General features: G+C 47.9%; 43 protein-coding genes, 1 pseudogene and 1 riboswitch (1 of these 45 running past the window's edge). Of the genes and pseudogenes, 19 read left to right on the forward strand and 25 right to left on the reverse strand.

Annotated features, from left to right (window positions below; genetic code table 11):
• Positions 1-283 precede the first annotated feature (283 nt).
• From ACFYU8_RS29115 to ACFYU8_RS29160, 10 genes are all read right to left on the reverse strand, one after another.
• The gene (locus tag ACFYU8_RS29115; RefSeq protein WP_390306453.1) at positions 284-961 is read right to left on the reverse strand and encodes an MgtC/SapB family protein; all 678 of its coding nucleotides are present in this window, start codon (positions 959-961) and stop codon (positions 284-286) included.
• A gap of 179 nt (positions 962-1,140) precedes the next feature.
• Positions 1,141-2,496, reverse strand: a complete 1,356-nt coding sequence (locus ACFYU8_RS29120; RefSeq protein ID WP_390306451.1) for an MATE family efflux transporter — start codon at positions 2,494-2,496, stop codon at positions 1,141-1,143.
• 136 nt (positions 2,497-2,632) lie between these two features.
• Positions 2,633-4,117 (reverse strand): lytic polysaccharide monooxygenase, encoded by a 1,485-nt coding sequence (locus tag ACFYU8_RS29125; protein ID WP_390306449.1) that lies wholly within the window; start codon positions 4,115-4,117, stop codon positions 2,633-2,635.
• Positions 4,118-4,354: 237 nt separating this feature from the next.
• The gene (locus ACFYU8_RS29130) at positions 4,355-6,064 is read right to left on the reverse strand and encodes an adenine deaminase (protein WP_390306447.1); all 1,710 of its coding nucleotides are present in this window, start codon (positions 6,062-6,064) and stop codon (positions 4,355-4,357) included.
• Between the two features lie 18 nt (positions 6,065-6,082).
• Positions 6,083-7,144 carry an ABC transporter ATP-binding protein gene (locus ACFYU8_RS29135; protein WP_390306445.1) on the reverse strand — a complete coding sequence of 354 codons (1,062 nt, stop codon included), beginning with the start codon at positions 7,142-7,144 and terminating at the stop codon, positions 6,083-6,085.
• 15 nt (positions 7,145-7,159) lie between these two features.
• On the reverse strand, positions 7,160-7,948 hold the full coding sequence (locus ACFYU8_RS29140; RefSeq protein WP_390306443.1) for an ABC transporter permease: 789 nt from the start codon (positions 7,946-7,948) through the stop codon (positions 7,160-7,162).
• Positions 7,949-7,953: 5 nt separating this feature from the next.
• Positions 7,954-8,775, reverse strand: a complete 822-nt coding sequence (locus ACFYU8_RS29145; protein ID WP_390306441.1) for an ABC transporter permease — start codon at positions 8,773-8,775, stop codon at positions 7,954-7,956.
• Between the two features lie 26 nt (positions 8,776-8,801).
• Positions 8,802-9,731, reverse strand: coding sequence for a nucleoside hydrolase (locus tag ACFYU8_RS29150; protein ID WP_390306439.1), 930 nt, complete (start codon positions 9,729-9,731; stop codon positions 8,802-8,804).
• Between the two features lie 87 nt (positions 9,732-9,818).
• Complete coding sequence (locus ACFYU8_RS29155) at positions 9,819-10,892, reverse strand: ABC transporter substrate-binding protein (protein ID WP_390306438.1); 1,074 nt, start codon at positions 10,890-10,892, stop codon at positions 9,819-9,821.
• Positions 10,893-11,089: 197 nt separating this feature from the next.
• Positions 11,090-11,446: a hypothetical protein gene (locus ACFYU8_RS29160; RefSeq protein WP_015893853.1), complete on the reverse strand. Its 357-nt coding sequence runs from the start codon at positions 11,444-11,446 to the stop codon at positions 11,090-11,092.
• A gap of 221 nt (positions 11,447-11,667) precedes the next feature.
• Positions 11,668-11,769: riboswitch (SAM riboswitch) on the forward strand.
• A gap of 104 nt (positions 11,770-11,873) precedes the next feature.
• Here ACFYU8_RS29160 and ACFYU8_RS29165 point away from each other — a divergent pair.
• The 7 genes from ACFYU8_RS29165 (at position 11,874) to ACFYU8_RS29195 (ending at position 17,233) form a co-directional block, all read left to right on the forward strand.
• The gene (locus ACFYU8_RS29165; protein ID WP_390306436.1) at positions 11,874-12,704 is read left to right on the forward strand and encodes a MetQ/NlpA family ABC transporter substrate-binding protein; all 831 of its coding nucleotides are present in this window, start codon (positions 11,874-11,876) and stop codon (positions 12,702-12,704) included.
• 42 nt (positions 12,705-12,746) lie between these two features.
• Positions 12,747-13,784 carry a methionine ABC transporter ATP-binding protein gene (locus ACFYU8_RS29170; RefSeq protein WP_390306434.1) on the forward strand — a complete coding sequence of 346 codons (1,038 nt, stop codon included), beginning with the start codon at positions 12,747-12,749 and terminating at the stop codon, positions 13,782-13,784.
• Entirely contained in the window at positions 13,784-14,446 is a 663-nt protein-coding gene (locus tag ACFYU8_RS29175; protein ID WP_390306432.1) for a methionine ABC transporter permease, read from the forward strand. The genes ACFYU8_RS29170 and ACFYU8_RS29175 overlap by 1 nt, the downstream gene beginning before the upstream one ends.
• A 149-nt stretch (positions 14,447-14,595) precedes the next feature.
• The gene (locus ACFYU8_RS29180) at positions 14,596-15,027 is read left to right on the forward strand and encodes a hypothetical protein (protein ID WP_390306430.1); all 432 of its coding nucleotides are present in this window, start codon (positions 14,596-14,598) and stop codon (positions 15,025-15,027) included.
• Positions 15,015-15,308 carry a YxcD family protein gene (locus ACFYU8_RS29185; RefSeq protein ID WP_390306428.1) on the forward strand — a complete coding sequence of 98 codons (294 nt, stop codon included), beginning with the start codon at positions 15,015-15,017 and terminating at the stop codon, positions 15,306-15,308. Before ACFYU8_RS29180 ends, ACFYU8_RS29185 begins: the two co-directional genes overlap by 13 nt.
• A 175-nt stretch (positions 15,309-15,483) precedes the next feature.
• A complete protein-coding gene (locus tag ACFYU8_RS29190) occupies positions 15,484-16,347 on the forward strand; it encodes an ABC transporter ATP-binding protein (RefSeq protein WP_390306426.1) in 864 nt (287 codons plus the stop codon).
• 229 nt (positions 16,348-16,576) lie between these two features.
• Positions 16,577-17,233 (forward strand): DJ-1/PfpI family protein, encoded by a 657-nt coding sequence (locus tag ACFYU8_RS29195; RefSeq protein WP_390306423.1) that lies wholly within the window; start codon positions 16,577-16,579, stop codon positions 17,231-17,233.
• 66 nt (positions 17,234-17,299) lie between these two features.
• Here the strand turns inward: ACFYU8_RS29195 and ACFYU8_RS29200 are convergent, their stop codons facing one another.
• The 5 genes from ACFYU8_RS29200 to ACFYU8_RS29220 all read right to left on the reverse strand — a co-directional run bounded on the left by ACFYU8_RS29200 (position 17,300) and on the right by ACFYU8_RS29220 (position 22,056).
• Positions 17,300-18,286: a siderophore ABC transporter substrate-binding protein gene (locus ACFYU8_RS29200; protein WP_390306421.1), complete on the reverse strand. Its 987-nt coding sequence runs from the start codon at positions 18,284-18,286 to the stop codon at positions 17,300-17,302.
• A gap of 111 nt (positions 18,287-18,397) precedes the next feature.
• Complete coding sequence (locus ACFYU8_RS29205; RefSeq protein ID WP_144618561.1) at positions 18,398-19,156, reverse strand: iron ABC transporter ATP-binding protein; 759 nt, start codon at positions 19,154-19,156, stop codon at positions 18,398-18,400.
• Complete coding sequence (locus tag ACFYU8_RS29210; RefSeq protein ID WP_144618560.1) at positions 19,153-20,091, reverse strand: iron chelate uptake ABC transporter family permease subunit; 939 nt, start codon at positions 20,089-20,091, stop codon at positions 19,153-19,155. The genes ACFYU8_RS29205 and ACFYU8_RS29210 overlap by 4 nt, the downstream gene beginning before the upstream one ends.
• Positions 20,088-21,041, reverse strand: coding sequence for an ABC transporter permease (locus tag ACFYU8_RS29215; protein ID WP_390306419.1), 954 nt, complete (start codon positions 21,039-21,041; stop codon positions 20,088-20,090). Before ACFYU8_RS29215 ends, ACFYU8_RS29210 begins: the two co-directional genes overlap by 4 nt.
• A 250-nt stretch (positions 21,042-21,291) precedes the next feature.
• The gene (locus ACFYU8_RS29220; RefSeq protein WP_390306417.1) at positions 21,292-22,056 is read right to left on the reverse strand and encodes a DUF4097 family beta strand repeat-containing protein; all 765 of its coding nucleotides are present in this window, start codon (positions 22,054-22,056) and stop codon (positions 21,292-21,294) included.
• A 200-nt stretch (positions 22,057-22,256) separates the two neighbouring features.
• On the opposite strand from ACFYU8_RS29220, the gene ACFYU8_RS29225 reads away from it, so the two are divergent.
• The 3 genes from ACFYU8_RS29225 (at position 22,257) to ACFYU8_RS29235 (ending at position 23,662) form a co-directional block, all read left to right on the forward strand.
• On the forward strand, positions 22,257-22,727 hold the full coding sequence (locus ACFYU8_RS29225; protein ID WP_390306415.1) for a Crp/Fnr family transcriptional regulator: 471 nt from the start codon (positions 22,257-22,259) through the stop codon (positions 22,725-22,727).
• A complete protein-coding gene (locus tag ACFYU8_RS29230) occupies positions 22,728-22,931 on the forward strand; it encodes a helix-turn-helix domain-containing protein (protein WP_390306413.1) in 204 nt (67 codons plus the stop codon).
• Positions 22,932-23,305: 374 nt separating this feature from the next.
• Positions 23,306-23,662 carry a response regulator gene (locus ACFYU8_RS29235; RefSeq protein WP_390306411.1) on the forward strand — a complete coding sequence of 119 codons (357 nt, stop codon included), beginning with the start codon at positions 23,306-23,308 and terminating at the stop codon, positions 23,660-23,662.
• A gap of 50 nt (positions 23,663-23,712) precedes the next feature.
• On the opposite strand, the gene ACFYU8_RS29240 is transcribed toward ACFYU8_RS29235, so the two are convergent.
• Positions 23,713-29,628, reverse strand: a complete 5,916-nt coding sequence (locus tag ACFYU8_RS29240; RefSeq protein ID WP_390306408.1) for an AAA family ATPase — start codon at positions 29,626-29,628, stop codon at positions 23,713-23,715.
• A 129-nt stretch (positions 29,629-29,757) separates the two neighbouring features.
• Here ACFYU8_RS29240 and ACFYU8_RS29245 point away from each other — a divergent pair, with 129 nt between their 5' ends.
• Complete coding sequence (locus ACFYU8_RS29245) at positions 29,758-30,384, forward strand: cupin domain-containing protein (RefSeq protein WP_390306406.1); 627 nt, start codon at positions 29,758-29,760, stop codon at positions 30,382-30,384.
• Between the two features lie 111 nt (positions 30,385-30,495).
• On the opposite strand, the gene ACFYU8_RS29250 is transcribed toward ACFYU8_RS29245, so the two are convergent.
• From ACFYU8_RS29250 to ACFYU8_RS29285, 8 genes are all read right to left on the reverse strand, one after another.
• Positions 30,496-31,230 (reverse strand): MBL fold metallo-hydrolase, encoded by a 735-nt coding sequence (locus tag ACFYU8_RS29250; RefSeq protein WP_390306404.1) that lies wholly within the window; start codon positions 31,228-31,230, stop codon positions 30,496-30,498.
• 202 nt (positions 31,231-31,432) lie between these two features.
• Entirely contained in the window at positions 31,433-33,931 is a 2,499-nt protein-coding gene (locus ACFYU8_RS29255) for a GAP1-N2 domain-containing protein (protein WP_390306402.1), read from the reverse strand.
• Entirely contained in the window at positions 33,931-35,196 is a 1,266-nt protein-coding gene (locus ACFYU8_RS29260; protein WP_390306399.1) for a TRAFAC clade GTPase domain-containing protein, read from the reverse strand. The genes ACFYU8_RS29255 and ACFYU8_RS29260 overlap by 1 nt, the downstream gene beginning before the upstream one ends.
• Before the next feature lie 13 nt (positions 35,197-35,209).
• Positions 35,210-35,845 (reverse strand): beta-mannanase, encoded by a 636-nt coding sequence (locus ACFYU8_RS29265; protein ID WP_390306396.1) that lies wholly within the window; start codon positions 35,843-35,845, stop codon positions 35,210-35,212.
• A 17-nt stretch (positions 35,846-35,862) separates the two neighbouring features.
• The gene (locus ACFYU8_RS29270) at positions 35,863-37,140 is read right to left on the reverse strand and encodes a vWA domain-containing protein (protein ID WP_390306394.1); all 1,278 of its coding nucleotides are present in this window, start codon (positions 37,138-37,140) and stop codon (positions 35,863-35,865) included.
• The gene (locus tag ACFYU8_RS29275) at positions 37,137-39,485 is read right to left on the reverse strand and encodes a hypothetical protein (protein ID WP_390306391.1); all 2,349 of its coding nucleotides are present in this window, start codon (positions 39,483-39,485) and stop codon (positions 37,137-37,139) included. The genes ACFYU8_RS29270 and ACFYU8_RS29275 overlap by 4 nt, the downstream gene beginning before the upstream one ends.
• Before the next feature lie 60 nt (positions 39,486-39,545).
• Complete coding sequence (locus ACFYU8_RS29280; protein ID WP_390306389.1) at positions 39,546-42,935, reverse strand: tubulin-like doman-containing protein; 3,390 nt, start codon at positions 42,933-42,935, stop codon at positions 39,546-39,548.
• Positions 42,936-42,948: 13 nt separating this feature from the next.
• Positions 42,949-44,742 (reverse strand): vWA domain-containing protein, encoded by a 1,794-nt coding sequence (locus tag ACFYU8_RS29285; RefSeq protein WP_390306387.1) that lies wholly within the window; start codon positions 44,740-44,742, stop codon positions 42,949-42,951.
• A 195-nt stretch (positions 44,743-44,937) separates the two neighbouring features.
• Between ACFYU8_RS29285 and ACFYU8_RS29290 the strand changes: the two genes are divergently transcribed.
• The 7 genes and pseudogenes from ACFYU8_RS29290 to ACFYU8_RS29320 all read left to right on the forward strand — a co-directional run bounded on the left by ACFYU8_RS29290 (position 44,938) and on the right by ACFYU8_RS29320 (position 54,824).
• Positions 44,938-45,087 (forward strand): hypothetical protein, encoded by a 150-nt coding sequence (locus ACFYU8_RS29290; RefSeq protein WP_007724683.1) that lies wholly within the window; start codon positions 44,938-44,940, stop codon positions 45,085-45,087.
• Positions 45,084-46,019 carry a hypothetical protein gene (locus tag ACFYU8_RS29295; RefSeq protein WP_390306385.1) on the forward strand — a complete coding sequence of 312 codons (936 nt, stop codon included), beginning with the start codon at positions 45,084-45,086 and terminating at the stop codon, positions 46,017-46,019. Before ACFYU8_RS29290 ends, ACFYU8_RS29295 begins: the two co-directional genes overlap by 4 nt.
• A 14-nt stretch (positions 46,020-46,033) precedes the next feature.
• Positions 46,034-47,797 carry an SH3 domain-containing protein gene (locus ACFYU8_RS29300; RefSeq protein ID WP_390306382.1) on the forward strand — a complete coding sequence of 588 codons (1,764 nt, stop codon included), beginning with the start codon at positions 46,034-46,036 and terminating at the stop codon, positions 47,795-47,797.
• A gap of 151 nt (positions 47,798-47,948) precedes the next feature.
• Positions 47,949-48,581, forward strand: a complete 633-nt coding sequence (locus ACFYU8_RS29305) for a LysE family translocator (RefSeq protein ID WP_390306380.1) — start codon at positions 47,949-47,951, stop codon at positions 48,579-48,581.
• Between the two features lie 10 nt (positions 48,582-48,591).
• Positions 48,592-49,225 (forward strand): annotated as a pseudogene (locus tag ACFYU8_RS29310) (YHYH domain-containing protein).
• 224 nt (positions 49,226-49,449) lie between these two features.
• Positions 49,450-50,067 (forward strand): class D sortase, encoded by a 618-nt coding sequence (locus ACFYU8_RS29315; RefSeq protein ID WP_390306378.1) that lies wholly within the window; start codon positions 49,450-49,452, stop codon positions 50,065-50,067.
• 56 nt (positions 50,068-50,123) lie between these two features.
• Positions 50,124-54,824, forward strand: a complete 4,701-nt coding sequence (locus tag ACFYU8_RS29320) for a collagen binding domain-containing protein (RefSeq protein WP_390306376.1) — start codon at positions 50,124-50,126, stop codon at positions 54,822-54,824.
• Between the two features lie 53 nt (positions 54,825-54,877).
• On the opposite strand, the gene ACFYU8_RS29325 is transcribed toward ACFYU8_RS29320, so the two are convergent.
• Positions 54,878-55,828 (reverse strand): lipase/acyltransferase domain-containing protein, encoded by a 951-nt coding sequence (locus ACFYU8_RS29325; RefSeq protein WP_390306374.1) that lies wholly within the window; start codon positions 55,826-55,828, stop codon positions 54,878-54,880.
• Between the two features lie 243 nt (positions 55,829-56,071).
• Between ACFYU8_RS29325 and ACFYU8_RS29330 the strand changes: the two genes are divergently transcribed.
• Positions 56,072-57,671 carry the 5' portion of a family 10 glycosylhydrolase gene (locus ACFYU8_RS29330; protein ID WP_390306372.1) on the forward strand. The gene runs 23 nt beyond the window's last position, so only the first 1,600 of its 1,623 coding nucleotides appear in the window; it begins with the start codon at positions 56,072-56,074; its stop codon lies beyond the right edge, outside the window.

The following is a 57,671-nucleotide window of genomic DNA, read 5'->3' on the forward strand; positions in this document are numbered from 1 at the left end:
CGCTCTGTACATTGGCGTACTTGCCCTTAGTGTAGCCAGAGTAACCTACGAAGTTACGAATAGGGGCTGTCCTCGTTCATGATAACTTATGGAATCCTTCTTCGAAACATCTACGTTTGAAGCGCTCCCGCCATTTTTTCCGAAGCGGACAGTCTTCACCCTCAGCAGGGCGGAGGCCGAAGCGTAGACTGGAAATGCGCTTCTTCCCTCACGACAGCCACTTGTAATCGAAAATGAAAAAGACGAAAGCCAAGTCATGGCCTCCGTCTTCTATTATTCCTTTTTATCTGCTTTCTACTTCTACGGAAACGACATGATCTACCGCTTTCAGGAGACTGTATATATCAGTCGTATACGTATTTTCCGAGGCTGTAATCATCATTTCCAGCCTTTGCATCTTATTTTCCAAGTCTTTGACTTTAACCCGCTTTACTTGCAGATCGAGGTGCTTAATCTGCTTGAACACCAAATCCAAATCGCCCCCGCCTTCTACCACAATCTTGATCGATAAATCTCTTTGTCTGAGTGATTCCGGACCAATCAAGCGAAGAATGATCGGGAACAAATTAATCGCCAAAATAATGAGGATCGTCGCGGTCACTGCCTCAAAATAAAATCCTGCTCCTACTGCAATCCCTAGTCCAGAAGCTGCCCAGACCATCGATGCTGTGGTCAAACCCGAAATGACATCATTACTCCGGCGCAAAATCACACCGGCCCCAAGGAAACCTACACCGCTCACAATTTGTGCAGCCAAGCGCAGCGGGTCCATATTCGTGTGTCCAGGCAAGGAGAACCGATGCACGGATTCAATCGAGACAATTGTAATGAGGCAGCTCGCAACCGAAATGACCATGCTGGTTTTTACGCCCAGCGGCTTGTGCTTGAGCTGCCGATCCATACCAATCATTAAGCCTAGAAATAGTGCAACTCCTAGTTTTAGCAAAAAATCATACGTCATGAATACCGAGAGCGACATAAGTTTCTCCCCCCATCTGCTTTTGCTTTGATGTCAGGTTATCTTCCATCATCTATGATAAGAAGTATATCTGGTATTTCACCTAGTGTAAACGAGGCTTTCATTCTTCATGCAAAAAGCGGAAAACCCCCTCATCAGGGATTTTCCGCTTATCTGTTTCCTTATGAATGACTGCGAATCATGCGTTTCTGCAACGACAGCAGACGCCCAAAAAGGAAGATGGCACCAGCAGCCAATCCCGTAATCAGACCAATCCAGTATCCGAATGCTGCAAGCGTAGTGAATTTCGCCAGAATGTATCCCAAAGGCAAGCCAATCACCCAATAGGATATCAGCGCAACGATAAAGGTAACGGTCACATCCTTGTACCCGCGCAGTACACCCTGGATAGGAGCCGCGACGGCATCAGAGATCAGGAAGAGGATCGAGTACATCAAGAAATGCTGGGCAAGCTCCAACACCTCTATGTCGGTCGTGTAAAAAGCAGCCACCTGCTCGCTAAACATCAGCAAGCTGATTCCAAACAAAAGGGCGATACCAAGAGCAATAACAATACCCAAATAACTGTACTGCTTCGCGTCCCGGAACCTTTTGGCTCCAACCTCGAAGCCGACAACAATCGTCAACGCCATGGATATGCTCAATGGCACCATGTACAGGAATGATGCGAAGTTCATCGCCGCCTGATGGGCAGCAATCGTAATCGTACTGTATTCACTCATGAACAAAGTGACGGCCGCAAAAATGCTAACCTCACAAAAGATCGAAAATCCGATGGGAAGCCCCAGCTTCAAAAGCTCTTTCCACGCTTTCATCGAGATCCGGTGAAATTGGGAAAACAAACCGAATTCGACAAAGGGATGAACACGATTCACGACAAACAGAGTAATCAGTAAAATACACCAGTACGTAATGCCAGATGCAAGCCCGGCACCGATTCCACCCAGTCGAGGAAAGCCGAAGTTACCAAAGATAAGAGCGTAGTTCAATAATACGTTAATCGGCAACGATAGCAGGGTAATGAACATCGTTACCCGAGTCTGTCCCAATGCGTCGACAAAGCAACGGAGCACCGTATAAATAAACATCGGAATAATTCCAAGAGCGATAGCATGCAGGAAGCCGCGAGCAATCGTGCGCACCTCAGGCTCCAATTGCATCCAGTTCAGGATCGGATCAAGCAGCAAACCACCGACGATGATGACACCAACCGCAATCCCCACACTTAAATACAAGGCTTGCATAACCGTGTAAGGAACCTGATCTCGTTTCCCTGCCCCAACCATCTGTGCAACCATCGGCATGACAGCCATCAGAATCCCCGTCAAGCCTGCTTGAACAGGTGTCCACAGACTAGCCCCAATCGCTACACCCGCCAAATCCGTCGGACTAGCATGTCCAGACATGATGGTATCGGCGAACGTCATCGAAAACAGCGCCAGTTGTGATATCAAGATGGGAAGCAAAACAGCCAAAAACTGTCGCCATTTTTCTTTTAGCGAATAGGTTTCATTCATTTTTCATTTCCTTCTAACCTTATAAGATGGGCTTATCGTTCAAATTATAAGTATATCAAAACAAGTAGGAATCGGCAAAATAGTGGCTGCACTTACACAAACAAAGCCCAGGCATATCACCCTGGGCTTTGCAACATTATTTAACCAGCTTCCATACATCGGCTTTCCCTGGCTCTTCACCTTTGGTCCACCATTTTGCCTCATAAACCTTGTCTTCGTAGTTCACTTGCGCTCCGCCATCATACGCTTTGCCGGAATCCCACGATAGTACAACATCGCTCACCAGTTTCCACGCATCGGAACGGTCTGGCTGTTCGCCAGTCACCCACCATTTTGCTACGAATTCCAGTCCATCATACAAGACGCGGTCGCCCTGTACATACACGGCAGAGGAATTCCACTCGGCGATTTCACCTGGCACTTCAGGTTTTTTCTCCTTCGTGCTTGCGGCAAATGGTGCGCTCTCTTCGGAAATATTTCCTGCCGCATCAACTGCCTTGATCGTATACGTATAAGATGTTCCTGCCGTCAATCCTTTATCGACAAAGGAAGGCTGCTTAACTGTTCCTACGTGGGAACCATCACGGTACACCTCGTATTTCACCACGCCAACATTGTCACGGGAAGGACTCCACATGAGGTCGATTTCTGTCTCTGTTGGATGGTGAGTCATGATTCCTGCTGGTACAGTCGGTGCTTCTGTATCCACGATATCTTCTGCTTTTGTGCGAACGGTAAGTGCTTTGCTAGCGTTAGACTCTTTCCCTTTGCCATCGACTGCCACAATGGTGTAGCTGTAAGCCGTAGCAGGCGTCAAAGCTTTGTCCGTGTAAGCAGTTTCTTTGGTAGATGCGATGATTTTGCCATCGCGATACACGTCGTACTGCTTGATTCCGTCAATTGCCACGGATTTTGTCCAACCAAGCTCAATGCTTGTAGCTGTTTGTGATACAGAAATCACATTACCTGGAACGGTAGGCTTTTCTACGATGCCTGTTCCATTGTTAATCAAATTCACGTCAATCGCCTGGTAAAAGGCCATGCCCGTATCAGCAATTTCCCAAACACCCAAAATAATGTGGTAACCGCTGCGATCTGTCGGTACATTGCACGAATGCGTTACCGTGAATGGCGGCCTTTTCCCTCCGTCCTGGAACGAGCAGAACAGTTCCAGATCCGCTCGGGAAAGTGGTTTATTAGGATTCCAATCTTTTTTCGTGATGTAATATTTCCATTCCGCTGTGCTATGCGGGGCTGTCAGATTCCAAGTAAACGCATTTTGTCCACCTTGCAAGGTAACCTTGGTCCAGCGATCTGCTGTTTGTGTGTAAAGCTCAGGATAGCGACCTGCACCAGTAAATTCACCATCGGCAGGACCAGATTGCGGGAACGATCCGATGCCCTCCACGCTTTGCGGCTCGTACTGGATTTGACCGCAGCCTTTGTTTTGACCCGTCTTACACAAGTAAGAGCGACTCGCTGGCGATTCGATGTACCCGTGAGCCGAGGCTTTCTCAGCGAACACGAGAGTAGCTGCGCCCGCCACCAGCATCATTGCCAGCATGAACAAAAGCGACAGCCCATTACTAAACAGTTTGTTTCTCAACCCTACGTTATCCATTTATTTATCTCCTCTTTTCTGGAATAGGATCGAGTACCATGTTACAGAAAATTTTTCCAGTATTACAGATTCTGAATACCTAATCCAAAACCTACCAAATACCTGAATTCCAGTCAGAAAATAGGTAGTTTATTCAGGTATGTATACCTATGCATGAAAATTTATATGCTTCTTTCGGGACTTTTTGATCAAAAAAAGTTGCTTGCTGAAAACAATCTTCTCAGCAAGCAACTTTTATTACATCAAGAGCAACGGAACTATTTTCCCGTCATTTACATCGATCAACCCCAGATCCGTCAGCTTCAAGGCTGGACTGACCGGTAAGGAATGCGTGCTGATCGACATAATCGGGTTGTAGTGAACATATCCGAGCGACTCCATGGCACGGCGAAGTTGCTCGACTTCCTTTGCGGTTTTTGCCAATGGTTCCTCTGTCAAAATGCCTCCGACCGGCAAATGAAGGCTCGCGATCACTTCGCCATCCTCGACCACGTAAAAACCGCCCTGATTGCGGATGACTTCATTGGCTGCGACCATCATATCGTGCGGATTGTGTCCGACAACCAAGAGATTGTGGTTGTCATGCGAGTAGCTGGTGGCTACTGCACCTCGCTTGATCGTATCGCCGCTGATCAAGCCATAGCCGCGGTTGCCGTTTTTACCATAGCGTTCAAAGACAGCGATCAAGCCGTACGGGCTCTCCTCCCACAAGAGTTGTCCTTCCCGTACTTCAGCGATTCCACGGTGATCCTCTGTAAAAGTAGAACCGTTTTGCACGAGCATGACCCGACATGGATAACGATTGTCCGGCACCTCTACTTTTACGTGAAAATCTTGCTCTGTAAGCGGTGGTAGTTTAATACTCTCATAAAAATGCGCAGGAAACTGCTTATCCTTGACCACTTGTCGGTACTCTTCTTTGGCATCGTAAGCTTTCTTCCCGTTTTTATAGACGCGTTCGATCTTCAGTTCATGCAGATCGGACAGCAACAGGAAGTCCGCTATTTTGCCAGGAGCAATCGCCCCTCGATCCGTCATGTTCATACGTCTGGCTGGGGTAAATGTACTCGCGTAGATCGCGCGCTCTGGCTGCATGCCCATTTGAATGGCTTTTTTCACGATATGGTTCAAATGTCCACGATTCACCAAGGAATCCGTCATCACATCATCCGTCACAAAGCAAAAATGCTCAGAAACATCTTCCTTGATGAAATACTCCATGACTTCATCCGTCATCGATTTTTCTTGAATCTCGAGAAACATGCCCGCTGCGATTCTCGCTTCCATGCCTTCTCGCGTCTGGTGCGTATGATCGGAGTCCACCCCCGCATAAATGACACGATGCAAGTCCAAATCAAGCAGCTTAGGGACATGCCCCTCGATGACAAGCTTCGGATATGTCTTGCGGATATGCTCCAGGATGCGGTTCGTCTTGCAGTCAGGGTCCTTGATGATGTCTACGTAATTCATAATTTCGCCGAGACAAATGATCTCTTCAGAACGCAAGAGCTCGTCCATGTCTGCAATCTCGACAGACCCGCCTGTCGTTTCCATCGAGGTAGCTGGTACGGAGCTCGGGATCGCGTACAGCATATCAACGACACAATCACGGCTCGCACGAATCATCTCTTTGATCCCTTCGATTCCGAACACATTGGCCATCTCATGCGGCTCCGGTACGATCGTCGTCACTCCTTTTTGAATCAAGCCATAGGAAAACGTCTCCGGCGTCACCATCGTGCTCTCAATATGCAAGTGAATATCGACCAGACCAGGAATCATGTATCGGCCTTGTCCGTCCACGATCTCGGCAGCTTCAAACGTTTCCGTACTCCGCTCACCAATATAGAAAAATCGTTCATCTAAAACAGCGACATTTCCTCTGATGAACTTTTTAAAATAGCTGTTAAACACTTGGACGTCTTGAATCAACAAATCGACCTTCACGAAAATAACCTCCTGTCTTTAGTCCACGAGTACCACTTTGTCTTTCGGAAACAGCAGATTGACGTTCTGGCCAGTCTTGTATGGCGTCTCCATCTCCTGATTGACCGTGAAGTCGCCCAACTCTGTTTCCACGACATATTGATAGCTGCGTCCCAAAAACGTGCTTACCTTTACCGTTCCGCGCAAACGGTTCATTCCCGGCTCAGCGCTCTCTTCTGTCGTCACGAGGAGGTCATCTGGTCGCATTGCACATTTTTTGCCGGACGGACTCGCTGTGCCCGGATTTTTGGACGCGGTAAAATGATGGTCGCCGACACGCAGGCCGATTTCTCCGTTCTGCTCCGTGCGCTCTGCGAAGTCAATAAAGTTGGTAAAACCGATAAAACGGGCGATGAACTCCGTCTTCGGATATTTGAAAATCGTGGCTGGATCATCGAGCTGTTCGATCACACCCTTGTTCATAATCGCGACCTGATCTGAGATGGAGAAGCACTCCTCCTGGTCATGCGATACGTACACAGTCGTAATTCCCAGCTCTTGTTGAATGCGACGGATTTCTACGCGCATGTTGATCCGCAGATTGGCATCGAGGTTACTGAGCGGCTCATCGAACAGGAGCAGGTCTGGCTGAATCACCAGTGCCCGGGCAATCGCCACGCGCTGTCTTTGACCACCGGACAGCTCCTTCGGGAAACGCTTTTCATAGCCGCCGAGACTCACGACTTCGAGAATTTGCTGCACTCGGGTCTTTACCTCTGTTTCATTGATCTTGCGCAGGCGCAAACCGAACGCCACGTTATCGAATACAGACAGGTGTGGAAACAGCGCATAGCTCTGGAACACAAACCCGAAGTTGCGTTTGTTGACCGGAACCCGCGTATAATCTTTTCCTTCAAACATGAATCGGCCATCTTTTGCTTCGAGAAAACCCGCAATCAGGCGCAGCGTCGTCGTCTTTCCGCAACCGCTCGGACCAAGCAGAGAGATGAGCTGTCCCTTTTCGATATTGAGATTGAAGTTTTGCAAAATATATTGATTGTCATAGGCAACCGATACGTTTTCCAGCGTGAGCAATGCCATGAGTTGATGCCTCCGTTATCGTTTTGTAAAGTAGGAAAGCCCCATCAGACGTTCAATGATGAACATGAGAATAGCCGTAAGAATCATGAGCAGCACGGAAATAGCGGCGATCGTGGGATCGAAGTTGTTTTCTACGTACGTCAGCATCTGGATCGGCAGCGTGCTTACCCCTGGTCCTGTCATGAAAACAGAGATATCTACGTTGTTGAACGACTCCAGAAAAGCGATCAGGATCGCAGCAATAATCCCGGAGCGAATATTTGGCAAGACAACTTTGAAAAAGGTTTCGAGACGACCTGCCCCAAGGCTTAAAGCCGCTTCTTCAATGGCGAAGTCAAAGTTGGACAAGGAAGATGCAATAACGCGAATGATAAACGGAAGCATCAGCACCGTATGACCGACGAGAAGTCCCGCATAAATCGGCAAATTGTACACGACAATGACGTATTTCAGCATGGCAAAGCCCATAACAATCCCCGGAATCAGGACAGGTGAGATGAAAACCCCATTCAAGATGCCCTTGCCACGAAATTCAAAGCGACTGAGCGCATAGGCTGCCGGAATCCCCAACAAGAGCGCCAAGAGATTGCCCAGCAAGGAAACGAACATCGACGTCTTGAACGTCGTCATGAACATTTCTACCTCGAAAATGTTTTCGTACCACCGCCAGGAAAAGCCCTCCGGCGGAAACTTCAAGACGCTCCCCGGCTCAAACGACGTAAAAGATATGATAATGAGCGGCCCTAGCAAAAACAGAAAGACGAGAGAGGTAAACAGGGCCAACCCGCGATTTTTCTCCTGCATAGCTTCTACCCCTTCGGATTTAATTTCGTCGCCAGCTTGTTCATGAAGTAGATGACGACAAATGTAATGACAATCATGATCGTGGCAATGACGGATGCCAAATGCCAGTCATTTAGTGTAATTGCATTTTGATAAAGGAACGTAGAGATGACTCGCTGTTTTCCACCTAGCAGGGCAGGCGTGGTGTAAGCGGTCAAGCTGCCAACAAACACCAGAATGCTACCAATGATGAGTCCCGGTACACTCAGCGGCACGATGACCTTCCAGAAGGCAGTCAATTTCGAAGCACCCAGGCTTTCCGCCGCCTTCAGCAAATCCGGGTCGATATTTTCCATCACACCTACCAGCGTAATAATGATCAGCGGCAGAAACAGATGAATCAGGCCAATCATCATCGCAGTCGGCGTATACAATATTTCCAACGGCTTATCGATGAGCCCGATTGCAAGCAGCGAGCTGTTCAACAAGCCCTTTTTTCCGAGAATAATCATCCAAGAGAACGACCGCACGACAGAGCTGGTCAGCAAAGGAAAAATCGCCAACGCCAGCAAGATACCTTTTTTGCGAGGCCCCAGCTTGGAAATGTAGTACGCAGCAGGAAAACCAATCAGAACACACGCAATCGTCGTGACCAGACTGACTTGCAGTGTCGTCATCATAATTTTCAAGAAGTACGCATCGGTAAGAAATTGGAGATAGCCTTGGATCGTAAAGCTACCATCTTGATAAAAGGTGGATGCAATCGTCATCACGATCGGAATGACCATGAACAGCGTCAAAAACAGTACACCCGGCAACAGCAATAAATAGAGACCCGTTTTTCTCATCTGATTAACTCCTGTTCACGGTATCGTCAGGCTTTCAATGCGCCGATAAAACGCGCAAAGAACGCATCTGCATCTACGTCCAGACAGACGTTTATGTTCGGTTCTTTTTTCAGGCGGTTTTGAAAGTCGCAAACCGTTTGCCCATCACATAGCTCACTTCTCGTTTCGATATCCACATATAGCTTCTGCGTCTTCACCAGCTTCGGGTCGAGTGCGACTGCGACAGCTAACGGATCGTGCATAGCGCACGCATAGACGCCATTTCTCCCAAAATAACGATGGAGGTAATCAGACGTACTCTGTCTCACGTACTCGCCCATCGGTGTATCCCCTAACTCGCGAATGTGCTCCTCGTTCAACAGCACGCTTCGCGTCACATCCAGTCCAACCAGCGTCAATTGCGGGAAGCCGGCATGGAACACGACCTTGGCTGCCTCTGGATCGACGTACATGTTATACTCCGCAACGGGCGTCACATTGCCGTGCTCACGAACCACTCCACCCATGAAAATGACTTCCTTGACGTGTTGGACAAGCTCCGGGCATTTTTTCACCGCCAGCGCCAAATTGGTCAGCGGTCCCGTCATGATAAGCGTAATCTCGCCGGAATGCGCGAGCACATTTTCCACGATGAAATCAGGGGCAAAGCCAGCAGTCGGCTCCTTGTAAACCGGAACTCCGGCAAGAGCGCCACCTAAACCATCTTCACCATGTACAGCATGCTCAAAAAACAACGGCCGTAGCAGCGGTTCAGACGCTCCGCAGACGACAGGGATTTGCTCCCCGGCTTGCAAGAAATCGAGAATTTTGCACGTGTTTTCTGTGGCTTTTCGCAGCGATACGTTGCCATTCACGGTGGTGATGCCAACCAGATCGAATTGCCCGCTCTTCACAGCGAGAATAATGCCAAGCGCATCATCAATGCCCGTATCCACGTCAAGAATGATCTTTTGCACGAGTGGTCCTCCTCACGTTCATTCCTCATGAAAACGAGGGTATATCTGTAAATGACTATACCCTCGCCTTTGTTTTTCTATCGTTCGTTATTGCGTGATTTCACGATTCCAACGGTCAATCCATGCTTTGGAGTGCTCGTTTACGAATTTCATGTCCAGCATTTGCAATTTGCTTACGGTTTCTTCGCCGTACGTTACACCTTTTGCTTCTTCTTCCGTCAGTTGAACCGTTTTGTTTACAGGGGAATCGATCTTCGCTTTTGCTGATTTCTCCTGAACTTCCTTGCTCAGCTGATAGTTGATGAAGTCTTCTGCCAGCGCTTTGTTTTTCGAGCCTTTTACGATGTTAACGGTATTCATGACAGCGTATCCGCCACTTGCAGGTTGTACGAAAACAGCTTCTGGAACAGCAGCCTTGATGTCTTTGAAGTACATTTCCATGATTGGGCCTACGCCGATTTCTTCTTGTCCAAACATGTTCACATATTCAGATGTCTTGTCATAGAATTTCACAACACCTTGGTTGACTTCTTTCATTTTCGCGAAGGCTTGATCCTCATTGAACTCCTTGCTGCCTGCTACTTTGGAAGCACTGTCGAGAACCATCGGGCCAGTTGTGGACGTAATGCTTGGCAATGTCAGCTTGCCCGCCAGCTCTGGGTTCCACAGGTCTTTCCAATCCTTGATCTCGGATTGAACGAGCTTTGGATTGTAGGCGATTCCGAATTGCCCAATCGTATAACCTGGGCCGTACTCCTCGCCCAGTGGCGCTTTTGCGATATCGTAGATTTGATCCAAATTCGGGATGCGGCTGCGGTCGATTTTTTCAAATGCCCCACTCTCAATCCCTTGCTGTGCATAGTAGTCAGAGAGATAGATCAAGTCTACATTGGAGCTGCCTTGACGAATTTTGTTCAAGCGCTCGGCGTTGTTTCCGATTTCCAGCACGATTTTCACGTTATGTTCTTTTTCAAACGGCTCATATACTTCTTTGCGGAAAAAGTCTTCGGAGAAGCCCCATGTGGAGATAACCAGCTTTTGTGGCTCGCCCTTGGCTTCGCCGCCAGCTCCTCCCGCTTGTGGTTGAGCATTGCTGCCACAGCCAGCGAGAGCCATTGACATCACAGAAAAAGACAGGATTCCAGCAAGTAATTTTTTCATCGTAATTCTCCTCCAGTTGGGTTCATTTGATGACAAAATATGGTGGTAACAATAAAAAGAAAAGTACCCTTGATTAGAACGTTTCATTCTAAACAAGAGCACTTTTCTTCGTAAACAAAGAGAAGTGACACCCGTTTTACGCGTTGTCTACGGTCTCCCCTTAAGATAGATCAAAAGAGAAAATCCGAACGATTGCGTCAGGTATTCAGTTCTGATTCAGCTAAAATAACATTCGTGATCGCCCACTGCGTAGGCGCATCATAGTCCCGCAGCACGGCTTCCAACGGCAACCCCATCTCTTCTTCCAATCGCTCTCGCAGTCTCTTCTTATAAAGAAGGGACATACGAAAATCGACTTCGAGCTTGAGGGCCGGTGCTTCTCCTTCCAACGCTTGTGAGCGTGGAGAGCGGCGATGCTTGGCTTGGAACGTAATCATCTGGTTTTCAATCGTGACTCGGAGCAAAGTCGTTCCAAATCCGAACAACTCTTTTGCTATCTCATTATAGATGGCAGACAGCTTTTTTCTGGTTTCATTGGAGTCTACTAGAGTCATGTCATCACCTGCGATAGCTGGTATCGGGTTCATTCGCTCTCATTATACATATGATTTTTCGATTCTTCAATAGAATATTCGTATTTAGATCAATTTCACATTTTTCCACCTAGTCATTCGTTTACAAAAACATTTGACACCCGCAAAATCAGTAGTTATAATCCAACTATCCAAATATGAATTAGCGACAATCGTTTGGACTTTCAATTTCATAGCATATTCTCTTATGAAGAGAGGTTGAGGGACTGGCCCTATGACACCTCGGCAACCTATCACACTTGATACGGTGCCAAATCCAGCGGATTTATTCCGACAGATAAGAGAGGTATTGTTGCAGTGTGGTTTACATACTCGCAGATCCAGCCTCTTTCAGTCGGAAGAGGCTTTTTTCTATTCCATCATACATCCAGAGAAAAGGGGTATTTTCATGAAAAAGACTGGTCTACTGCTCACTACACTACTGCTCGCTGCATCGCTCGTAACGGCTTGCGGCGGCAAACAAGAAGCCGCTCCAGCTAACGGTGGCGCTGCTGCTGAACAAACCTCGCTCAAAGTGGGCGTCACTGGCGGCCCGCACGAAGAGATTCTGAATAAAGTCAAAGAAGTTGCAAAAGGGAAAGGGCTCGAAGTCCAAGTCGTCGTTTTCAATGATTATGTACAGCCGAACCAAGCGCTCGATAAAGGCAATCTCGATGTGAACAGCTTCCAAACCATCCCGTTCTTGGCAAAGTTCAATCAAGACCACAAAACGAAAATCGTCGAGGTTGGCAAAACCGTCACATATCCGATGGGTCTTTACTCCACCAAGCATAAAAAAGTGGAAGACATTCCAGCAGGCGGCGTTGTCGGCATTCAAAACGACCCGACTAACCGAGCGCGGGCCCTCTTGCTCTATCAGGCAGCTGGCTTGATTAAGCTCAAGGATGGCGTGGGAGACAACGCGACACCACTGGACATCGTAGAAAATCCAAAAAATTTGCAATTCAAAGAGTTGGAAGCTGCTTTCCTAGCACGCTCGCTGAGCAATGTAGAGGTTGCTTCGATTAATACGAACTTCGCGATGGAAGCTGGCTACTCCCCGCAAAAAGATGCGATCTTCGCTGAGACAGCCGACTCTCCATACGTAAACATCCTGGCAGCCAATGAAGCAAACAAAGACAATCCGGCAGTCAAAAAGCTGGTGGACATCTACCGTTCAGAAGAAGTGAAGAAATTCATCGATGAACGTTTTGAAGGAGCTGTACTGCCGTCCTGGTAAGATCGACGCCAGGAACATCAAGAACAACAAGGAGAACTCGATATGATACAGCTAACCGATATTCATAAGTCGTATCAAGTAGGAAACAAGCAGGTAGAGGCATTGAAGGGCGTATCCCTCCAGGTGGAAAAAGGGCAAATCTACGGGGTTATCGGCTTTAGCGGAGCGGGGAAAAGTACCCTGCTCCGTACCATCAACCTGTTGGAGAAGCCGACCAGCGGTTCTGTGATCGTCAATGGTCAGAACATGCTGACCCTCAAGGAAAAAGAGCTTCGGCAAGCTCGCAAAAAGATCGGGATTATTTTTCAACACTTCAACCTGCTCTCTTCCTATAATGTCTTTGACAATGTGGCGGAAATCTTGCGGATGAATCGCGTCCCTAAAGATGTCATTAAGCGCAAGGTAGAAGACCTTCTCGGCTTGGTTGGCTTGTCTGATAAAGCAAACGCTTATCCTTCTCAGCTATCCGGTGGACAAAAGCAACGGGTGGGCATCGCTCGTGCGCTGGCGACTGATCCGGAAATCCTGCTCTGTGACGAAGCGACTTCCGCTCTCGACCCGCAGACGACCGAATCAATTCTGGAGCTGTTGCTCGACATCAATCGGAAGTTTAACCTGACCATCGTGCTGATTACACATGAAATGCAGGTCATTAAGAAAATTTGCGACCAGGTAGCCATCATGGAAAACGGTGTCGTCATTGAGCAAGGCTCTGTTTTGGATGTTTTCAGCAATCCACAAGAGCAAACGACTCGTAATTTTATCAAAACGGTTTTTGACGATCAGGTACCGCAGGAGATTTTGTCCAAGATCAAGGAAAGCGGGCCCGTATCCAAAATTGTTCGCGTTGCCTTTCGCGGTGATGCTGCTCTCGATCCTGTTCTTGGAACGCTGTCTGCACGTTTTCCGATTAGCACCAATCTGTTGTACGGCTCGATTACGACCATAAAGGGAACAGCTCTCGGCATTTTGCTTTTGCACATATCCGGTGAAGAACAGGACATTCAGGACGGCATTCGTTTCTTGCGCGAATCCGTCTACCGCGTAGATATTGTGTCACCAGAGGAGGTGCGGAGCTAATGGAGCGTCTAATTGAAATGATTCCCGTATTCGGGCAATCGCTGCAAGAGACCGTCATCATGGTTGGGTTTTCATTATTCATTGCGACACTGATCGGGATTCCACTTGGGATTTTGCTCGTCATCACACAGGCGAATCACCTTTTCCCGAACAAATTCATCTATCACACGATCAATACGATCATCAACATCGTGCGTTCATTGCCTTTTATTATCCTAATGGTCGCCATCATTCCTTTTACGGAGCTGATCGTGGGTACTTCGATCGGGATTGAAGGAGCGATTGTACCACTCATCGTCTATACGTCGCCTTACATCTCGCGCCTGATGGAAACAGCGTTGCATGATGTAGACCGTGGCGTGATCGAAGCGTATCAGGCAATGGGTGCGTCTCGGACACAAATCATTTTTCGCATCATGCTGCGTGAAGCACGGCCTGGCATCGTCCTCTGCCTGACGATTGCGACTATCGGCTTGATTGGTGCTACTGCTATGGCCGGCGCAGTCGGTGCGGGCGGTCTCGGGGATCTGGCATTGCGCTACGGCTACCAGCAATGGGACATCGAAGTCATGATCATTACCGTCATTATTCTCGTCTTCTTGGTCCAACTCATTCAGTCGTTGGGCAACTGGGCGGCTCGAAAACTGAAAAAGAGTGCGTAAATAGGAGAACCCCTGACCAGATTGCTCGTCAGGGGCTTTTTTGTAGGTATTTAGAAGGATCGTCACCGAAAGTTCGTTGGAATTTCGTCCGATATTCATGTAGACTTATATATACAAGTCATTTTAATGAGAGGGGCTACTCAAATCACATGAAAAAACTCATCATGATGTTGGTTGCCGTAATGCTCGTACTCGCTCCGGCCGGAGGATTCATTGATCATGCCGATGCGAAAGGCTATAAGTCCGGGAAAAAATCTTTTAACTCTAATACGGCTCCTACGAACACACAAACGCCTAACAAAGCCGATTCAAATGTAAATGCAACAACCAATAAAGGTACGACAACTCCTGCTGCTACAGCAAGCAAAAGCGGCGGTTTCATGAAAGGTCTCATGATTGGTGGTCTGGCTGGTTTGCTGTTCGGATCTCTGTTCGGTGACATGGGTATCCTGGGTTCCATCCTTGGCTTCATGATCAACCTGATGGCGATCCTCGCTGTGATTATCCTCATCCGCAAAGTGATCGTCTACTTTAAAAACAAGCGCGAGAAGGAACGGGAACTGAACGCATGGAAAAGATAACGTTCTCCGAACAAGATATCATTAACGCGATCTGCATTCACGCAGCCTACAAAAAGCAGGTGCAGCCACAAGACGTCTCCGTCGAACTAATGTGGGACGAAGAATACGGCTTTTCTGCTGAAGTGCACTGGATGGATCGCCAACAAGTCTTCATCGAGATTAATATGATTGAAGCGATTCGCTACTACCTGGAGACCCAGATGCAGCGCAACCCTTATTCCGCCGGTATCGAGCTGGTATTGGACGACGAACAAGGTATCATCGCTCATATCACCTACTAACACTGGATAGTCGTTTGTTAACCCAAGGCCAATTTGTTCACGCATGTGAGCAGGTTGGCTTTTTACATATTGAATTTGACCTCATTCCGGTATATACTTTACTTTAGTGAAAATGATTATCATTACTATGATCTAATATATAGGTACATACTTTTTAAAAAGGAGTTGGCCCATTGTGGAGCGCTTATACACACAAAAGCTGGACATCGGATACGGTGAGCTTTCCATTGTCAAAGACTTGAATATCAGCATTCCTTCTGGCAAAATCACTGCTCTGGTCGGTGCAAATGGTTCTGGTAAATCGACGATCCTCAAAACCCTCGCGCGGATTATGAAACCAACAGGTGGACAAGTATTTTTGGACGGAAAATCGATCCATCAGCAATCGACCAAGGAAGTCGCCAAGCAGTTGGCGATTTTGCCGCAAAACCCAACCGCACCCGATGGTTTGACTGTGTCTGAGCTCGTTACCTACGGCCGCTTCCCCCATCAAAAAGGCTTCGGCTCTTTGAGCAAGGAAGACAAGGAAATCGTAAACTGGGCCATCTCCATGACCGGCATGGCTGATTTCCATGATCGCCCTGTTGACCAGCTGTCCGGCGGTCAACGCCAACGCGCCTGGATTGCGATGGCTCTGGCGCAAGGAACCGACATCTTGTTCCTCGATGAGCCTACAACCTTCCTAGATATGGCTCATCAGCTAGAAGTACTCAAGCTTCTGCAAAAGCTGAATGACGAAGAAAATCGTACGATCGTCATGGTCGTCCACGATTTGAACCACGCGACCCGTTATGCACAGCACATGGTTGCAATCTCTCGAGGTACCGTCGTCGCTGAGGGATCACCTGCTGAGGTTATGACGCCTGATATGCTGCGTAAGGTCTTCAACATCGAAGCAGACATCCTGACCGATCCTCGCTCGGGTGTACCGCTCTGCCTCCCTTATGAGCTGTCTCATGCTGCGGAGCAAAAGCACTCAAACGAAAACACTACCCAACCAGTTTACTCCGAAGAGCGCAAACTGGTTGGAGCCAGATAATTGTTAGATTCCGCTAGCAAAAAGCGGATTACAACGTATACAAAAAAACCGGTTTTCACCACGTTTAACGGTGTAACCGGTTTTTTGCTATATTTACTGTTCATCTCTCCTCGTTACACGAGCCTAGAAAGCCTAGCAGTTAGTCACAACTCCGATATACATATACCCCGTATATGTATGTTACTATTTGTTTGCAAGTAAAATATCCCATTTCAAAGGAGAGATCATCATGAAGGTTGCAATCATGCTGTTCGATGGCATCACCGCATTAGATGCAATTGGCCCGTACGATGTATTCGCTGCTACACTGAAATGTGAAGTGAAGTTTGTCGCTAAGAAAAAAGGGTTAATCAAGCTTGACTCCAATATGGGTTATTTGCATGCCGATTACAGTTTTTCGGAGGTTACTTCCGCTGATATTCTTGTTGTTCCAGGTTGCAGTCCGCCCAATTATAAAACCCCAATGAATGACGAAGAAACCCTCCAGTGGATTCGCCAAATCCATGAAACGACGAAATGGACTACGTCGGTCTGCAATGGCTCTCTGATCTTGAGCGCCGCAGGCTTGTTACAAGGAGCCGTAGCCACAACTCATTGGGGCTCTTTCGATCTGCTCCAATCGCTTGGAACCATTCCCACAGAGGAAAGAGTCGTTCGTCAGGGCAAAATCGTTACAGCAGCCGGTGTCTCCGCTGGCATCGACATGGCACTCCAATTAATTGCATGGGAATTGGGAGACGATATGAGTAAAGGAGTCCAGCTTATTTTGGAATACGATCCCCAGCCTCCGTTTGACTCGGGTTCATCAAAGAAAGCACCTACTTTATTAGTAGAACAAATCAGAGGGATGTTACAGGAGTTTGCAAACCGGGAGCCCAAAGTATAAATAAAAAAGGCGACAGCCCAGGGAATGTCTTACCCCTCGGCTGTCGCCACTTTCTTTTCTAGCCTCTTACCACTTAACTTCTTTCAAAACTTCATCTGCCATGCTACCAGTGGAAACCAATCCGCCACCGGAGAGGTACCAGTAGTTCGCATCGAGGTAAATGATGTTGCCATTTTTAAACGCTTTGGTGTTTTTGATCAAGTCGTTTTCGATGGTTTGTTGTGCAGAAGTAGAAGCGTCTTGGTTCTTATTCAGAACTCCGCGGTCTACAACAAACAGGTAGTCCGGATCTTTTTCCATGATATATTCAGAGGATACGCTTTGACCATGACCTTCGACTTTAATGTCTTTGTCTACAGGAGTGATACCCAACTCCTTATGAATAATGCCAAAACGAGATCCTGGACCATACGCGCTCAACTTACCTTCGTTCACCAATATGATCAAGGCATTTTTACCGCTTGCTGTTGCTTTCTCATTCACTTGCTTGATAGACTCGTCGATTTTAGCCAACTCTTCGTCTACTTGTGCTTCTTTACCGAAGATCGTACCCAATGTTTTCATGTTCTCTTTGAAGGATTCCATGTACTTCGCGTTGTCTACATCCAAGAAGATGGTTGGAGCGATTTTGTTCATCTCTTCATAAGCAGGCTGTTGACGGCCGGAGATGAAGATCACATCTGGCTTCATTGCGTTGATTTTCTCAAAGTCCGGCTCTTTCAAACCACCAACATTTTGGTATTTCGCATCTTTAAACTTTTCCAGGTACGGAGGGATATTGGAAGATTGTGCAACACCTGCTACTTCAATACCCAATTTATCCAAGGAGTCCAGGATACCGTAGTCAAATGAAACAACGGTTTTTGGATTCTTCTTCAGTTTTGCTTCACCCAATTTATGCTTGATTGTAATTTCTTCAGATGTTTGCGCTGCTTCAGGTGCTTTTGTCGCATCTGTCGCTGGTGTTGCAGGTGCAGCGTTATTCGAGCCGCATGCAGCTGTGAATACAGCCATCAGTACTGCCATAAACAGCACGAGTAGTTTTTTGTTCACTTCTCTCACCTCTATATAGAATTTAAAAGTATATAAAATTATTGATAGCTTGCTGATGATGATGAAACCCCCTTGCAGGCCATCAAAATTTTAACGATAGGAAGATGGAGCTTATGCGAAATAGACGCATATTTTGTTCTGATCGATGTCTTCGATCTTAATATCCATGTCATAGACATCTTGTAATATAGGTCGAGTAATAATCTCGTCTGTTGAGCCTTCCTTCACGACCTTACCATTCTTGAGAGCGACGATATAATCGGAATAGACGGAAGCGAAGTTGATGTCATGAATCACGATTACAACGGTTTTACCCATTTCGTCTACCAATCGTCGCAGTACCTTCATGATTTGGACCGAATGCTTCATATCCAAATTGTTGAGCGGCTCATCCAGAAGGACATAGTCTGTATTCTGAGCGACCACCATGGCGATGTAAGCTCGCTGACGTTGACCACCACTCAATTGGTCGAGATACTTGTGCTGAATGTCCGTAAGCTCCAGATAACGGATTGCATCATCTACATGCTTCCAGTCTTCTTTTGTCAAATTACCTTGCGAATACGGGAAGCGACCAAAGCTGACTAGCTCACGGATCGTCAATCGTACTGTAATGTGGTTCGATTGTTTGAGAATCGAGATTTTTTTGGCCAGTTCACTGCTCTTTGCCTGTCCAATCTCCTGACCCTCAATGAAAACCTCGCCCTGATCCTTTGTCAAAAGACGACTAATCATGGACAGCAGGGTGCTCTTTCCGGCCCCATTGGGTCCGATAAAGGACGTGATTTTTCCCTTGGCAATTTTCACAGAGACATCTTCCACGACATATTTGCTACCATATTGTTTTGAGACATTCCGGACTTCTATCACGCTTTATTCTCCTTTAACAGAAGATAGATGAAGTAAACCCCACCAATAAAGTTGACAATGACACTGAGTGTTGTAGAAAACGTGAATACGTGCTTCACAATCAACGAACCGCCAACTAGAGCAACGACACTGATTAAAGCTGAGCCTGCCAGCAAATATTTATGCTGATAGGTTTTCATAAACTGATGGGCGAGATTCGCTACCAATAGTCCGAGGAAAGTAATCGGTCCAACCAAAGCTGTCGCAATGGAGACGAGGATCGCAATCACGATGAGGAATCTCTTGATGACAAAATCATATGGAATTCCCAGATTGATCGCCTGATCGCGGCCGAGCGATAACACATCCAAATACTTGATGTAACGCCAGAAGTAAATTCCAACCGCGATAACCAACACAAAGCTTATGACCAGCAAATCTGTTTTTACGTTGTTGAAGCTAGCGAACATCTTGTCTTGTACGATCAAAAACTCATTCGGATCGATCAACACTTGCATGAACGTGGACAAGCTACCGAACAACGTGCCCAAGATCAATCCGATCAATAACAGGAAGTAGATGTTTTGCCCTTCTCTTTTAAACAGGAATTTGTAAAGCAGTCCTGCGAAAAGCACCATCCCCCCTGTTGAAATCAGGAAGTTCACATTGGTGTTCGTCAAAGAAGTTGCAGAACCAAAAACAAAGATCACAAACGTCTGGATGAACATATAGAGCGAATCTAGGCCGATGATACTTGGCGTCAAGATTCGGTTGTTCGTAATTGTCTGGAAGACCATCGTAGAAAAGGAGATGATGCATCCGGTTAAAATAATGGCGAGAATTTCCTTCGCCCGCCGAGGAAGGATATAATCCCAGTTGCCACCGGCGTTAATCGTCATGAATATGGCTATTAAAGCAATGGCCACAATCGACAGGGCACCTATCTTCGCTTTCATTGTTCATATGCCTTTCTTCTCATGAGTAAGTACACGAATACCCCGCTGCCTATGACCCCAACCATCAAGCCGATAGAAATCTCGTAAGGGAAGATAATGAGGCGTCCCAGGATATCACAGGCCAGTACAAACACCGCGCCAAGCAAAGCGGTATGAGACAAGCTTTTCTTCAGGTTGTCCCCCAAGTACAGCGTCACCAGATTGGGAATGATAAGTCCCAAAAACGGAATCGCCCCTACCGTGAGAATCACAACGGACGTCACACAAGCAACAATGATCAGTCCGATATTGACGACCTGCTTGTAGTTCAGCCCAAGGTTGATGGCGAACTCCTCACCCATTCCGGCAATCGTGAACTTATTCGCATACATGTAGGCGATAATCACCAGCGGAATGCTTATGTACAAAAGCTCATAGCTGCCTTTCATAACGGTGGAGAAATCTCCATGCAACCAAGCAGACATGTTTTGCATCAAGTCGTGTTTATAAGCGAAAAACGTCGTAATGGAACCGACGATATTCCCAAACATCAATCCCACCAACGGGATGAAAATGGAGTCCTTGAATTTGATTCGATCAAGGATCTTCATAAAGATAAACGTTCCCAAGAGAGAGCAAGCAAAAGCAACGAGCAGCTTTACCCATGGACTGGCATCGACGAAAACCAAAAGAGAGATCAATATTCCGAAGCGAACGGAATCCTCTGTCCCCGCTGTCGTGGGCGAAACAAACTTGTTTCGGGTCAACTGCTGCATGATCAAGCCGACGATACTCATGCTTATCCCTGCGATGATGATACTGATTAATCGCGGAATCCGGCTGATCCACAGTACTTGCACTTTGTCATCTGTGAGATTGAACAAATCCCACGGAGATATATCTTTCACACCAATAAAAAGTGAAACGAACGAGAGCAAAATAAGTGCTACAACCAAATATCTCTTTTTCATCGCGTCCCTACTCTTCTTACATTTTCCTGGAGTAATGTTCCGTATTGACTCGAGTACTTCCGAAAGAGAATAATTCTCATCACCATTAATAAAGAGATTCATTCTCAATTAGAACTACCTTAGCTATATTAGCACTTCTTTATCGGAAGGGAAAGCTTTTTTTCATTAGTCGGCTAATTTTTTCCTCTACCTGTCAAAATACCGACAAGAACAAGAAAACCGCCAGGGCAAAAACCCTGACGGTCCTGATTCATTTAGATGTGTACGAGCCTTTTATGTTTTGAACGGATCGCTCTCCGCTCCCATCATTCTCAATTAGCACATTTCCTTCGACAGTATCAATGACCATGTCGCCGCTGTCGTCAGATATCTTGATGTCACCCTTATGATTCCGAATAACCATATCGCCGGATTGATCGTGAATCTCTACATTTCCACCCGTATTTTCCATGAAGATATCACCCGAGTCGTCCTCGATCAGCTTGAGGGCGGACGCGCCCTTAATCAGGATGTCACCGGACTGGTCACGAATCTCTACCTCTCCATTCGTATTCGTTAATCGAATATCACCAGAGTCATCCTCAATCGTGATCTTTCCTGTTAGATTCGTCATGTCAATATCTCCTGATCCATCTGTAAGAGCTATCGGCAGCTGGGCAGGAACTGTTACCGTTAGCGTCATATCCACATAGTTTAAACCGATATCTGTGGTCGTTTCGGATCGTAGTATTGCGTTATTCCCATCCTTCTCGAGTGTAATGATGATGTCTTCGGGTTTGACATTTTTCGATTTGATTTCAGCCTCTACATGAATCACGGTTGCTTTTTCATCACCTTTGACGATCAAATCGCCTGAATCGGTAACAATATTCAACGCCTCGATGGACTCCGCAGGTAATTCAAGCTGTCTCTTTTCTTCTTCCACCTTGATCACGTTATTGCTGATCGTGCATCCCGCCAAGCCGATTCCCACAGCGATTAACCCTACTCCTATCCACTGTTTCACCTGTTTCATCTGTTTCCCCTCGATACTGGTTATTTTTACAAAATAAGTTCTATCTGTATCGTAGCAAAAACAGCGTAGAAGAGAAATCAGGCTACAGCGTTGTTCTCTGGTCAGTCTGCAGACGGATATTTCATTGTAGAGATCCCGTCTTTTCCTTACACTACAAGTAAGAATATTTCTCCAATCGAACCGCCGCGGAGGGTAAAACAATGGACTTGAATCGAATCCAACTAGTGACGGATGCTTTTCCGTGCTTTTCCCTTGTTCCGGAAGCTGCATGGCGCCATCCTGACATAACAGTGGAACGCTTTTCTCCCCAGCTTACGATGCAGCAGGGCCATCTGTTTGCCCACGCCGCTTTTGTATTGTCAGGCAAGGTCCGTATCTATATCATCAGTGAGTCAGGACGTGAGGTTACGTTATATCGGGTACAGCGCGGAGGAGTCTGTGTCCTCATGATGGCAAGTATTTTAGGAGAGACGGGCTATGAAGCGTCCGCACAGCTAGAAGTGGAAACCGAGCTACTCCTTTTGCCTGTTGATGTCTTCAAAGACTGGATGGATCGCTATAAGGACTTGCGTCAATTTATTTACCGGAACATGATCAACAGAATGGTCTCCGTCACGTCTCTGGTCGAGGATATCGCGTTTAAACCGATTAATGCCCGTATCGCTGAATGATTGCTCTGTCGTACCACGGATTCTCGCAATCACCTTTCCATCACACATGAAGCAATTTCCATTGAACTCGGGACTGCCAGAGAGGTCATCAGCCGGTCACTCAAGGAGTTCGAGAAAGCCGGATGGCTTCAGTTAGGACGAGGCCGAATAGCTGCTATTCGCCGCGAAGTCCTCCAGGAAAGGCTTTTTCTCGGTGATTGGTGAGTAAGTTACAGAAGCAAACCTATTCTCTCTCTACAATGAAGTCGTAGCGACTACCCATGGAATGGAGAGGATGTTTCATGTCAAAACGAAAGAGTTGGGCGGCACCATGGAGGAGATTATGGAGGCTCTGCTTGTTGCCGCAGTGACGCGTTCATTCGCCTGACAAACCGGATTGCTTTTGCTAACCCACATACATTACTCATCTGGAAAACAAACGAATCCAGTTTCATTACGGGCTGGAATTCGTTTGTTTTTTCGTATGTTCGCCCATGTTTTTTTATGATCAAATTATTGCGACATTTTTTCCTATCAGTGTTATGGTAAAAGTAGACTACTTACTAAGAATAACTAACCGTTTCGAAACAGGAGGTTTTATGGCTCGTATACTGATAGCAGACGACTCCCTTGTAGTACGAGATTACATGAAAATCATTTTGGAACAGGCGGGCCATCAAGTCATTGCAGAAGCAACGAATGGATTGGACGCCTATCAAAAGTATACGGACCACCTCCCCGACGTGGTGACGATGGATATCAATATGCCAGGAATGAACGGCATAGATACCGTCAAGAAAATCATCGGCACCTTCCCCGACGCCAACATCATTATGGTCAGCACCAACGGATTAAAGCCGCTCGTTTTTGAAGCAATCAACGCTGGAGCGCGCCATTATATTCTAAAACCGATCGATGAAGAACGACTTTTGGCTTCCATTACGAATTCTCTTTAGTCGATCAAACAAAAAAACTGAGGCACTGTCGCCTCAGTTTTTTTATGCGTCTAGTGAATTTCTTCCAACGGGATTCGGAACGTAAAACGGGTGCCTTCTCCTTTTTGGGCATGAACCTGAAGGGTTCCTCCCAACTGGTCAACCTCTTGTTTGACAATGGACAGACCAATTCCTCTGCCCGATACAAGACTTGCATGCTCTTGTACCGTGACCTGCTCAGCCAACGCCAACTTTAGCTTTTCCATATCTCCGCCCCGCCCATCATCACGAATCGTGACACATAGGGAGGTATCCTCTTGCCAAATGCGGCATTGAATATTGCCGCTGCGTTCTTTTCCGCACGCCAATCGTTCTTGTTCTTCTTCCATTCCATGATCGATCGCATTGTTGAATACGTGAACCAGACTCCTCGCAAAATTCTCGAATCGCTCCGGATCGACCAGTACTTCTCCTGCGTCCCATTCAACCGGATCGATAGTCTTATTCAGACGGATGGCGAGCTCACTTACATAGTCTTCATAGCGGGACAACATGTCCTTCATGGGACGATAGCGAAGTTTGCGGATGCGTTGGAGCAGCTCCTGCTGAGCTTCCCCCTGTACCAGACTCGTGATCTCATGCTCGAAGCTCTCCCATCGCTCTTTTGCAATGGTGTACATATGCTCGTTATGATCCAGGAACCCGATCCCGAGCTTGTGCTGCATGATTGACAAATCTTGTTGCATCGCAGCTTGAACCTCAGCAAATGACCGCTGGGCGTGCACATCCTCGTCGGACAGGCGTTCTTCGGACTTTGCCCATTGAACCAACCACGACTCCAAATCATGCAGCTTTTGCGGTGTATGAATCAGATGTAATTGGCTGAAGTCACCCTTAAACTGATGAATCTGAGCGACCAATTTGAATAATTTCTCGGATTCTGCAATCTCTTCTCCGAGGACATGCTTCCACCCTTCCTCAAAGAACGCGTCAAAAGCTCTCAGTACCTTTTGGAAGAGTGAGCGACTAATCGCTACAGTTACGACCATATTCAGTCTTTGCCATTCTCGCTGCATTTTCGATTCGAGCGCCCGCTGCTCACTCATATCGGTCAGGATCAGCATCAAACCCTCTGGCGAATCTCGCCGATCTTCATAAATCGGCTTACATGCAAGCTTCAACGGCATTTGATTGATCTGGATTTCCGTAGGAAATAGACTGAGATACAGCTCTTTTTGCCCTTGGTCTTTTGCTTCAAAGTACTTGTCCAAAAGGGACTCAATAAACACGCTGTCCTCTGGACGATCTGGGTATAGTAGCTCTGCGACCGATAGCCCAGCCAGCTCTCTGCCAAAAATCCGTAGACATTCCCGACTGTATTCGGAATGGACCAGCAGGTTTTTGGAAAAAGAAAGGAAGCCTTGTCCCGCATTGTTTAACAGATTTTTATTCGCCTGCAAAAGGGCCTGGATCTCATTGGTACGCTCTGTCACGATCTTTTCCAAGGATTGATTCCATTGCTCCAGTTGATGATACAGTCTCGCATTTTCAATAAAGATCGCAATTTGCGAGAAGATCAGTCTGAGCGGCTCTGAGCGCTTTTCATTGAACACATGTGTCGTCTCGTTGTTCTCCAAATAAATGACACCGATCATTTTTCCTTGCTGCCATAGCGGGGAACATAGAATCGATTTCGGCTTGTGCTTCACAATGTACGTATCGCGGAAAAAGACGCCTTCAACCGACGCGTTGTGGAGCACCAGCATCTCTTCTGTACGAATGGTGTAATTCACGACAGCAACAGAGAGCATCCCACTATGCTCATACGGGACAGACTGCATGATCTCCACGTCCAAATCGACAGAGCCCGCAGCTTCGATAAGCCAGTCTCCATCTTTTTTAAGTAGGAGGATTCCTTTCTCCGCACCTGCATTGCTCATCACCGTGCGCAGCATCGTCGCCAACAGCATTTCCAGGCGGAGCTCGCTGGCAATCGTTTGCGACGCCTTGATGACACTCATCAAATCGACGAGGTCTGCTGTCTGGTCAGTCGTGGCAATCTCGGCGGAAGCTCCCAAGCTTCTTGTCCGTTGCAAAAGATAAGGGTACCGTTCCCCAATCTCTCGTGCCTTGGCGACCGCTCCCCAAAGCATATAAACCTCGTGCGCCTCGGTCATATATACCTTCGCAATCGTTTCGAGTCCAAGCGCCAAGTAATGCTTTGCGGCCAATTCATTTGCCAGCGCCTCGTTTTGCAAGAAAACATCCTTTTTGGCGAGTTGAACCGCCTGTTCATAAAAAGGACTCGCTTCTTGTTTGTTCTCTGTGACACGCAGCCACTCAGCATGCATCAGCAACCACTTATGCTGAAAATTTTCCGGGCATTCCTTTGCCCACGTCTTCATCTTTTTGATATTGGCTTTGATTTTTTTCCCATACTTCGCTTTTTCCTGTCGGCTGGCGTTCTCATAGAGCCCCGTCAATGCCAGTGTCTGCATAAAAACATGCTGGCTGACAAGAACTTGTCCACTGACTGATTCCATCCATAGCTCAGCTTCAGCCAGCAGCTCGGCAGCCTCTAGATGGTTCCCATACATGAGATGAACCATCGATTTGTAGTAATGGTACATATACCGCTTGTAGCTGTTTCCTTCTTTTTGCAGGTTACTTACATATGCCACTTCGTCAAATCCATCATGGCAAAACGCCGTTCGTTCATCGTCCGTCCACCGTGTAAAAGTATGCAGCGCTTGACGCAATAACAGGAGCCGATCATCGTGATCGACGACCTTGATTTGTTGGATCATATCGCTGTATTCTTCGATTTGCTGCTCCAATTCTTCCACTGGCACACCGCAATAGAGCATGGCCTCCAAAAGCCCATGAGCATTGTAGGCAGCATAAATATTGCCGCCACCGTCCAAGCCGAGCTGAATCGCTTTTTTCAGGAGAGGGATATTCGTCCGCGCATGCTCGCACCAGTGATTGATCAGTAGGGCAAACGCGCCATACGCCTTCGTCATGGCTATCGGATCAGCAAAGCTGTCTGCTACACGGCAAGCCAATTGTCCAAATTCGTAAGCCTCTCGATATTTTCCGAATTGACCAGCTTGTACGATCCCGTAACCGGTATAACCGTTCGCCGAGGCGACCGCGTTTCCGTGCACAAGCGACAGATGAAGGGCACGCAAAATCGTTAGAGCAAACCAATTGAGATTGACATAGTAAGCAGATGGCCCGGCGTAGCTGATGATACTCATCGCCATCTGATAATTTTCATCGGGAACATCCGGCAAATACAGCAACTCATCTATTTTTCGGCCTTTGAGGTGGCGTTTGATGTGAAACAGTTCCTTAATGATATCGAACTTGCCAGGCTTTTTCGGAATCGGTACGCCCAATAGCCCCAAGGCTTCGCTTGCGATCTCCATAACACGCGGAAATTCAGCCAGTCGCGTATACATGCGAATTTCCATTTCCAAAATTCGCACTCGTTCTCTGTCTGTTTTGGCATGCTGCATCCCGCGTTCAAACAATTGTTTTGCCTCATCCAATTGGTTACAGAGGTAGGTCGTCTCCGCAGACAACGCACACAGCTCCATGGTCAGATCATGATTGCGCTGCCAGCCCTCTTCCCCGACCAGCTCGAGACCGCGTTGGAAGTACTGCAAGGCCGACTCAAAAGCCGCAGAGGATTGCGCTTTTTGACCGGCGAGCAAATGACAGTGCGCTACATGAATGCGCTCCGCGTGATCCTCCAATATATCCTTGCCCCGATACATGTGATCGCAAATTTCGAACAGGAAGCCAGATTCGCTCCCTTGGGACATGTCCCACATCATCCTGCCCAGCTTGACGTGAATCTGTCCAAGCTCCGCCTCTGCTAACAAGGAGTAAGCGGCCTGTTGAATTCGATCATGCACAAAGCGGAAACGAATCTTCATCTGAGACGCCACTTCTTCTTCCACGAGCGCAGCGTATGTCAGGTATTCGGCTCCTTCAATCGGATAGATGAGACCTTCCTCAATCGCAGGCCATATTTGCTGGATGGCTTCTGACTCCGTTTGATTTCGTGACTTGGCTATCAAATGAAGCAAAAACGAGTTACCCAGACAAGCAGCATAAGCGAGCTGCTGCTGCGTGGAATCAGGCAATCTTCTCACGTTTTCCACGAGAAAATCGGCCACATTTTCCGTTGTACCCAGCTTCTCGATTTCTGCCAAATCCCATTGCCAGTTCCGGTCTTCTCCCACATACCACAACAGGTTCCGATCATGCAGCGTCTTAATGAATTCTCTTACATAAAACGGATTCCCAGCTGTTTTCTGCATAATACTCGTAGCCAGCGGCCTCGTCATATCCGGATCACTATGCAACGTATCTGCTAGCAATGCATTGAATTCGGATTCTCGGAGCGGCAATAACGTGAATTGACGCAGAATGCGGCTCTTGATGCCTGTTTCTGTCAAAATGGCAATCAACGGATTCATCGTACTTCCATCATGCTCACGATAAGAGCAAATCAACAGAAAATGACTGATCTGCATATCCGCAACCAACTCTCGAATCAGGAAAAGCGAAGAAGAATCCGCCCACTGCAAATCATCGAGGAACAAGACGAGTGGATGGTCTGGCCGCGCCCAAATCCGAATAAAGCGTTGCATCACCCATTGAAAGCGATTTTTGGCTTCTGCTGCAGGCAGCTCAGGTACAGCAGGCTGTTTGTCGATCACTGCCTCAAGCTGTGGAATGACATCTACGATCACTTGACCGAGTCCTTGTATGGCGTCGAGTATCATCTCTCGCCAAGCGAGCAACTCGCGTTCGTGGCCTACCAAGAGCTGCTTGATCAAATCCTGAAAGATTTGAATGATGGCCGAATACGGTACGGCTTGATTATATTGGTCGAACTTTCCTGAAACAAAACGTCCCCGGCCTTTCAAAAACGCTTTTTGCGCTTCCAGCACGAGAGCAGATTTACCCACGCCTGCAGAGCCACTAAGGAGAACCATCCTTGTAGCGCCGTTCGTGACTTGATCAAAAGTATCGATGAGCATCTGGATTTCTTGCTCACGTCCATAGAGCCTCTCTGGAATCCGCAAGTGATCAGCCCGGTCTTCTAAAGCAAGCGGAAAAGGTGTAATCAAACCGTTTTGTTCAAGCTGGTCGTAGCAACGCTGCAGGTCTGCCAGTAAGCCAGCCATGCTAAAGTAGCGATCCTCTGTATTTTTTGACAGACACTTCATCACAATGTCCGATAGAATCTCTGGAACGGATGGTTTTACACTGGAGGGAGCGAGTGGCTTTCTCGCCATATGAGCATGTATGAGTTCAAGCATGTCCGAAGTTAGAAAGGGCAGCTTTCCAGTCAACAACTCGTAGATCGTGACACCAAAAGAATAAATGTCGGAGCGGTAATCGACCGTGCGATTCATTCTCCCCGTCTGCTCCGGCGAGACGTAGCGAAGATTCCCCTTCCATTCTTTTGGATTGATCACGCTTTGGTATTCTTGGTGGCATTTAGACGCCAACCCAAAGCTAACAAGCTTTACCTCATAGGTTTCAGGATGAACCAGAATATGATCGGGATTTAAATCCTTATGAATGATTCCGTGCTGATGGATTTCCTTCAAGCAGGAAGCCATGCGGACCACAATGAAGAGCATCTCCTTCAATGACAGTCCTTTCATTTTCATAAGCAAGGAGAGCGGCACTCCCCCGAAATCTTCCGTAATCATTACCGTCTCACGGTTGTGATTAACGAGTTCGATGATCGTTTCCACTGCATTGGATTCCAATGATTGAAGAATGCGATATTCATGCTTCAGTTTCCACAGAGATTCCTTATGGGAAGATCCTTCCATCGGTACTTTGAATAAGACAGGGAGATTGTCATTATTCCTGTAACCCCGATAAATTCTCAATTTTGAATGAGTGGAAAGAAACTCTGCCACCCTATAACCTGGAACCACGATCATGCCGCTCATACTATCCACTCCATCTTTAGGTAGAACATCCTATCTTTTTAATTGTTGCCCCGGAACAAATAATCTATATTTAATCTATATTCTGTCTTAATATAATCTCTTTTTACTATTTTTCAAGGAGGTATAGTTTTGTCAAATTTAAGTCGCAGTGTAAGTAACCCGCACAATAAAGAAGTAGTTACCTTTTTAAAGACAACAGAAGAAACGAATGGCGAATATTTGTTATTCCGTACCGATCTTCCACCGGATAACGGGATTTTTCTACACTATCATACAAAACTTGTCGAAACCTTTGAAGGTGTAATTGGAAATTTAGAGGTAACGATTGATGGAAAAAAAGTAATCCTGAAGCCGGGAGAGAAGCTAACCATTCCGACAGACAAGGTTCATGGGTTCCACAACCCCTCTAACGAATTCGTCAGCTTTGATGTCGAAATCCGTCCGGCTGGTACTTTTGAAGCGTTTGTCCGCTGTGGATACGGACTCGATACAGACGGGCGCAGCTTTTATTTGCCGATTATCAAGCAAAATATCCCGAAAAATATTCTCCTCTTGGGAACGATCTTTCAGATGGGGCAGTTTTATCTCCCAATCATTCCACGCTTCCTGCAAAAAGGCATGTTTGCTGTGTTCGCTATGCTGGCTCGCTGGACAGGTTCAGATAAGTCACTAGAAAAATACTACAAAACCTCTCCAACTGCACCAGTCTCCCATACTGAAATCGAGCCAACAGCGCATAAGACGTTGCAAGGATAAAATGAGAAGGACACCCTAGGGATTACTCCAGCTTGGTGTCCCTCCACGTTTCTTATATCCACACATTCCAATCTGGACACGATGTTTTACGTGTAAGACAGTGTACCTACTTCACCTTATCAGAGCGTGAAGCTGCTCTTGCACATTATTTTGGCACATGCCTCCATGATAACAAATGATACTATTAATTTCCAAGTTCTCGAACTTTTTTAATGAGTTTACTGCCATTTCCATATCGAGAGTGTTTTGCGGAATCGGTCCTCGTAGTGCTTCGTTCATGTACACCATAGCATCGCCTGCTATCAATGTCTTGCTCTCCTGTACATATAGGCTGATATGCCCCGGCGTATGTCCGGGAGTATGAACGATGCGAATTCCTCCACAATACGGCAGAATCTCTGCGTCTACCAGTGTCTTGTGCACCATTGCCTTTGGTGGATTTTCGCAAAGCCATTTCAAATGCTCGCGTTCCTTTTCAGGCAACATCGCAAGTATTGGGGCCATGCTTTGGGAGTTTGTTTTGAGGAGTGGGTGTGTGCCTTCGATGTACGGCTGATCTAGCTCATGCGCGTATACTTCAACCTGTCCGCCAAGCTCACGAACGATTTCTGGAAGACTGCCGATATGATCAAGGTCCTGATGTGTCAAAATGATCGCTTGTAAACGTTCAGGTGGTATGCCAGCACGGAGCATCTCCTGACGAATAGTCTCCCATGAACCAGGCATTCCTGTATCTACTAATACCGCTCGGTCATGATCCCAAAGCAAGGTGGGATTGATCACCATCGGCTTGCCAAATGCCTCTCCTTGTAACGGAATCATTTTCACACCTGTGTTATCTTTCATACCCTATTCCTCCTCACACCATTTCATCGCACAACTACTTTTTATCACGGAGCGAGGAGTTATTTCAACAGAAAAATATTTTATTATACCACAAACAAAAATATTTGTCAATATATTTTTAAGGCATCTTTTTGTACAACAAAGACCCCCGAAATACGCGGTCGCTCCTAGCAGAGCAGACCGCGTTGGCGCTTTTATCCTCTTAGGGTGTCGTTGTCTGAACAGGCTGACCGCCCGTGGATGCATCTTGGCTTCGCTCCCCAAGAATGCCATGGACAGGTTGGATGTCAGGCTCGTCCACCATCAACCGATAAACCGGTACGAACACAGCTGGAGGGCGGATCGGTTCAGGCTGCGTTTCAGGTGGCTGCACGTGCGTACTCGTATCTCCCCAAACCATATAGCCTCCCCACGCTCCTGCACCTAGCAAAACAACCACGCTGGATATCACCGTAGCTTTGTGCCGAAACAGCTTCACGAACGGATTGGCTGTTTCGCTGCGTACCTCCTCCAAAAGCTTGCGGAAATCTGCATTTCGGATCGCATACCACCGTTTTCGCCATTCTTTATCCCGCAATCTCTTGCCTTTCTCCTCTAGGAAAAATGCCTTCAACGCTTGTCTGTATGCAGGCAGCAAATACTTTCCTTCGAAAAACATCCGCTGGCTCATCGTCCATTGGATAAAGGACAGTGTTACGGCTTCCCCACCATTTTGCTGAACATACTCCAGCAATTCTGCAAAATGGAAGCCTTCCTGACCAAAATGATCTTCCCGGTAAAAGACCAGCGGCACCTGCGGGAACTCGTCAGCCTGGAGCGGTTTACTCAACATATTCTGGATCATTCTTTGTTGCACGGAAATCGCTTCTCGATCCCATTTTCGGAAAAACTCTGCCGGGTGTGGCGTACTTCTCTCTTCATGCAGCTTCGCCAGATTCATGAGCATTTCTTGCTTGTGGCGACTCTCCATATCCAGCGTTCCGAAAAAGCTCTGTGGCTTCTCCTCCAACAGGGCGATGAGAACTTGGAAATCATCCTTGGATAGCGTGTCTAGCGCGACGAGCTTCATCAAGGACTTGTCCAGCTCATCCAACAGCTCATCAGCATAGCTGCGTGCCCCATCGATGCTTTCAAAGAACTGGTGGATGGTAATGGCGGCAGCGAGCTTTTGACGTTCACGCGCAAATAGACGCAGAACTTTTTCCGTCGTGGTAGAAACAAAGACGGCATTGCGCATGGCTTGCGGTTCTGTTTCTGTCCAAAACCGGATTTCCTTTAGCATCTGGTCCAAACTGGTCACGGCGGCTACCCGCTCGGTCATATAATCCTCAAAGAGTGGCTTCACCAGCTGTGGATAGCCGAAAATCGTCCGCATCATGAAGCCAAACAGCTCCCGGTTGCTGGACAAATGCTTGTACACCTCTGCCACATAGCTGCTCTGTCTCGAGGTCTTGGCCTTCATCAACACGTCCATCAGGAAGCGGATCAAATCCATTTGCAGGCGTTCCTGCCTCGTGACGCGGTACGATTCAATCATTTGCTTGATCGTCTCGCCGTCAGGCAGCTGTTTGGACGAAAGCGCCTCCACCTCGATCCGCATCAGCATTTCCTGAAACTCGATCAGCCGTTTCTTGCGGGTCAGGCTGCTGTGCCCCAAATAGCTGTTCAACGCCTGCCAAACGCCCGCCCGCTTGCTCTCATACACGGACGTTCGTCCCTTTTCAATTAAATATAGTGCACACAGCTCATAGTACGTGCGAATGTTCAAGGCTAATGCATGGTCTGCTCCAACCAGCACTTCCTCACAAAATTCGTGGAACGCATCCAGAATTCGTGGCTCATTCACATACTCCCAGGCAAAGTCGAGGTATTCGTGTCCTCCGTTCTGCAAATCGACGTTCTGAACGCGACCAAGGGAAAAGTCGAACAAAAAGTCTTTGTCGCTGTGTCCCCCACCTGGGCGTATACTTCCTTTTTCTACAAACGTGACATGAATATGCTTCTTGCTCTGCGGCTCGTTACTAAACGTGAGAAATCCAAAATGCCTGCGCATCTCGTAAGGCAGACAGCTGTACAAAATCGCAATCAATTGAGCAGCACTCTTGGATGCAGCACTGATGTCGACATCCAGGCTGATGAAGACTTTCTTTTTGGCTGCGAGCGAGGACATCACCGCAAAGAGGAGCTGTTTGAACAGACGCTCATCGACGCCCAATTGCCCAAGCAGCTGTTTTTGGTCTTGCGACAAGCCGTTTTCTGAAGGGATGTCATCGACCGTAGGAAGCTCCTTGCCCGCTGCATCGTCGTGGCGATCTGCAAAAGTGCGCACTCCGAAAATCTTGCTCGGATTCTTGATAAACTCATCCCGGCGCTCTACTGGAATGACATAGTTGTGGCTGAAAAACGTATTGCGCTGTCCGGTAAAGTCTGCCCCGACAAATACACTTCTGCCGAGGACCATCTCCCCAGATTCGGCCTGGAAGCTGACAAGCGCCTCCGGAAAGAGCGCCAGATTGCTTTCCGCCCGCTCTTGAAGCTGTCGCGGCGCATCGTACACGCAAAACGGATGGAGTGTCTTTTTAATGAATTGGTTATCCAGCCCTGGCGTTTTGGCGACAGTATCGTATCCTTCGTTCGATCGGAAAACCCCTTGTCGCCCGCGGGTGTAGTACTGCTGCAAAATGGGCTGACGGTTGCTCACTACCGCTCCCTCCCTTCGATGTAATCAAGCTGGTGCATCAACCAAATAAACGGTTCATCGACGCGATTCGGCGTCACGACACCACTCACCCTTTGATTGACTGGATTGCTTCCCAGCGCAGATACAGCGAAATAGGCCGTATTCGTAAAGTAAACATCCAACGCGTCTTTAAACGGTCTGTCCACCTTTTCGATGAATCGGCGGATTTCCCCATCGATGTTCTCAAATTCAGTCGTATTCAAATATTGTTCATGGACGAAATTGCGGAAAACGTTGCTGTTCGACTTGATGTATTCACTGTCGTCTTCCTTAATCAGATGAAGCATGTCGCTCTTCGTCAACACGACAGCAGTCGGAATATGTGTCTTGCTCTGCTCCTGATAGCCGATGAAGTTCTCAAACAGCGTAATGACGACCTCACGCGGCTCGTCGTATCTCGCGGTGAATTCCCCTGGCTCATCCCCTGCTTGCAGCATGACGCGATCGCGAATCGTCTTGATTTGCAACGGATCGACCAGGAACAGGATGCCCGATGAGTTTTTCACATGCGCCGCATACAGTTCCAAATACTCGCGGTCAACCATGCCCTCGCCTGCTACGTCAAAAAACACCAGAATTAACGGTGCCTTGTCGCTATCCTTGAAAATGAACTGGAAGATGAACGGCTCCTGACGCTTTTCTTTTTGCGTGGAATCGAGCAGCTGTCCACGTTCAAACAAGGGTGCCTCGTAGTTCTCCCGGAACTTGCGGCTAATTTGCGCATTGAGCGGCATACACGCCGCATCGAAGTGATTCGCAGTCGTGTTTTGCAAGGTATGAATCAGTGAGGTCATGTAAACGGACTTACCGACTTGGGACGCCCCGACAATCGAAATAATATTGCTCGGCGCTTTGCCCGCCGTAATCGGTAGCTCGTTGTGGCATTTCGGACATAATCTGCGCTTGGAAACCATGCCATACCGGTCGGTCACACCTGCCAGCACGTTATCGACGTACAAATGGTTTTCCGACGGGATGGATTCCGGATCGATCACTGCTTCCAGCTCGTCGATGGCATCCAGTCCGAATTTATCCCGATACGCATTGAGAATCTCATCCTCCTGCAACGCGTAGTCTTCGTCGTCCTGACGATGATGCGTGGCACGAAAGACAACCTCGTCCGGCCCGTATTTGGCGAAGCAGTACGGGCAGACAATATCGTAAAAAGGAAGCCGTTCCTTGACCTGCGGCTTCTTCTCAAACATGTTTTTCAAAAACGACAGCATGGCGCATCCCCTCCTATTCAGGAATCAGTTCGTACATTTCTCCGTATTTTTTCCCATCCGTAAAAAACAGGCGGACGACGTCTTTTTTCCTGACCTCGATCTCCGGCATCAGATTGACACCGGGCTCGAGATCGCGAATGAAATTGTATCGGGTACCATCATCCTTGTGGGCGGGAGGAGAGCCTTCTTTTTTTACGTAGCAGAGTACGTCCCGCTCGATCGGAATCTCTGAAAAAATGCGAATCTGCAACGATTGATGTTTGCTGAGCCAGCTTCCGCCCCGTTTGAACGAGTAGTAGATTTTCGCTTTTCCGGTACTGACATGGATCACATGGGCATCCCCGTCTGGCAAGAGCAGAATCGGCTTGCCATTTTCCAATCGGCAAGGAAAGATGCGGTATGTGTATCTGCCGATGCCGTCTGTTTTTTCCCGCAGCCCTTTGTGGACCTTGTATTCCTCTCGGGTATACAGCTTGAACTGACGATCATCCAGCTCGTTTACGTCAAAGGGGGCGCCAAACTGCGACTTGTGCACGTACACGCATGGAATATCCTGCGCCCAATACCAATTGAGCACGTATTCGCTCCCTTGATGCTGGCAGGTGACGTCCTTGATAAAGGTTTCTGTTGTTTCTACCCGATTAATCATGATTCATCATGCTCCCTTTACAGATCAAACCGTTTGCTGTTCTGGTTCCCGGCGTCCAAGGCACGGGGGCTTTGTCCCGAGTTCAGTCTGCGCTTTGCAAAAGACGATCCGCCACTCGTGGAAACTGGCACAAAAAGAGTGAACAATGTCAGGATGACGGCGAGCAATGAGCACGCCAGCAAACGTACCACCATATCGAGCAAGTCGATCGATGACAGACCCATTTCCAAAACAAGTCCAGCTAACAATCCAGATACTGCCCCGCCAATCGTGAAGCTCTTAGCCAGATGGCGATTATCAAAAATCAGACCCAGAGCCAAGCCGAGCAAAGCACCGATGATCAGCACACTGACCACACGGGTAATCGCGTAAAACATGCTTGCTTCTGTCGCTCCTGTCCGCTCGGAAACGATATTGCGGTCTGTTCGGCTCATATCGTAAATCTGACCAAAGATTCCTGTCATTTGGTCAGCGTGTTCAACATTAAAGTAGCTGCCTCCCGTTTCAGCAGCGATCTCTTGAAGCAGCGCCGTTCCGTCTGCATCGATTTGACTCATGCCTACCGTATGGACAATCACTTTGTTTTGCTTGTAGGGTGCAAGTGCGGCGGGAACATCCAGATCACTATAACCGTCTGACATCAGCACGACCGTACTGTTGGCCATTTGATCGGCTTGTAGCTGGTCCAGTCCCACTTGCAGTGCCAGATCGATCCGGGTGCCTCCATCCGTTCGCGGATATTGGAGCAACTCCTTCACAACCTCATCCTTCGCGGACTGGCTACTCAGCTTGGTGAGGGGTTGCAGCACATTCGTTTGATCGTGAAACGTAACCACTGCGATGTTCATGTCACTGTCCATGCGCTGCACCATGTCGGCTGCTGCCTTGAACAATTGGTTATCCGGGTCAGACGACTGCATGCTGCCTGACGTATCCAAAACCATGACAATATTGTTGGCTCCACTGGCCTGTTGAAATGATGACCCGTACAGCAGCTGAAGCAACAACGCTACTACGCCGACCATCAAAAACGTGCTGGGCACGAGCATTTTCCAGGAAAAGCCCAGATAGCGCTGCTTCCAGCCGACTCCATTCAGTCGTGGCGAGATCATTTCCGCAATGAGGCACATCAGTCCTACGAAAAAGGCATATTGACCAAAATAAAGTCCCATTAACAACCATTGCGGTATTTCCCCGGACAGTTTGGCGAGCATGACTTCCCCGACCAAAAATCCGATCACGCCACCTACCAGACTACACACTAGCATGAGCAAGCTTACTCTTCTCTGACTCATGACGTCTCATCTCCTTCCACACGGCGAAAGACAAACCCACTGTCCTCATAGGAAGCATGGTATTTCTTGTTATTGCGGTAAAACATCAATTCTTCCATGCCGAATCCACCCATCAGGTTCATTTTTTCTATCCCGCTTTTTTGTTCCTCGTGGATGCAGCCCAGCTTGTAAGTCCGTGTGTTCTCATCCTTGTGCAGCGCATACTGGACGAAGTCGTTGTGAATATCTGCAAAGAAGTACCTCTCCTCATAGCGATGCTTTTGCAAGAAATGGAACACTTCGATGTGAACCGCTGCCCGCTCTTCCAGAACCATTGCCAGATCGAGGAACAAATCCTCCTTCGTCAGCACAGTTCGGTTATCGTAAGCAGCCCCGACGTTGGCACGCGCAAGCAGCTCCGCCTCAAAAGACAAAGCAAATGGCGCACGGGTGAGAATCTCGTTCCGACAAAACTGACACAGCCGCTCCACGAGTCCGGCGAGTCGATTCCCGCTGAGCAGAGCGCCGCTGCCGATATACCGTTGTTCCATGTAAAAATCACTGCCACGTGAAGCTTCCAATGACCGGATCGTTTCATGGACGACAGATTCGTAATATTCGTCTACGTTTTTGCCCAAGTAGTCAGTCGCTTCTCGAACGCTCGTCTGGGCGATTTCCCGCAGTTGCTTATGCAAGGCTTCCAGCTGTTCGACTTGCTCGCCTAACTGCCGGTGAATCTGCTCTGCCTGTTTCTCATAGCTCACAAGGATCGAGAGCATCATCTCCCAATCCAATAGCTCCAGCTTTTTGCCATAAACAGCGTCCAGCAAATGACGAATGAAGGTCCGCACCCGTTCCTTATCCCGTGCGAAAAACCCTCCTACGCGAATGTCCTGCCGATCCACTCGCTCTTGGTAAAGGTCGACCAGCTCGGCTTTAATCTGTTCAACCTGTCGAGATGTCTCGCGAATTCCTGTGCGTAGCTCATCCAGCAGGTTTGCTCCATTGGCGTGTTCGGCTGTGAGATAGTAGGCCGCATACAGCCCAAGTCGTTCATCCTCGATGATTGCTTTCTGAATCACATCAGCCAAGGACTCCTGAGACAGCATGTGCTCCAGACGTTTGCGCGCCCCGGAAACGACATTCGCCTCAAAAAAGGCTTGGCTGCTGCCATCAAACAAAGCCAGCTCCGCTTCGCGCATATTCATGCTGCAAAGCTCGCTGTAGCTGATGCCAGAGGTCATGAGCCCCGTCATTTCTTCCAGGATGTGATCCTCAGGGAGAACGCCGGCTAATTTTCGCTGTAAATCATGCGCAGTCAATCCGAGCTTTTCTCTCGCTTTTGTTTTCGGCAACACCTCGCCGCCCTGGAGTCGCTCCCAATAGCGGTCAAATACTGCGGATAGCACCGTCAACGCAATCGCATGAGTCGGTCGCTTCACTTTGGATAGACCTGCCGAAGCAAACTTGGTCTGCCCGTGATCGACCGTGATGCTGCGCATAAATTGCAGCTTGTTATAGCCCTCGTTGCTTTCATGGAACTCTGACTCTACCTTTTTGTTATTCAAAAGCACCAGCTTGCTGATCAGCTCGTAATTTTCCTGCATGCCGCCTTCGATAAATAAGCCATGTTCGGTCTTGTCACTCAATAAGTACGCTAATGAGAATAACGGGGCAGGCGCATGCTCCACAGGCAGCTTGACGAGGTCCTCAGTCACTAGCAAATTGGCACGGTAGCTGTAGTCGCTCCGCTGATAGCGATTGACCTCTTCCAAAAAGCTGACCGAGAGTGCTGTCGAGAATCCGAATGCTTCCCCATTGTTCTTTTCCTGAAGCAGGACGTACAGATCGACTGATACGTTTTTAAACAGCTCGTTGAGGTAGCCCTTGAGTAGCAGCGTCAGCTCTGGCAAAAGGATCGTGGCAGGGTCATCTGCCCTTGCCACGACCGCTATATTGACTTGCTGAAAAGCAGTGAATAACTTGCCCATTTCCGCTACCCGCACGCTTGCCAGCTTCATCACCTTGTTCAATTCCATGGTGACAGCTTCATCGAGTATAAAACGCTCGTGGATCGAGGTACGCATCTTTTTCTTGTCGACGTCTGCTTGCGGCAAGCGACAGCCGATTACTTGCGGATGCTCCCACGTTTTGTCCTGATACGCATGGACATAAAGAACACCGTGACCATTTTGCCAGTTGTGTTCGTTGTGGGCTTGAACAGCTTGCAGTGCCTCCACGCTCTTATCCCCGAGAAAAAGGAAAAGCACGGGGTTCTGAATGCTTCGCTGTCCGTTTCCACTATCCAGTTGTCTTTCCAGTTCCGTAACGTATTGGGTCGCGAACTCTCCAATCAAATCCCGCATGCTTCCTCCTCGGTTACCAAACGCTCCCCTCTCTTCGGGGGATCGAAACATTATGATTGTTTATTGCAGCGTCTTGCGCATATCGTTTACTTTTGACCAAACCTTCTTGTAGAACTGGTACATTTCTTCGCCATTCACGTATTCGTCGCGATCGTATTCCAGATCGTTTTTCGTTTCTTGGAATACCGCTCCGATCTCGTCGAGCTTTGCCACCAGTTGTTGTGTATCCTCTGCAGAAGTCATCGCGTCGCTGCGTTTTCCTGTCTTGCGCTGGATCGTTGCCATGTTCTTGTGATCCAATGCGCGGAATTTTTCATAGATGGCGAATTCAACGTGCTTGTTCACCTTCATCAGATTAATGAATGGCTCCCATGCCTCTTCTTCCTCATCCTTGTCATAGACGTACAATGCGCCACGCTTGCAGATCGTACCGGTATAGAGCGCTTCAATGAATCGGGTCACCAGCTCTTCTTCGCCCTGGATGGCGTTGACTATTTGCTCCAGCTCCTGGATCTTGGCCTCGATTTCTTCGTATTTGCGCACTTCTTGTTCGATCAGGCGAATCTGTTCTGGGTAGCGAATCAGGTTTTCTTTTGCCATCTCTTCATTGATACTGCCGAAAACATCACGTGTTGATTCTTGCTCCAAACCATCTCTCATGAAGCCTTTGAGCTCTACCAATGCACGCTTGATCTCGCCAGGGCTCAGCTTGGATGCGTCGCCTTGAGCTTGGTGCTTGGCTAAGGAAGCAGCCATGGAGAAGGCCTTCGTCACGATGCTTTCATAGCGGTTGCTGGTCTTGCTGTCGCTGCCTTTTTCCCGGATGACTCCGTAGCGCACCGCACGGTCAAATAATTCACGTATTTGGGCGTTGTACGCTTTGATCCGTCCGTTTTGGTACGTATCTCCCCATGATTTTTCTGGAATTGGGGATGGGAGGTACGCCCAGTTGTTCTTTTCGGTTTGAACGAGGTGGCGTCCAATACCCTCTCTATCCAGAATGGTACGTTCGTAGCTTTCCTCGTAGACCTTCAGCGGTGTGTAAGCGAACAGCGGAACACCATTTTTCGTATTCAGCCAGAAGATGCGGTTTTTGACTTGGCTTTCTTTGACCGTGAAGCGCGAGCCGCTAATGGCAGTATCTTGATAGTTTTTAATCCCCTTCAAGATCGATGGTGCTTTCAGCGGCACGGATACAAAGCCCCAGGAAGGGAAGTGCATATTGCCGAGATTGTTGCTCAGATGGAAAACCGGAATCGCCTCTTCATCCAGCTTGCTCGCGATCTTGCGCTCTACGATGCGATCCAGTGTCTCGTCTTGACCGTATTTGATCACGAGGAACTCTTCCATCGACTTGGTGATCAGCTCTCCGAACTTCTCCGAGAGGAATTCGGAAATCGAGCTGACGATATCGAGCTCCTGTTCTTTGACCCACTGATCAGAGTGTCGCAGCAGCTCGCCGGTGAAATCGCGGATTAGGTCATCCGCATCTTTTTGCTCCAGGATGCTGCTGACTACTTTGGTGATATCCGGCACGCTGACGATATTCCAGTAGTACGTCTTGTTGCCTGTGCGGTCGCTCTCTTCGCCGCCGTTGATCAGGATGTCGCCGTTCTGCTCGAAAATTTGGTTGAGTGCGTTCAAAATCTCAGTAAATACGTTATAAATGCGGTTGTTTTCTGCATTCAGCAAACGGTGCAGCTCTTCGTAGAATTCGATCATTTGCTCCAGTTTTTCCTGATCAGCCAGGAGCTGGTATTCGTTGATCTTCGCTTCGATGTAACTGTTTTTCTTCTTCTCCTTGGAGATGAATGCACTGCGGGCATCACCCAGCTTTTCATTCCCGTTCTCTCGCGCGCCCTCGATCTCACGCGGGTAGCTCTCCAAATTCGCCTTGAGGCTCTCAATGTAGGAGAGGATCATTTTCATCAGGCAATAGCCTTTGTCCGAATGAATCATACGAGACGCATAGAATGGTCCTTGCTGTGGGTGCAGGAATACACGCGTGATCATTTCACCAAAAACAGAGATCATGTCGCCTGGCATCTGCTTTTTGGACTTGATGTACGCCTCGCGAGCTTTGGCGAGATAGCCTTGCTCCAGCTCGTGGTCGATGCTCACGACTTGCTGAGTAATGACGTTGCTGTAGTTCAGTCGCTCGCTGTTTTCATAACCTGGCAACGGCTCAGGAACGCGCTCCTCGAACTTGCGCGCGATCGAGTCGATGTCAATTCCCAGTTTGCGGGCGAATTTCTCCGCATCTTCTTGTGTTGGTGCGACTGTGAACATTTTTTCCATCTTTTTAAACAAGCGATAGGCCAAGTACGTTGTCATCTCTTCAATCGGCAAGACAGCAGAGGAAGCACCGATGACGTTGTATTGATAGTTGGCAGCGTAAGGCTTTGGCATCTGGTTGATGTTCGTACGGATGTTGCTGATATAGTCATGGATCGCAAACTCTTCACCCGAGCGCTTTTCTTCGCTCGCCATGAAGTTCGTAATGTTCTCCGCGGTTACGTTCATGCAGTAATCGTAGGCGTTTTCCAATGCTTTGCCTTCGAGATTGGTCGCAGAAATCAAATGGCACAGGTTGAAAGGCGGCATTGGCGATTGGACGGTGAGCACGCTGCCGTATTGCTGGCGAAAACGCTCATTGCGCTCATCCGCATTCATCCAGTAGTCTAGCTCTTTTAGTGCGGCGTAACCGTTTTTCATGATGTAGTCGCGTGTGTGCGAGCTAAGGCTCTTGTTCGACAGGTTGACGTCAGGCGTGAACAGGTAGCCCAGCGTATTCACCTTGTCTACCCCCGCACTGCCGAAGTCGCGCTCCAAAATTCCGCGTACGATATAGGCGATGTCAAGGAAGCAACCACTCCCCGTTCCCCCGGACAAACCACTCAAGAGGAATACGGTCAGCTTTTTGTTCGTGCCCTCGCACAGCATCTTGACCTTTTTCTCAATGGTTTGTACGACTTGCGTAATTTTCGTAAAGAGAAGAAGTCGACCTGCCTGGCGCACACCCGACGCCCCGCTGATTCCGTCCGTAATCGTCAGCTCTGGTGAGAGCCAATCGGTGATGTACGGCTCCAGAATGCTGCGATTCTGCAACACACCGCCGATCTCAGGATTGGACAGAAGTACGAACTCCGTCACCGGATCGAGTCCGATGCCCTTGTACTTTTTGTTACGGTCATGCTCATTCGTTTCAAACGCGATGAATTCAATATTGTCCGGCTTCTCTTTGCGCTTCTTGGAAAGCTGGTCTACAGGCAGCTTGAAACGTCTGTTCACTTGGTATTTCAGGCGCAACAGCGCATCAATACCTGTACCGCCAAGACCGATAACAAGCATCGGGTTATCAATGGTATCTACACGAATCTTGTCACTGACGATTCCTCCGCCGAGGGATACGTCCAATTGTTGTATGTGTTCTCTCACAACTGCTTTCATAATTGACTCACTCCTAGACGATGTAATCTACATATAAGGACTTGTTCACATTCGTTAACGAAATTTTGATGCGATCGTTTTTCTTCAACTCTTTGCCTTTGCTGGCATCGAGTACACGTCCGGCTTTTTCAATGCGGCAGCTCGAGCGGTTTTCGATGATCAGCGTATCGTTTTTCCCTGGTAGTAAGATGACTTTCTCTGTCTCCGCAAACTCAGGGGCGAGCTGCAAGAGCTGGTGCAGCTTTACTTTTCCTTTGAACGCATTCAGTTTCTTGTACTGCGGATTGGACTTCTCGCCTGTATCCTCATCCACGATCTCGATGGCGATTTGACCCGCGAATCCCTTGTTCGCCTTGCGATAGATCGACAGTGCGTACAAACCTGCCACGATCACCAGGATGAGAACCACGGTACCTCCTACTACGGTCAACCATGGAAATGGTTTCGATTCGGCGGCAGGATCTGTGGTTGTCGTCGGCTTGTTCGCTCCAGAACCTGCCGTTTTCGAAGCATCTACAAGGAGTGGCTTTGTCTCCCGGTAAAAGCTGGTGTCTTCTGCCTTGATTTTTATCTCGTACGTATGGTCAGCCGGGATCGTGAAGCTGCCTTCGAACCCGCTGCCAGTGTTTTTCAGGACGACCTCATTTGTCTTCTTGTCCGTCTGGTCATTGACGATCAGTGTCGCCTTCATCTGCTTGTACAGATCAGGACTCGCTACCTTTTGTCCATTTGAAACAAGTCCAGCTTTGATCGGTACGACATCGCCAGCCTTGAAGCTCTTGGCTGTAACTGGCTCCATCTCCAATTGCAAGTCGTAGTTGAAGATGAGGTTAATATCGATCTTTTCCTTCGGGACACCCTTTACCTGTAGCTTCCAATCCCCTTGCTGAGGCTTGACCAGCTTGATCATGGTGTATGCATTGGACTTCGATAGTCTGACCTGATTGGAAGGAACTTGTACTTCCTTTCCTGCTGGGTCATACAACTTCACTTCCACTGGTTTTTGCGACATGATCGAGATGTTGGCTTCCATGACGCTGCCATTCGGGATTGGGATCGGAATTTCCTGAGCCTGACCGTTTGCGACGAAGCTCTTAACCGGGACAACCTTTAGCTTCAGGTGATTCGCAAAGATCTCGCTCAAGATTTGCGGAAGCTTGTCCGCTGTGCTTGTTTCAAAAAACTTACCATTTGTCTCTGTGGCAATCTGTTGCAGGGTCGTGCGGTTAAGCTGACCGTCTGCGTTCAAGCCAATCGTGTAAATCGGATAGCCCTTGTCTTTGGCCTCTTTCACCGCTTGCTGTAGCTCTTGATCAGACTGTGATTGGGTACGGCTTGATGCTTTGTTCAAATAGTTGTTTCCGTCTGCCAACAGCACGATGATCGGCGCATTGTTTGGATTGCGTCCCGCATCGAGGATTTTTACTGCTTCCGTTACCCCGACGGCGATATCCGTGTAGGCTCCTTTTTGCAGACTGTCGATGAAGGCTTTGATATCGTTCTTGTCTTCTTCGGAATTGATCTCAAGCAGTGCTTTCTCCCGCTCGATCTTGTCGGTATAGGCGACTACACCAATTTTGTTCGCTTGGATCGACGTCATGTCGACGAACATTTTCATCGCTTCGTTGCTGACTTTGTTCTTGTCGCTTTTGGTCATGGAGTTGCTGACGTCCACGACCAGTACCGCGTCCATATTGTTTCCGCTCGTTTGCGCAAAGCCCGGGTGAGTGACGGAGAGGACACTGACCAAGAGCAGAGCGAGACATACTACGTATCGACATAACATTCGGAATCGTATTATTTTCATGAGTGCTCCTTTTCCACTATTAAGGAAGAATTTAGAAGTGTTGCAAAGAAAGTAAGACTATGACACTATTACCACTAGATTCAAGAGATAGAAGACAGATGGTAGAAAAGTACTAGAATGATTGCCCCTTACTCGTAATACGATACGACATGATTCTTTGTTACAGATTTCGACAACTTCGTTAGGAGAAATTTTATGTTAACTTACTTTCTGTTGTTTGCGGCTTTTTTGCTGCTAGCGGTCCGATTCCTCAAGCTGCTGCGACTAAAACGGCGCAATCTCTCCAACGCCGAAATCGATCAGCATCTTCATGCCTTACTGAATGAGAAGAGGGATTCACCGTGAGAAAACGAATCGGCGTCCAATTTAGAAAAACCCGTAAAACCACTCATACGTATGAAAGAATTCAAGCGTGCACGCGGTGCCATACGTACCATGTCCTGCGGGAGACGCATTGTGAGACCTGCGGGAGAGCCTACACACCAATCCGCCAGGTTTCCCATACAGTGACGCGCCGCTATGTACAGACACGCTTTTTGCTCTTGGGCTTGTTCGTCTGTCTTGCTGTCCTTTCTGCGGATACCCTTTTGCAATTAGCTCTCGCAGGAGGTATTGGCTGTGTGTTGTTCGTCCTGTTTTTCGTGATGCAGAAAAAATACGGCTCCTATGAAAGAGACGTACAATATCAACACTTTTTAACGAGGGAACAGGAGACGCTCAAGAAGTCACTCCTCCGTCATTTGGAGGAAGTGGGCAACGACGTCAAAGAAGGACATCTCAAGGAAGCCTATGAAAAAACGAGAGAGATCGGGCATTTCATCGATTCCGATACGATCAAGATTCGCAAGATCATGTTCCTCAATCATTACGTCCTGCGCAAAGACATGGAACTGGAGCTCGAAGCGCTCATCCCGTCTATGTACGACAAGGACTTCATGGAATATGTGCGCGAGGTCATCAAGGTCCAGCCTTCGCTCGTCAAAAAATCTGTGCTCCAGTATGTCAGACGTTATAAAAATCAAATATTGTTGCTAGAAAACGGAGATCAGCTGATCGGTCAAGTGGCAGGTGCGGCGCTCCGCATGAAGTCTTATGTAGATGAATATCAGGATCTGATTATCGAATTTATCGATTTTTTGCCCCGCGAGCGCCTTCTGCGATTGGCAAAGATGGTACAAACCCATAAGGGTGAAGGTTGGGAACAACTATATCATTCTACCAAAAACAGGGTGGATACGCATTACGCGTTTGACCCGGATTTCAAAGGCTTACTGTGAAGGAGGAGCCTTTTATGCTGCCTATCTCTCCCTATCATAGGTCCCTCTGGGTCCGTAATATTTTTCTCGGACTCTTTGCCTTAGGTTTGATCGCCGTTCTGTTCAAGCTCGGATATGGGTACAAGCAGATTACGCTATACAAACAGGCAAAGGCATTTTATGAACAAAAGAACCTGCTGCAAGCCGAGGAAACCTTTTCTCGTGCACATGATATGGCTGTCCTTTCTTACGGGGATGACGAGTGGAATTCCCTCATGTTCCAACTGACTTCTATCCGCAACGATCTGGAAGGGCTTCACCAGCATTCGCGCTCTGCCATCACGGAGAAGAAGGTCGCAGAAATCGGTGCAATCTATGAACAATACCAAGCTGTCAAACAACAATACCAGAATCAAAAGGACGTCCCGGCGATGTTTTTCCAGCAATTGTCCGCTCATCTGGGTATGGATAAGAGCTTTTCCGATTATTACTTGAATGCCTTGCAAACAGCCAAGGCTCAGGCACAATCGAATCTCGAAAAGGAAAACTATCAGGACGAATCTTTCACCGAAACGCTCCTAGCTATTCCAGATGAATACTACGGCGGCAAAAAGAAAAAGCAGGCTGAGCTCACGGCCTTGTTCCAGGACTATGAAAAAACGAAGCTGCGGAAATTGATCGCTTCGGCTCCTTTTGAGGAAGTCATCACCAAAACGGCTACCAGCTTGCGCCATTACGAAAAACTGGGTATCGAAACAGACTGGTTAGTGGGGCAGTTGGAAAAGTATGCACTAGCCGAAATCAAGGAAGTCATTCGTTCGAAGGATTTGAGTGCCTTCATTGATATGGCAGCTGCCTATCGAAAAATCGAGGATGTCCTGTCTAGTGATTCGCCTGTCCTCGATTCGATCACCCGCTATCTGGAAAGCAAGCTCAAGCAGGCAGAACAATACATCAAGTTGTTTGAGTTCACCAAAGCGCGTGAATTGTACGAACAGTTGAATCCGCTCCAGGATACGGCTACACTCCTGTCCGATCTGGAAAAACTCTGGTTGGAATACGATCCAGCACGCTTATTGCAATTGAGATATCCAGACAGAACGTTCACCGACATGCTCTCCGGCACAGATCGCTGGGGAGCAAAGCTTTACGCATTTGGACTCTCGGAATCAGATCAACGTCTTTACTTTGCAGCGAAAATGCAAAATGACTCGCTCCTCTATCTGGATCAGTCGCTCGATGTGGACGTGAAATCGGCAAAGGCTAAGATCGACGATACTCTCGGAAGTAAAGAAAAGCCTATCATTATCGTGAGTGCATCCGGCAAGGAGCGGACTAACGCCTACACGGCCCTCTCTCCGAATTTGACAAAAGAGTCACTCGATAAGCGCTTTTCGGTCGAGGCCGACGAACTCAGCGTAGAAGACTCCGAGCATGTGATCATGAAAAATGCGGTAGGCAAAGGTGAAAACGAAATCGCTTTGTTCAAGCTCGAGGACAATGGCCTGACTTACATAGAAAAGCTGGCCGACTTGGGGGAGAATTCCGAAGAACCGACCGAGGAAACTGTATCAGGAGAAGCGACTTCCCCTGCTGACGGGTCGACAGAAGCGACGGATCAGACTTCCCCTGCCCCTCAAAAAATCGATGTTTTTGCAGGGCCCGGTGAAGACCACGAGCGGATCGGCCAAGTGGTGGCAGATGGCTCCATTCAAGTCATCGCAGATCTGAATGGCTGGTACCAGATTGTGTTTGATGGAAAAGAAGGCTGGATACGCGCTACCAAATCAACGCCGTAATCAGTCTGTTGAAAAACAAGCTCCCCTCGCGATCATGGCACACCTTCATTGATCTGCGTCAGGAGCTTTTCCTCATTTTCCGCATTGCGCTATGTGTCAGATTATTCTATAATCTATTTTTATTTCATAGATAGACAAGGAGTGAGAGGAGATGTTTGGAATCGTTCATTATGAAGCATTTCTGATGACCGCGATCATGTTGAACCTGATACCCGGCTCAGACACGATGTACATCATCACCCGCAGCATTTCGCAAGGAAAACAGGCAGGTGTTCTTTCGGTTCTCGGTATTCTGACAGGCTCCCTCATTCACACGCTCTTGGCTGCTTTCGGCTTGTCGCTCATTTTGGCTCAATCCATCGTGCTTTTTAACATCGTCAAAATATTGGGGGTCGCCTATCTCGTCTATTTGGGCATTCGCATGCTCATGACGAAGGAATCACCAGCTTTTGATACAGCCGATTCCAAGAAGCTGAAGGGTGAAAAGGTCTATCTGCAAGCGATCCTGACAAGTGTAACGAATCCGAAGGTCGCCCTGTTTTTCATCGCCTTCCTCCCGCAATTTGTTAGCGCGACGGAAGCCGGACCACTCCCTTTCCTCATTCTTGGCCTTACTTTTACCGTTACGGGTGGCATCTGGTGCAGTCTCCTCGCCCTGTTTGCTTCCTTCGCTACTCAAAAATTGCGCAATAATCAAAAGTTCTCTGTCGTTCTAAACAAGCTGACGGGGATTGTTTTTATCGGGATGGGATTGAATCTGTTGCGGGCGAAAGCGAATCCTTAGGAGGTTTTCTATGAAAAAGATTATTTCTGTACTCGCACTCATTCTTTGCTTTGCTTTTTTACCTGTCCAAATCATAGAAGCGCATCCAGGCAGAACAGATGCAAACGGTGGACACACCTGTAGAACGAACTGCGAAAAATGGGGATTACAGTATGGAGAATATCACTATCACAACGGTGGCGGTGGTTCTTCTAACAGCCAAGTGAAAAAATCGGCTCCTCCAAAACCATCAACTCCCCGTACACAACCTAAAATACTACCTTCGAAAACAATTGTAGCCGTTGATAATGCTAACGTTTATTCTGCTCCATCCCTTGACTCTATCGTTACTGCAACCCTATGGTATGGTTTTGAAATCAAAGCCTCAGGTACACATCCAGAGTTTATCTCCATGGATCAAGGATACGTTTCCAAAAACAGTGGTCACCTCTTATACACCAACCTCTCCTAAGAATGTCAAAATTCAAGGGGAGAAAGGCTACTTCTTCTCGACCCCTTCGTCAGAAAGTCCAGGCAGAGGCTACGCTGTCAGAGATGCACTCGTTCAAGTAGTCGGTGAACGTGGAGATTGGTATTACGGCTCCACCATCGATGCAAATGGGAAAGTCTTAGTTGGATTTGTTTCGAAAAGCGTCGCCTATTAACCGTAGAATTAAGACCGAAAAAGCCAGGCAGGAGATTCTTTCTCCCCTGGCTTTTTTCATGTTCAGAAATTGTTTAGGTCGAAAGTTTATGATATTTCTAGGTATTTTTTCACAATACAAGATTTGTATAAGGAAGAATGACCTACTAAAAATTTTAGTGTAATTAAAAAAACAAGGGAGGCAAGATGAATTGAGTTAACGGTGCAAAAAGGGAGTTGAAGAATGTGCGAGTGCTGTTAAGTGCTGGGTTTATTCTGGCAGGCTTGTTCCTCCTTTCCTATCCTCAATGGGAAACGGCGGTATCTGCACAAAAGCAAGAACAGCTCATCGAAGCGTTCGAACAACTGAGCAACGTTAGCGAGCAAATAGAAACGGCTGCATCAGAGACCCCACCAGCTCCTCAGATACAAGAGCCGCTCGCTATGTTGGAAGGTGCCAGAGGCGTGATTCGGATTCCCAAAATTGATCTGGAAATGATGATTTTTGAAGGCGCAGACAAGCATGCCTTGAGTAAAGGTGTTGGCCTGATCGAGCCAGACAAGGAATTCGGCGTGAACAATGTTGGACTGGCAGGTCATCGCGGAATTACTCACGGCAAGCAATTCAATCGCTTGGACGAGCTAGCACCTAACGATGAGATTGAGATCAAGACGAAAACGGCAACCTACCAATTCGTTGTCGTTCAAACCTTTGTCGTAGATCGTACACAAGTAAAAGTTCTAGAGGATCAAAAGAAACCGTTGATCACCTTAGTCACATGCACCCCTGTTGGCGCAAAAGATCCGAAGGACAGACTGATCGTTCAAGCTGAATGGAAACAAACAACTTCATCTCAGCCCTAACACTTCCTGCTGAAAGACGAAATGAGCTAGCTTTTTATTAATGACAGGAGGAGCATATGCAAAGGAAATCTTGGATCGCTGTGGTGGCACTTTTGCTCATCATCCAAAACTTTTTCGGTTTCACGACAACCTCGTATGCCCAAACACAAGGTGCGGTTGTCATTAACAATAGCGGGGAACCGGGTACAGGCGATCCTACTGATCCAGGTACAGGAACTCCTACCGATCCGGGCACAGGAACTCCTGCCGATCCGGGCACAGGAACCCCTACTGATCCAGGCACAGGCACTCCTACCGATCCAGGCACAGGCACTCCTACCGATCCGGGCACAGGCACTCCTACCGATCCGGGTACGGGAACTCCGACCGATCCGGGTACAGGCACTCCTACCGATCCGGGTACAGGAACTCCTACCGATCCAGGTACGGGAACTCCTACCGATCCGGGCACAGGAACTCCTACTGATCCAGGCACGGGGACCCCTGTACCAGTACCTGAACCTGTTCCCGTCCCTCTCCCAGAACCTGACCCTGACGCCAATATCATTAAGGATAGCATCATCACCAGCGTAGTGATGAAGGACAAGGACGGAAACAACATTGAAGACATCCGCCCCGATCAGGGCTCGCGTGTTCAAGTTGATTTCACCTGGAAAATCCTTGCCGGACACCCTTACACAGGAGGTGCCACCTTTACCTTCCCTCTCCCAGACAAGTTTAGGACCGATCGCAATTTGACCGGAGATCTGGACGGAGGCTACGGCACCTATGAAGTGACAACAGACGGCACCGTCACCTTCACTTTCAGTGATGCCATCAATGACGGCGCAGAGATCACTGACGGAACATTTTTTGTTTGGCGGGAATTCGATGAGAAAAAGTTTGAGGGTGGCACGCGACAAGAGATCGATTTCAAATTCGATGGCGTCGCCCCAATCTCTGTCCATTTCAAAGGCAAAAATAACAATGAAATCGACAAAAACGGAAAAGCAAACAAGGGCATGAACCCTAGCTATCTCGACTGGACCGTCGATTTTAACCTGAGTGAAAATCCGATTAAAGGTGCTGTCTTTACGGACGAGCTTCCAAGCGGTCTGGAATTGGATATGAGCTCCATCAAAGTGTATCCGTTAGAAGTTGTAAATGCGAAAGGTGAAGTAACCACCTTCACTCCTGAGAAAATGACAGAAGGAAATGGGTTCAAAATAAACTTCGGCGACATCGACGGTGCTTATCGTGTCACGTACACGACCAACGTCACCGGTACAACAGATACAACCTACACGAATAAAGCCACTGTCACAGGAACGAATCTTCCAAAGGATTTAATCGATTCGGCGAATGTCTCTATCCGATTCAGCCAGCCTTTGAACAAAAAGGCGATTCACTACGATTACAACAAACAAACGATCACCTGGGCTATTCAGTACAACTACAATGAAAAAGTGATCAAACAAAGCGATGCGTGGCTCGAGGATCGATTCGATACGAGTCATCAAGAGCTCGTGAATGATTCCTTTACCGTTCATAAAATGACCATCGGTGACAACGGAAACGGAACTAAAGACGGGGCTGCCATCACAGAGTACAACATAACCCCATCGCCTACTGGCTTCCGCTTGGAGTTTGACCATGACGTGTCGGCTGCTTACGAAATCACTTACCAAACCAAAGCCAAAAATCGGGTCAACCAAGACAGCTACCTCGTGAAAAATGAAGTAGAGATCTATGATGGAACTAAAAAAGATGCATCCAGAGAGATCAATCAAGCAATCTTCTGGAAAAACGCAAAAAAAGAAAAAGTGAACTACCATAATAAAACGATCGAGTGGACGCTTAGTCTAAACGATGACAATCAGGTGATGGATGAAGTCGTCATTACCGACAGTTATGCAGGTCAAGGGCTGACGCTTCTTCCTGACAATGTAAAAATCCATAATTGGACAAGCGATTTGGAAGAAGGTCCTGACAAAGACTACAGCCTCTCTCCGAACTCAACCTACGAAGAAGGCTTCAAGATCACCTTCCACAAACCAGTCACAAAAGGTCTTGTGATTACGTACCTGACAAAGTTCGATCCGACTTCCAAGGACCGTCCATCCGTGTACAAAAACAAGGCTGAACTCAACTGGAAGGAAAACGGGAAAGCACAAGACCCCATCACGAAATCCGCTACCGTTAAACCAGACAATTACACCAACAACAACGGCAACAAAACCGGTACATACGACGCTCGGACAAAAGAAATCACGTGGACAATCGATGTGAACTATAACCTTCACAAGATTAACAACGCGATCATTCGGGATTTTTATACCGGAGAACAAACTTTTGTGAAAGACTCGTTAACCGTGCATAAGTTGCTGCTCACAGGTGGAGCAGATGGTGTGAAAGTGGTCGAGGGTCCAGTTGTCGCCACCAAATTTGACGAACTGGCCAACGGCTTCGAGCTACATCTCGGTCCCATTGACTCTGCCTATCGCATCACGTACAAAACCAGCTTGGCTAATCTGCCTGTCGGGGAAGTGTACCAAAACAATGCGACCCTGCACGATAGCGACATAACAGGCACTCCACTCTATAAAGGCCAGACAACCGTCAGACCGACATACGGTGGGCAGTACATTATCAAAACAGGTGTACAAGGTACAGGAGCAGAATCAGAGTATGCAACATGGACAGTAAAAATCAATCCGAGCCAGTCTCTTATTTCGGCAGGTGCTGTATTGACCGATACGCTGTCCAGCAATCAACTTCTGATGAAAGACTCCTTCAAACTCTTTACGACAACCGTCTCTGAATCCGGTGCTCTGGCTACCGGAAAAGAAGTGGCATCTGAGGACTACACATTAGAAGTAGTCGGCAACAGCTTTAAACTGACTTTCAAAAATGATCTGCACACTGCCTACATCCTGGAATACCGTTCCTTTATCAATGCCGATCATGGAGAGACCATCAAAAACGAAGTCTCTTTTGCAGGGAAAACAGTTGTAGGTAAAGGTAAAGACGGACAAGAAGGTGTCAAGGTCAGCTTGTCCGGTGCTGGTGGCGGAGCCAACACCCCTGGTAAAGGCGACTTGAAAATCATCAAGACAGATGCAGATACGAAAAAAGCATTGGCGGGCGCCACATTCGGTCTGTACGACAAGTCAGGGAAAACCTTGTTGGAAACAGTCGTAACCGATGAAAATGGCATTGCCACCTTCAAAGGCTACAAATTTAAAACGTACAAATTAAAAGAACTATCCGCTCCTGTTGGCTACGTCATTGCAGACGAGTACAGAAACGGAAAGGACATTACGTTAAAAGCTCCTGCGGGTACTGCCCCCGGTGTTCCAGTCACAATCGAAATGACCATCGACAACAAGCTTCTCCGTCAAGGATTTGAGTTAACCAAAGTTGACACGGAGCATGTCGATAAAAAGCTCGAAGGCGCTGTCTTCCAGCTACAGGTTGAAAAAGGCGGAGCATTCGAAACGATTGCTGAACTAACAACCGGCTCAGACGGAAAAGTCTCCAAAGGCGATCTGCCAGAAGGGAACTATCAGCTAGTCGAAACGAAAGCTCCGAAGGGATACAAGCTGGATGCGGCTCCCCTTTCATTCAAAATCGCCGCCAACCAGACAGAAATTGTGACCCTTACGAAAAAGAACGCAAAAAATATCGGGTCCGTTCAATTGCTGAAAGTGGACCACTACAGCAAAGATCCACTTCCTGGCGTAACCTTTGAGCTTCAAGATGCTGACGGGAAAGTACTGCAAAGTGGACTCACAACGGATAAAGACGGTATCCTGCTCCTCGAAAACCTGAAGGCAGGATTCTACCAGCTCGTTGAAACAAAAGCTCTTGCTGATTATGAGCTTGCTGAACCACTGAAATTCGAAGTAACGGATGAAGGCACTGCCTCTCTCACATTGACCAACAGATTGATCCCAGGCTCTGTGAAACTGACCAAAGTGAGAACAAGATACCCAAATCATAAGCTCAAAGGAGCTGAATTTACGCTCCGTGATGAAAATGATCAGGTAGCCAAAGACATGAACGGTCAGGAGCTTACAAAGCTGACCACGGATGGCAACGGTGAGCTGATTGTCGAAGGCCTGAATCCAGGCAAGTATGAGTTTATCGAGACGAAGGCACCTGCTGGTTATGTAAAAAACAGCAAGCCAATCGAGTTCGAGATTGAAAGAAACCAAGTAGCTGGCGAGCATGTGCTGGTGACGTTCGAGAATGACGTGATCTCCGGTGGCGGTGGTGGCGGCGGCGGAAATCCTGAGCCTAAGCCTGAGCCTAAGCCTGAGCCTAAACCCGAACCTAAGCCCGAACCAAAACCAGAACCGAAGCCAGAACCTAAACCTGAACCGGAAAAGCCAGAGAAACCAGACAAACCGGATAAACCAGATAAACCTAGCAAACCGGATCAACCTAGCAAACCGGACCAACCTGGCAACCCGGACCAGCCAAGCAACCCGGACCAACCGAGCAACCCAGACCAACCGAGCACTCCTGATGCAGACAACAACACTACGAACCCCAACACTTCAGGGGAGTTGAATCAAACAGGAGAAACCAGCAAACCGAACGATTCGGGAGCTGCCAATAACTCCAACGTTTTGGAAACCAGCAACGAATCTCCAGCTACAGGCAAAGTATTGCCACAGACCGGAGAACAGACTAACCCAATTCCTATCGTTGCAGGTATCTTTTCGATCTTGATCGGTATTTCGATCATGTACCGCAAAAACAAGAGAGCGTAGCTCAACTAAAGGACCAAGTCCAGGGATCTTCCCGACTTGGTCCTCTTTTTTCCCTACTCTAGCAATTGCCGGAGAAGTGGTTCACTTTTATATAAAATTTCCAGATGAGTCGCCTCTACGTAATAACGCTCACCTTCCAGCGCAAATACACTGTTTGCCATGACATTCCCATCCCCAGCGTCACTATTGATCGAACCCACTACTCTTCCATCAACCCATTTATTTGGAGACAACGAAGGAACCGTTCGCAGGTAATGAATCGTTTCGTGTCCGATGCCAGCTACCAGCGTGACGCGAATATTGCGGGCTGCGATAATCCCCATCGTTGCGTTCAGATAGTCCATGTATTGATTCTTCACGACCATCTTTTCATAAGGTACGAATGTATCTACCCCCTGTTTTTTCTCTAGCAAATAATCGCCATAAGCTGCTGACGGGGCAAGATCAAGGAGGCTGGGAAAGTGCCTGTGAATAGCTTGTATACGATGAAAAGGAATGCTTTGCTCCAAATACGCCAGATATACATTCATGTACAGCTCCACGACATTTCGTTTCGCAGAAACAGAGCGGGGCAGCTTCCCTCCTGCCCAATAGCTGTAGGCAACAGGCGATCCTGCGTTGGGAGTCGCAAAAATGAGCAGCTGATCCACATCGTTTTGATAAAATTCGCTCTGGACATAAGCTCTAGCAACAAGGCCGCCCATGCTATGGCAAATGAGATTGACATAAGGGGAACCGGTCGTTTGCTTTGCGCGCTCGATGACAGGCAGCAAAAAGCGCTCAGCTGAAATATCAATCTGCCTTCGCCAATCATAAAAAGCGACAAACAATTGTTCATTGAGGGCGTAACCCATTTTTCCAAGCAAACGGATAAATGGCTCGTAAGCCGTTCGAGCAAACCCGAAGCCCCAGTCACCAGTACCCGGAATAATTTGATCACTCATTGACCCAAACAGCCCCGGAACAAAAACAATCGGTGCCTTTTGCGCAAGAAAAGAACTCATGCTTGCACTCCTTTCCCTCCCTTTTGTCCCATGACTAGAAGGAAAAACAACATATGCTTCTGCCTATTCCGAGGCGGCTTGGGTGGTTCCCTATCTTCGATGAGTCTCGTCAATTTTTGCCGAAATGGAGCGAATCGTTACAATTATCTTCCCACTTGAGAGTAACAAAGCGATATAATAAAGCGTCTAACGTATTGGCTAAAGTTTTACAGCAAATCTATACTTGTCGGAGGATTGGCAAAAATGAAGGTACGCAAGTGGTTTATGCTTTTGCTAATGTTCGTACTATGTATTCCAACGATGGGGATATCCGTGCAAGCCGCGCAGACATCACCTGGCATCAGCATCTATTTGGACGGGCAACAAATCAAAAGTGACGTCGCTCCGTACATTATTCCAACAGCAAACGTAACAATGGTCCCTATGCGGGTGATCGGTGAAAATCTGGGAGCCGAAGTAAATTGGGAGCCAAAGTCTCAGACGGCAACAATCAGCAAACAAGATACCTTGTTGTCCATGACGGTTAATCAAAAGAACGCTCTAGTGAACAACAACAGCGTCCCACTTGATTCTTCTGTTCAGAACAAACAAGGAAGAATCATGGTTCCGCTGCGATTTGTATCCGAGCAGTTGGGCCTTACGGTAAACTGGGAAGACAAAACAAGAACCATTCGCCTGCAAAGCGGCAACGTCGCTACCATGACTCCGCCACCACAGGATGTATTGAGTGAAACTGGCGGAATGGAACCAAGCACACCTGTCGTGACAAATGGAGACTTGCGCGGGGTGTGGATCTCTACGGTCTACAACTTGGACTGGCCATCTTCCGGTTCATACGGAAACCCTGCGAAGCAGCAACAAGAATACATACAGCTGCTCGATGAGCTGCAAGCCATGGGAATGAACGCTGTTTTCGTACAGGTGCGTCCATCTGGAGATGCTCTGTATCCTTCTACCCTCGTTCCATGGTCGAGATTTTTGGCGGGAACGCCGGGGAAAGATCCTGGCTACGACCCTCTGGCCTTTATGGTAGAAGAAACGCATAGACGTGGGATGCAATTCCATGCGTGGTTCAACCCGTTCCGTGCCACTACGGATGCAAAAACAGACCAGTTGCCAGCTAATCACGTGATCAAGCAGCACCCTGACTGGATTGTGAATGCAAACAAAAAGCTGTATATCAACCCAGGTATTCCGGCGGCACGTCAGCAAATTATCAATGAAGTAATGGAAGTCGTACAGCGCTATGACATCGATGGTGTCCATCTGGATGATTATTTCTATCCTTCCAACGTTGCCTTTGCGGACGATGCAGCATTCAAGGCTTACAACAGTAAAAAGATCGTGTCCAAAGCAGACTGGCGTCGCGATAATATCAATCAGTTTGTTCAACAATTGAATCAGTCCATCAAGAGCGTCAAGCCTCACGTTCAGTTCGGGATCAGTCCATTCGGTGTATGGCGCAATAGCAACGTCGATCCGACCGGCTCCGATACAAAAGCAGGCGTTACTGCGTATGACCACATGTATGCCGATGTGCGCACATGGATTCAACAAGGGTGGATCGATTATGTGACCCCGCAAATTTATTGGAGCTTTTCCTTCGCCCCTGCCCAATACGACAAGCTCGTTACTTGGTGGGCAAACGAAGTACAGGGTACGAACGTCAAGCTCTACGTCGGTCATTCGCCTTACAAGCTGGGAACGGCTGAAGCAGGCTGGCAGAGTGCCCAAGAGATTATCAACCAGTTGAATTACAACGCGATGGTTCCTCAGGTTCAGGGCAGCATTTTCTTCAGCGCCAAGGACTTGCGGAAAAATCCGTTGGGTCTACTCCCAGCTC

It is taken from the genome of Brevibacillus sp. NPDC003359 (assembly GCF_042878995.1).
Lineage (GTDB): Bacteria > Bacillota > Bacilli > Brevibacillales > Brevibacillaceae > Brevibacillus.

Excerpts from the sequence above, each read along its gene's own strand:
- ACFYU8_RS29115 (WP_390306453.1), bottom strand. The coding sequence starts at position 961 with ATGACGTATGATTTTTTGCTAAAACTAGGAGTTGCACTATTTCTAGGC.
- ACFYU8_RS29120 (WP_390306451.1), bottom strand. The coding sequence starts at position 2,496 with ATGAATGAAACCTATTCGCTAAAAGAAAAATGGCGACAGTTTTTGGCT.
- ACFYU8_RS29125 (WP_390306449.1), bottom strand. The coding sequence starts at position 4,117 with ATGGATAACGTAGGGTTGAGAAACAAACTGTTTAGTAATGGGCTGTCG.
- ACFYU8_RS29135 (WP_390306445.1), bottom strand. The coding sequence starts at position 7,144 with ATGGCATTGCTCACGCTGGAAAACGTATCGGTTGCCTATGACAATCAA.
- ACFYU8_RS29140 (WP_390306443.1), bottom strand. The coding sequence starts at position 7,948 with ATGCAGGAGAAAAATCGCGGGTTGGCCCTGTTTACCTCTCTCGTCTTT.
- ACFYU8_RS29145 (WP_390306441.1), bottom strand. The coding sequence starts at position 8,775 with ATGAGAAAAACGGGTCTCTATTTATTGCTGTTGCCGGGTGTACTGTTT.
- ACFYU8_RS29155 (WP_390306438.1), bottom strand. The coding sequence starts at position 10,892 with ATGAAAAAATTACTTGCTGGAATCCTGTCTTTTTCTGTGATGTCAATG.
- ACFYU8_RS29160 (WP_015893853.1), bottom strand. The coding sequence starts at position 11,446 with ATGACTCTAGTAGACTCCAATGAAACCAGAAAAAAGCTGTCTGCCATC.
- ACFYU8_RS29165 (WP_390306436.1), top strand. The coding sequence starts at position 11,874 with ATGAAAAAGACTGGTCTACTGCTCACTACACTACTGCTCGCTGCATCG.
- ACFYU8_RS29170 (WP_390306434.1), top strand. The coding sequence starts at position 12,747 with ATGATACAGCTAACCGATATTCATAAGTCGTATCAAGTAGGAAACAAG.
- ACFYU8_RS29175 (WP_390306432.1), top strand. The coding sequence starts at position 13,784 with ATGGAGCGTCTAATTGAAATGATTCCCGTATTCGGGCAATCGCTGCAA.
- ACFYU8_RS29180 (WP_390306430.1), top strand. The coding sequence starts at position 14,596 with ATGAAAAAACTCATCATGATGTTGGTTGCCGTAATGCTCGTACTCGCT.
- ACFYU8_RS29185 (WP_390306428.1), top strand. The coding sequence starts at position 15,015 with ATGGAAAAGATAACGTTCTCCGAACAAGATATCATTAACGCGATCTGC.
- ACFYU8_RS29195 (WP_390306423.1), top strand. The coding sequence starts at position 16,577 with ATGAAGGTTGCAATCATGCTGTTCGATGGCATCACCGCATTAGATGCA.
- ACFYU8_RS29210 (WP_144618560.1), bottom strand. The coding sequence starts at position 20,091 with ATGAAAGCGAAGATAGGTGCCCTGTCGATTGTGGCCATTGCTTTAATA.
- ACFYU8_RS29215 (WP_390306419.1), bottom strand. The coding sequence starts at position 21,041 with ATGAAAAAGAGATATTTGGTTGTAGCACTTATTTTGCTCTCGTTCGTT.
- ACFYU8_RS29220 (WP_390306417.1), bottom strand. The coding sequence starts at position 22,056 with ATGAAACAGGTGAAACAGTGGATAGGAGTAGGGTTAATCGCTGTGGGA.
- ACFYU8_RS29225 (WP_390306415.1), top strand. The coding sequence starts at position 22,257 with ATGGACTTGAATCGAATCCAACTAGTGACGGATGCTTTTCCGTGCTTT.
- ACFYU8_RS29235 (WP_390306411.1), top strand. The coding sequence starts at position 23,306 with ATGGCTCGTATACTGATAGCAGACGACTCCCTTGTAGTACGAGATTAC.
- ACFYU8_RS29240 (WP_390306408.1), bottom strand. The coding sequence starts at position 29,628 with ATGAGCGGCATGATCGTGGTTCCAGGTTATAGGGTGGCAGAGTTTCTT.
- ACFYU8_RS29250 (WP_390306404.1), bottom strand. The coding sequence starts at position 31,230 with ATGAAAGATAACACAGGTGTGAAAATGATTCCGTTACAAGGAGAGGCA.
- ACFYU8_RS29260 (WP_390306399.1), bottom strand. The coding sequence starts at position 35,196 with ATGCTGTCGTTTTTGAAAAACATGTTTGAGAAGAAGCCGCAGGTCAAG.
- ACFYU8_RS29265 (WP_390306396.1), bottom strand. The coding sequence starts at position 35,845 with ATGATTAATCGGGTAGAAACAACAGAAACCTTTATCAAGGACGTCACC.
- ACFYU8_RS29270 (WP_390306394.1), bottom strand. The coding sequence starts at position 37,140 with ATGAGTCAGAGAAGAGTAAGCTTGCTCATGCTAGTGTGTAGTCTGGTA.
- ACFYU8_RS29275 (WP_390306391.1), bottom strand. The coding sequence starts at position 39,485 with ATGCGGGATTTGATTGGAGAGTTCGCGACCCAATACGTTACGGAACTG.
- ACFYU8_RS29280 (WP_390306389.1), bottom strand. The coding sequence starts at position 42,935 with ATGAAAGCAGTTGTGAGAGAACACATACAACAATTGGACGTATCCCTC.
- ACFYU8_RS29285 (WP_390306387.1), bottom strand. The coding sequence starts at position 44,742 with ATGAAAATAATACGATTCCGAATGTTATGTCGATACGTAGTATGTCTC.
- ACFYU8_RS29290 (WP_007724683.1), top strand. The coding sequence starts at position 44,938 with ATGTTAACTTACTTTCTGTTGTTTGCGGCTTTTTTGCTGCTAGCGGTC.
- ACFYU8_RS29300 (WP_390306382.1), top strand. The coding sequence starts at position 46,034 with ATGCTGCCTATCTCTCCCTATCATAGGTCCCTCTGGGTCCGTAATATT.
- ACFYU8_RS29305 (WP_390306380.1), top strand. The coding sequence starts at position 47,949 with ATGTTTGGAATCGTTCATTATGAAGCATTTCTGATGACCGCGATCATG.
- ACFYU8_RS29320 (WP_390306376.1), top strand. The coding sequence starts at position 50,124 with ATGCAAAGGAAATCTTGGATCGCTGTGGTGGCACTTTTGCTCATCATC.
- ACFYU8_RS29325 (WP_390306374.1), bottom strand. The coding sequence starts at position 55,828 with ATGAGTTCTTTTCTTGCGCAAAAGGCACCGATTGTTTTTGTTCCGGGG.